The organism is Comamonas sp. B21-038 (assembly GCF_022387135.1).
Lineage (GTDB): Bacteria > Pseudomonadota > Gammaproteobacteria > Burkholderiales > Burkholderiaceae_C > Comamonas > Comamonas sediminis.
The window spans coordinates 3,422,631-3,480,301 of record NZ_CP092462.1 but is presented as its reverse complement, the minus strand read 5'-3'; the positions used below and the strand labels follow the sequence as shown (position 1 = coordinate 3,480,301).

Here is a 57,671-nt window from a genome sequence, read left to right as displayed (position 1 = left end):
TCCTATGGCTTTGATTTGGTCCAAGTGTTCCAGCGAGGCATTCACGGTGGCAATGGGGAGGTAGCCGATCTGAGAGAGGCTGTCAGACAGCTTTCCTCGCCAGTTCTTTTCTCCGCGCTTTTGCGACATAAACGGGAGCATTCCGACAATCATCTGTTGCTCTCCTTGCAGCGAAGAATCCAGGTTCGGGCTAGGCTGCAAGATGAGCTGCCGGATTTGCGCAGAGACGTGAGGTGATATGTGAATAGGTGTATGCCCAATTGCCTGGCTGATCCAGCGTAACTCAGCGCTTTGCATCTCCAGCAGCACCATGGCTTCTAAAAAGCTGTTGGCGGAGTTGCCGATGCGTGCTCGCAGTCTGCTAGCGATTTCCATCGTATCCAAAGCGCTCTGCGCCGAATGCTGCCATTGCACAGCTGCTTTTGCCAACATCAGCGCATGGGCGCTGCGCAGCTGAGCGTGGTAAGGAAGCGGACTGAAAATATCGTAGAGAGGATGGACGAACTGTGGTGCCCTTGCTGCTGCTTCATAGCGAACGAGCAATGGGCTATTGGCCTGCACCAATGTTAGGACCTCGTTCTTATTGGCCAGTGTCCAACTGAAGCAGTCTTCGTCACTCCGAAGGGGGCAGTGAAAAGCAAATCGAGAAACCTTTTCTCCGCCTGTGAAGGTCGTCCAATCCTTCATCGCGTCGTAGTTTCGTGGATCTTGCAGGGCCTTGAAGCTTGTCTCCAGCGTCTTAGCCAGGTATCGGCGCCCAAATGCCTCGGCACTGCTGACGAGATTGCCGCCGTCGGTGGGGGCACTTAAGCCCACCATGATCAGATAGCCATTGCCTTCCTGCATGGCATCAGTGGGCGGGATCTGTTGCACTTGCAGAGCCGTTTGGCTGAGAGGATCATCGTGCCAATTTGCTACGACAAGCGCAGTCAAGGCAGTAGTCCCCAACGCGAGCAACAGCAGAGCCAAATAGCCCACGGCCTTGAACAATTGACGCATGAAGGTCATGGAAGCGTAATGGATGTTTGTGCTGTGAGTGGATTCATCAATCTAACATGGGTGATGCATCTGGCTCGGGGCTTGATCTTGAGGTGTAGGTAGGCGGCGACGAGCCGGGGCTATGTAGCCGCCACCCTGTCTCCCTTATCAGAAGTCGTAACGCATCCCCACATTCACGCTGCGTGGCGCTCCCCAGGTGTAGTACAGGCCAATGGCACTGAAGTTGTTCACGCCGGCTTTGTAGTGCTTGTCCAATGCGTTGTTGATGTTCAGGCTGAAGGACAGCTGCTTGTCGACCTGGTAGCGGGCCATCAGGTCCAGCAGCGCGTAGCTGCCTTGCGCCAGGGTGGCGGCGCTGTTGCTCACCGAGGTCTTGTCCTGCCAGCGGGTCGAGGCGCCGACGGTCAGGCCGCGCAGGGCGCCTCCGTCAAAGCGGTAGGTGCTGCCTAGCTTGAACTGGTACTCGGGGTACTGGCTGGTGTTGCTCAGCGAGCTGTTCTGCCGCACCAGGCTGCCCTGGGCCTGCCAGCCCCTTGCCAACTCGCCCGACAGCTCCAGCTCCCAGCCGTGGCGGGTGGCAGAGGCGACGGAGCGGTAGGCGGTATCGCCGCCAGGGGTGAGGCCGCCCGTCTCCTCGGCGGTGTTCTTGGTCTTGATCCAGTAGTGGCTGATGCTGGCGTTCAGACGCTTGTCCAAGAACTCGCCCTTGATGCCGATTTCATAGGTGTTGCCTTCTTCGGGCTTGAGGGTGCGGCCCTGCTCATCCTGCGAGGTTTGCGGCTGGAAGATGCTGGCGTAGCTGGCGTAGGCGGACATGTTGGGGTGGAAGTCATAGACCAGACCGGCGTAGGGCGTGTAGACCGCGCTCTCGTTCATGTCGTAGTTCCACCAGTAGGGGGTGGTGTCGCGCTCTTCGAACTTGGTCACGCGCAAGCCGGCAATCAGCTGCAGCGGATCGCTGAGTTGAAAGCGGCCTGCCGCGTAGGCATAGCGCTGCTTCTGGCTGAAGCGGTTATCGCCATAGATCCAGCTGCTGGTGTCGGGCTCGGGCAGGTAGGCGCCGCCCTGGTCGTAGCTGGTGCCCAGGCCAGCGAGCGGTAGCAGGGCCTGCGCGTTCAGCGGCAGTTTGACGCTGCTCTGAAAGCGCGAGATACCGATGCCGGCGAGCAGCTCATGCTCGCGTCCCAGCAGGCTGAAAGGGCCCTTGATGTCCAGGTTCACGGTCCAGTTGTTGTTGCGCATGTCGGTCCAGCGGCCGTAGTTGACCCGGTCCTGGTCGTAGAGGTAGCCGGCAAACATGTCGTCCATGCGCACCTGCTGGTGCGAGAACTTGAGGCTGCTCGTCCAGCCATTGCCCAGGCGCTGCTCCAGGCTGCCGAAGAGGGTGGTCGCGTTCTGGTCATAGCCGCCCCAGGGCGCGCCGGTGTTGAACGAACGCGGTCGGTCGGGCGTTTGGACACCCGCACGGGTATAGCCCTGGATGGGTTGGGTGGTGCCGATGCCATTGGCCGCACGCTGGCGGTAGGTGAAGCCGACATTCAGCAAGGTGTCCGGGCTCAGATCGGCCTCCAGCGTGCCGAACAGCATCTTGCCTCTGCTGTCTTCATGGTCGCGAAAGCTGCCGGCATCGGTGGCCGATGCCACCAGGCGGCCGCGCAGGGTGCCCGCTTCATTGAGCGGGCCGCCAATATCGGCCTGTGCGCGGTAGCTGTCCCAGCTGCCGGCGCTGGCCTGTACGCTGGCCTGGAAGCTCCGGGTGGGGCGCTTGCGAACCATGTTGACGGTGGCGCCGTACTCACCCTTGCCTACCACCAGGCCTGACGAGCCCTTGAGCACATCGATGTGGTCGATCTCGGCCATGTCGTCTAGCGAGAACAAGGTGCTGGTCAGGTAGTACCAGCCGCTGCGCACCTGGCTCATGCCATCGGTCTGCAGATTGACCGAGGTGCCACGCGCCTGGAAATCGGTGGCATTGCCTTGGCGGTAGGTGCCGATGCCCGGGGTCTGTTCCATCACATCGGTCAAGGTGTCGAGCTTGAAGTCATCCATGCGCTGGCGCGTCATCACGCTGACGGATTGCGGGGTTTCGCGCAGGCTCAGGTTCAAGCCGGTGGCCGTGGCGCTGGGGCCGCGCTGCGTATAGCTGCCGGTGCCTTCGGTGGCGCCGTCGCGCTGGGCACCCGCTGTCACGGTGACGGTGGCCAGGGTCGCGCCTTCCTCGCCCACCGATGCGGCCTTGATGACCACGGCCTGGCCCTCCACCGTGGCCACCAGGCCGGTGCCGGCCAGCAGGCGGTCCAGCGCCTGGTTGGGCGTTAACGTGCCGACGATGGCGGGGGCCTGCTTGCCGGCGACCAGGGATTGCTGGGCTATCAGCTGTATGCGCGTTTGCCGCGCCCAGTCATTGAGCGCCTCGGCCAGCGGCTGGGCCTGGATGCGGAAGGCCAGCGGCGCCGCCGGCAGTGCGGCGCTTTGCGCATGGGCGGCCACCGAGCCCAGAGCCAGGGCAATGGCCAATGCCAGGGGAGCGGGACGCAAAAGGGGGTACGACATGGAGGTCCTCAAGTAGTCAATGCAAATGATTCCTACTGAGGTAGACGCACGGGATGCGAGAAATACGGTAGTGGCAGCGAAAATTTATTAAAAAATGTCTGGAGCGTGGCGAGCTCAACGCAGCGCGCCTATTTCCAGTCCGCCCGCCACGGGCTGCAGCCGCACCGGCAGTGCATGGGGCAGCAGCTTGCGCAGGGTCGGTGTGTCGCTGGGGTCAAAGGTGCCGCTCAGGCGCAGTGCGGCCACGGCCGGGTCGCTGATCGTGAGGCCGGTGCTGCCATAGCGCTCAAACTCCGCCAATGCCTGGGACAGCGGCGTGTTGACGAAGCTGATGCGGTGCTCGCGCCAGGGGGCGATGCCTTCGGCGGCGACGGGTTGCAGCGAGCCCAGGCGGCCCTGGCCGTCAGCGTTGATCTGCTGGCCAGCGCCCAGGGTCTGGGCGCCGGCGATCTGTGCGAGCGCGGGGCCGGGCGCGCCATCGCGGCGTACCACGCGGACCTGGCCCTCTTCCACCGCCACGCGCACGCCATCGCTGCCGGCCAGCCCCGGCGTGTAGCGCACCGAGAACCGCGTGCCCACCACGGTGATGCCGACCGGGCCGCTCAGCACATGGAAGGGGCGCTGCGCACTGGCCTGCACGCTGAACACCGCCTGGCCCTCGTGCAGCAGCACTTCGCGGCGGTCACGGTAATAGACGACCTCCAGCCGGGTGGCGGTGTCCAGGCGCAGCTGGCTGCCATCGGGCAGCTGCACTTCCAGCTGCTGGCCGCGCTGCGAGGCATAGGCCTGCCGGAACACAGGTTGTGCCTGCCAATGCTGCCAGGCCAGCAGGCCGGTGCCGCTGGTCACGACGACCGCAGCGGCCATGCCCAGCGAGGGCAGCAGCCAGCGGCGGCGCAGGCCTGTGATGGCTGCGGCAGGCGCTGCAGGTGCGGTGGCCGCGCGCGGCGGCGTCTGTTGGGCAGCGCTCAGCTGCGCCTTGTCATGCGCCAGGTTGCGGCGCAGCTGTGCGATGGCGCCGGCGGGCATGGCATCGATGGCGCTCCAGTGCTGCTCCCACTGTGCATAGGCGCTGCCGTGCGTGGCGTCGGCCTGCAGCCACTGCTGGAAGGCCTGCTCGTCCGCCGCGCCCCAGCCCGCGCGCTGGCGCCGGACAAACCAGTCCAGCACCTGCTGGCGCAGGCCGGCGGTGTCGTCTGGAGGCAGGGGCGGTGCGTTCATCTCGTGGTCAATGCTGGATTCTGGGGGACAGTCTGGACCGCTCATGGCAGCGCGCGTTTGCTGCGGGGCCGCCGATGCGTGGCAGGCGGTGCCACACCCTCGAGCCGGTCCTGGCAACGCCAGCAGGCCTGCATCGCGATCTGCAACTGCATCTCGACCGTGCGCGGGGAGATGCCCATCTGCTCTGCGATCTGGGCATAGCTCAGGCCGTCGAACTTGTAGAGCATAAAGGCTTCGCGGCAGCGCGGAGGCAATTGGTCGATGGTCGCAACCAGCGCCGCCAGGCCTTCGCGGGAGGCCAGGATGGTCTCGGGCTCCAGGCTGCGCGGGCCCGGCAGGTGCTCCAGTGCGGGTTCATCGCCTGCCGATGGGGGTGCCGTCTCCAGCTCCGCCCGAATGCTGCTGCGCCGGTGCTGGTCGATCACCAGATTGCGGGCGGTGCGGTAGAGCAGCGCGCGGGGGTCTTGCACGGCCTGCCCGGTCTGCTGGGCCGCCAGCACGCGGGCATAGCTCTCCTGGGCCAGATCGGCTGCCGTATCGCGGTCATGCACGGATCGGGACAGAAAGTTCAGCAGTTCGCGGTAGTAGCGCTCAAACACCAGGCAGCCAAAAAGAGAGAGGGGGTCTTCGCAACCGGTGGAGGCTGTCGTTGCATTGGGGAACGCAAGCCTGTTACACATGCAAATGGGAATTGTTATCATTATCGCTGATTGTGCGGCCACAGTGGGCAATGCCGTTGATGGGTCCATGCTGTGGCCCGCCGTCCTGGGCCAGGCATTGAATGCCATCGCGCCTGCAATCAGCGTCGGCGCGCGCGAGTCGCGTCCTGGCCGATGCCAGCCGGCACGTATCTCAGGTGCGTGACCGCTGGCGCGAAATCTCGTCACCCCCTCCACCGCATGCGGCCTGCGACGCCAGCGAGGGCGGTTTCCTCCATCCCTTTGGATGGCCCGGAAACCGCATCTCCGACGCGTGCCGGGTCGCCGTCTCGCACAGGGTTATGCCTATCCACTGATTGTCATAGCCTAGTGTTTTTACCAGTGCGTAAAATTTTATTCGGGCATTTAATAGTTCATAAGCGCTGCGAACACAGTGGCGCAGGACAGATAAAACACCCACGATGAGGGCCTGATGAACCCTCCCTGGTTGGTGCAGCTTTGGCGGTGAATGGGTTGCGCAGCAATGCCATTTGCCGGACCCGTTGTAGATGCAGTGGCGCGGTCGCAGGCGGCATGGTGATGGAGCCGCCCGCACTCGCGCTGGTAACCCAGTCGAGGAGGATGAGCCATGAATGGACCCACGGGATGCGGTGTGCGCGCAGCACGGCTTGGCGCGGACCAATACGCTGAAAATTTCTCGGATGCGCATCCGCCGCTGACATGGGCGCAGGCATCGATCGAAGCCGAGCGCTGTTACTACTGCTACGACGCGCCCTGCGCGACGGCCTGCCCGACCAGCATCGATGTCCCCAGCTTCATTGCCCGCATTGCGCAGGACAACATCCGGGGCGCGGCCAGGACCATTCTCGAATCGAATCCGCTGGGCGGCATGTGTGCCAGGGTGTGCCCGACCGAGGTGCTCTGCGAGCAGGCCTGCGTGCGCAACACCAACGAGGACAAGCCGGTGGAAATCGGCGCGCTGCAGCGCTATGCCACCGACCGCTTCATGGCCGCAGGCGGCGCGCCGCTGTTCAAGCGCGCCGAGCCGACGGGCAAGAAAGTGGCAGTTGTCGGTGCAGGCCCGGCCGGGCTGGCCTGTGCCCACCTCCTGGCCTTGCAGGGCCATGATGTCAGCCTGCTCGATGCCAAACCCAAACTGGGCGGTCTGAACGAGTACGGCCTGGCCAGCTACAAGACCACCGACGATTTTGCGCAGAAGGAAATCGACTGGCTGCTGTCGGTGGGTGGCATTGCCCCGCGCAACAACCAGCGGCTGGGCCGCGACTTCACATTGGACAGCCTGCTGGCCAGCCATGATGCGGTGTTTCTGGGGCTGGGCCTGGCCGGAGTCAATGACCTGGGCATCGCCGAGCCCAGCGCCCAGGGCCTGCGCAATGCGGTCGATTTCATCGCCGATATCCGCCAGGCTTCCAACAAATCCACGGTACCGGTCGGCCGGCGCGTGGTCGTGATCGGCGGCGGCATGACGGCCGTCGATGCCGCCGTGCAGGCGCGCTTGCTGGGCGCCGAAGAGGTCAGTATCGTGTACCGGCGTGGGCAGGATGCGATGTCGGCTTCCACGGTGGAGCAGCAGTGGGCGCAGACCCATGGTGTGACGATCCGGCTGTGGGCGGCGCCGCAGGAGGTGCTGGTGGAGAACGGGTCGGTCACCGGCATCCGCCTGGCCAGCACCCAGCAGGTGGATGGCAAGCTGCAAACCACCGGCGAGACCACGGTGCTGGCGGCCGACATGGTGCTCAAGGCCATCGGTCAGAGCTACATCGCCGAGCCAGCCGGTGCGCGCATCGCCCTCAAGGCGGGGCGGATCGCCACGGACGAAGACGGCCAGACCAGCCTGGAGCGGGTGTGGGCGGGCGGTGACTGCCGCTGGGGCGGGCGTGACCTGACGGTGGAAGCCGTGGAGCACGGCAAACGCGCAGCAGCCGCGATGCACCGCATGTTGATGCGCGAAGTGGGCGTCAGCGCCTGACGGCGCAGCCCCAGCCTTCCATCCACCGAACCAAGGAATCGCCATGGCCGATATTCGCAGCAATTTTCTGGGCATCCGCAGTCCCAACCCCTTCTGGCTGGCCTCTGCGCCGCCGACCGACAAGGAAATCAATGTCACCCGCGCCTTCGAAGCAGGCTGGGGCGGTGTGGTCTGGAAGACCCTGGGCGAGGACCCGCATGTGGTCAATGTCAACGGGCCGCGCTACTCCACCTTGATGTCGCAGGACCGGCGCGTCATGGGCCTGAACAACATCGAGCTGATCACCGACCGGCCCCTGCAGATCAACCTGGACGAGATGACCCGCGTAAAGCGGGCCTGGCCGGACCGCGCGCTGATTGCCTCGCTGATGGTGCCCTGTGTGGAGGAGAGCTGGAAGCGCATCCTGCCGATGGTGGAAGACACCGGCGCCGATGGCATTGAGCTGAACTTTGGCTGCCCGCACGGCATGAGCGAGCGCGGCATGGGCGCGGCCGTGGGCCAGGTGCCCGAGTACATCCAGATGGTCACCGAATGGTGCAAGCACTACAGCCGCCTGCCGGTGATCGTCAAGCTCACGCCCAACATCACCGATGTGCGCTTTCCGGCGCGTGCCGCCAAGGCCGGTGGCGCCGATGCGGTGTCGCTGATCAACACGATCAACTCGGTGATGGGCGTGAACCTGGACACCCTGGTGATGCACCCCAGCACCGATGGACAAGGCTCGCATGGCGGTTACTGCGGGCCGGCGGTCAAGCCGATCGCCCAGAACATGGTGGCCGAGATCGCGCGCGATCCGCAGACTGCGGGCCTGCCGATTTCGGGCATCGGCGGCATCACCACCTGGAGGGATGCCGCCGAATACATGGCGCTGGGCTGTGGCACGGTGCAGGTCTGCACCGCCGCGATGGTGTATGGCTTCAAGATCGTGCAGGACATGTGCGACGGCCTGTCGAACTACATGGATGCCCATGGTTTCAAGACCATCGAAGACTTCCAGGGCCGTGCCGTGCCCACCGTCAAGGACTGGAAGGACCTGAACCTCAACCATATCGACAAGGCGGTGATCAACCAGGACAGTTGCATCCAGTGCGGGCGCTGCCATGTGGTCTGTGAAGACACCTCGCACCAGGCCATCTTCTACCAGAAGGGCGATGCCGGCGAGCGCCGCTTTGAGGTCAACGAGGCCGAATGCGTGGGCTGCAACCTCTGCGTATCGATCTGCCCGGTGCCCGACACGATTGTGATGCGCAGCCTGCAGCCCGGCGAGGTGGATGCGCGCACCGGCAAGGTCGTCACCGGCGAGTACGCCAACTGGACCACCCACCCCAACAATCCGGCACGGGTGGCCGCGCAGATGGCACCTTGAACGGCAGGCGCACCGCCAGCAATGGTGGCGCGCTTTTTGCATGGTGGTGTGGAGCGGCAGGATGGAACGCAAGGCTTTGGATTTGGATGCTTAGAACGTATTGATAACACCTCTCAAGGAGTGAGCAATGTCCCATGACGCGCAAGCAGGGGGTGCCACTGGCAGTGATGCCGGCGGCCTTTGGAACCACGACCTCGCACCCACGCAAGCTTCGCAGCGAACGTGGACGTGGTACCACTTCACGGCGTTGTGGATCGGCATGGTGATGTGCATTCCTGCCTACACCTTGGCAGCGAGCCTCGTAGAGGGCGGCATGTCGGCGTTCCAGGCGGTGATGACCGTGTTTCTGGCCAATGTGATCGTGCTGGTGCCGATGCTGCTGATCGGGCATGCGGGCGCCAAGTACGGCATCCCCTATGCGGTGCTGGCCCGCGCCTCGTTCGGCACCCAGGGCGCCAAGCTGCCTGCGGTGCTGCGCGCGCTGGTGGCCTGCGGCTGGTATGGCATCCAGACCTGGTTCGGCGGCCTGATGATCTACACCTTGCTCGGGGTGATCCTGGGCCATCCGCTGGAGAGCGAGAAGATCTCGTGGCTGGGCATCAACATTGCGCAGCTCGTCTGCTTTCTGGTGTTCTGGGCCATCCAGTTCTATTTTGTGGTGCATGGCATCGAGTCCATCCGCAAGCTCGAGACCTATACCGCGCCTGCCAAGATCGTGATCTGCTTTGTGCTGCTGTGGTGGGTGTATGACAAGGCGGGCGGCTTTGGCCCGATCCTGAGCAAGCCGTCGGCCTTTGCGCCCGGCGAAGCCAAGGCGGGCCAGTTCTGGAGCACCTTCTGGCCGTCGCTCACGGCCATGATTGGCTTCTGGGCCACGTTGGCGCTGAACATTCCGGACTTCACCCGCTTTGCCCGTTCGCAGCGGGACCAGGTGGTGGGCCAGGCGATTGGCCTGCCGGTGCCCATGGGTTTGCTCGCGGCCTTGGCGGTGATCGTCACGTCGGCCACCGTGGTCATCTATGGCAAGGCCTTGTGGGATCCGGTGGACGTGGCCGCGCGCATGACGGGCGCTGCAGTGCTGATCGCCCTCATCGTGCTGCTGGTGGATACGGTGAGTGTCAACCTCGCCGCCAATCTGGTGGGGCCTGCCTATGACTTTTCGGCGCTGAACCCCAAGCGCATCAGCTACCGCACCGGCGGCTACATCACCGTGGCGATTGCGATTTTGATGATGCCCTGGAAGATTCTGGAATCCACCCAGGGCTACATCTTCACCTGGCTGATCGGCTACTCCGCGCTGCTGGGCCCGATCGCCGGGATCCTGATGGTCGACTATTTCCTGATCCGCCGCACCCAGCTGGATGTGGAAGAGCTCTACCGCGAGGGCGGTAAATACAGTTACTCCGGCGGCTGGAACTGGGTGGCCGTTGCCGCCTTTGCCTGCGGTGTGGCGCCCAATATTCCGGGCTTTCTCAACGCCGCGTTTCCTGCCAGCTTCCCCAATGTGGGGGCCCTGTTCAAAGACCTGTACGCCTATGCCTGGTTCATAGGCCTGTTCATCGCCGCCGTGGTGTACCGCATCGGCATGGCCAGCCATGTGGCGGCTTCACAGGCCCTGCTGCGGCGCGCCTGAGCAGCAGCTGCCGCCCTTTCTGTGACCTGAATACCAAGGAGAGACATGATGAGCACAGCCAGCCACCCCCTTCTGATCCGAGGTGGTACCGTCGTCAATGCGGATCGTGAAGAGCGCGCCGATGTGCTGCTGGTGAACGGCAGGATTGCGGCCGTCGGTGAAGGGGCTGCGGCCCAGGCGCCGGCCGGCACCGAAACACTGGATGCCAGCGGCCAGTATGTGATGCCTGGCGGCATCGATCCGCACACGCATATGCAGTTGCCCTTCATGGGCACGGTGACGGCCGATGACTTTTTCACCGGAACCGCTGCGGGACTGGCCGGCGGCACCACCAGCATCATCGACTTTGTGATTCCCGCGCCCCAGGAGCCGCTGATGGAGGCCTACCGCAGGTGGCGCGGCTGGGCCGAGAAGTCGGCGGCCGACTACTCCTTCCATGTGGCGGTGACCTGGTGGAGCGACCAGGTGCGCGAGGACATGGGCGTGCTGGTGCGCGACGAGGGCATCAACAGTTTCAAGCACTTCATGGCCTACAAGAACGCCATCATGTGTGACGACGAAACGCTGGTGAACAGCTTCCGGCGCGCGCTGGAGCTGGGCGCGATGCCCACGGTGCATGCCGAAAACGGCGAGCTGGTGTACCTGCTGCAGCAGGAGGTGGCGCGCATGGGCATCACCGGCCCGGAAGGCCATCCGCTGTCGCGCCCGCCCATGGTGGAGGCCGAGGCCGCCAACCGGGCCATTGCGATTGCCGATGTGCTGGGCGTGCCCATCTATGTGGTGCATGTGAGCTGCATTGAGGCGGCAGATGCGATTGCCCGCGCCCGCGCGCGCGGCCAGCGCGTCTACGGCGAGGTGCTGGCTGGCCATTTGACGATCGACGACAGCGTCTACCGCCATCCCGACTACGCCACTGCCGCCGCCTATGTGATGAGCCCGCCGTTCCGCCCCAAGGAACACCAGGAAGCGCTGTGGCGTGGCCTGCAGGCCGGGCATCTGCACACCACGGCGACGGACCACTGCACCTTCTGCGCCGAGCAAAAGGCGGTGGGCCGGGACAATTTTGCCAAGACGCCCAATGGCACCGGCGGCGTCGAAGAGCGCATGGCCGTGGTCTGGGATGCGGGGGTGAACACCGGGCGTCTGACGCCCAGCGAGTTTGTGGCGGTCACCTCGGCCAATACGGCCAAGCTCTTCAACGTCTACCCGCGCAAGGGCTTTATCGGCGTGGGCGCCGATGCCGATGTGGTGCTCTGGGACCCCAAGGCCACGAAGACCTTGTCGGCCCAGACCCAGCATTCCAAGGGCGATTTCAACATCTTTGAAGGCCGGCAGGTGACGGGCTTGCCCAGCCACACCATCAGCCGAGGCCGGGTGGTGTACGCCAACGGCGACCTGCGGGCCGAGAAGGGCGCGGGCCAGTATTTCAAGCGCCCGGCTTTTGGCCCCAACTTCCAGGCGGTGCAAAAGCGTGCGCAAGAGACGGCGCCGACGGCCGTGGCGCGTGCGCAATGAAACAAGGAGATCGAGCATGGACACGAAAGTGAAGACCGATACCAGCCAGCTGCGCATCAATGGCAACCGGCTCTGGGCATCGCTGATGGAGCTGGCCCAGATTGGTGCGACGGCCAAAGGAGGCGTGTGCCGCCTTGCCTTGACCGACCTGGACCGCCAGGGGCGCGACCTGGTGACACGCTGGGCCAAGGAAGCGGGGATGACCGTCACCATCGACAAGATCGGCAATGGCTTCATGCGCCGCCCGGGCCGCAACAACAGCCTGCCGCCGATCATGACGGGCAGCCATATCGATACGCAGCCCACCGGCGGCAAGTTTGATGGCAATTATGGTGTGCTTGCCGGCATCGAGGTGGTGCGCACGCTCAACGACCATGGCATCGAGACCGAGGCGCCCATCGAGGTGGCCTTCTGGACCAACGAGGAGGGCTCGCGCTTTGTGCCGGTGATGATGGGTTCGGGCGTGTTTGCCAAGGCCTTCAGCCTGGAGCATGCCTATGCCGCCAAGGATACCGATGGCAAGAGCGTCAAGGACGAGCTGGAGCGCATCGGCTACATCGGCCCGCAGGAGCCGGGTGACCACCCGATTGGCTACTACTTTGAAACCCATATCGAGCAAGGCCCGGTGCTGGAGGACCATGACAAGACGATTGGCGTCGTGACCGGCGTGCTCGGCATCCGCTGGTATGACTGCACCGTCACCGGCATGGAGGCGCATGCCGGCCCCACGCCGATGGCGCTGCGCAAGGATGCGTTGCAGGTCGCCACCCAGGTGATGCAGGAAGTGGTGGCCTGCGCGCACCGCCACCCGCCGCACGGGCGCGGCACGGTCGGCATGGTGCATGTGCACCCCAACAGCCGCAACGTAATTCCGGGCGAGGTGAAATTCAGCATCGACCTGCGCAATGCCACCGATGCCGATTGCGAGGCGATGGACCAGGACATCCGCGCGGTGGCCCAGCGCATCAGCCAGGAGACCGGACTGCCGATCAGGATCGATCTGGTGTCCAGCTACACCGCGCAGCCCTTCAACCCCGATTGCATCGATGCCGTGCGGCGCGGCGCGCAGATGCTGGGTTATTCCCATATGGATGCCGTCTCGGGCGCGGGCCATGATGCCGTCTACATGGCGCGCCTGGCGCCCGCAGGCATGATCTTCATCCCCTGCAAGGATGGCATATCGCACAACGAGATCGAAGACGCCAAGCCCGAGCACATCACCGCAGGTTGCAATGTGCTGCTGCATGCGATGCTGGAGCGCGCCTGCCGCTGAGTCGGTGCAGAGGCGATAGCTGCAGTCGCCCCTTCACGCGGCGCTGCAGCTGTCCAAGGGCATCCTGGCCCTAGACGATAAAAAACCCGGCCACCTTGACGGTGCCGGGTTTTGGGTGTCTGGCACCCAGCCCGCAAGAGGTCTTGCAGGCTTGGCGGTGCGCTATGACAGCCGGGGCAATTACATGCCCATGCCGCCCATGCCACCCATGCCGCCCATGTCGGGCATCGCAGGAGCGGATTCAGCCTTGGGGGCTTCAGCGATCATGCACTCGGTGGTCAGCAGCAGCGAAGCCACGGACGCAGCGTTTTGCAGCGCGGTGCGGGTCACCTTGGTGGGGTCCAGGATACCCATTTCCAGCATGTCGCCGTAGGTGTCGTTGGCAGCGTTGAAGCCGAAGTTGCCATTGCCCTTGAGCACGGCATCGACCACCACCGATGGCTCGCCACCAGCGTTGGACACGATTTCGCGCAGAGGCGCTTCGATGGCCTTGAGCACCAGCTTGATACCGGCGTCCTGCTCGGCATTGCCGGTAGCCAGAGCGCCCACCGCTTGCTTGGCGCGCAGCAGCGCCACGCCACCGCCGGCCACGATGCCTTCTTCCACAGCAGCGCGGGTCGCGTGCAGCGCGTCTTCCACGCGGGCCTTCTTTTCCTTCATTTCGACTTCGGTGGCAGCGCCCACCTTGATCACGGCAACACCGCCGGCCAGCTTGGCCACGCGCTCTTGCAGCTTTTCACGGTCGTAGTCGGAGGTGGCTTCTTCGATCTGAGCGCGGATTTGCTTCACGCGGGCTTCGATTTCAGCAGCTTGGCCAGCACCGTCGATGATGGTGGTGTTTTCCTTGCCGATTTCGACGCGTTGGGCTTGGCCCAGGTCTTCCAGAGTCACCTTTTCCAGCGACAGGCCCACTTCTTCAGCGATCACCTTGCCGCCGGTCAGGATGGCGATGTCTTCCAGCATGGCCTTGCGGCGGTCGCCGAAGCCAGGAGCCTTCACAGCCACGACCTTCAGGATGCCACGGATGGTGTTGACCACCAGGGTTGCCAGTGCTTCGCCTTCGACGTCTTCTGCAATGATCAGCAGCGGACGGCCGGCCTTGGCCACGGCTTCCAGCGTAGGCAGCAGGTCACGGATGTTGCTGATCTTCTTGTCGAACAGCAGCACGAAGGGGTTGTCCAGGATCGCGGCTTGCTTTTCTGGGTTGTTGATGAAGTAGGGCGACAGGTAGCCACGGTCGAACTGCATGCCTTCAACGACGTCGAGTTCGTTGTCCAGCGACTTGCCTTCTTCGACGGTGATCACGCCTTCCTTGCCGACCTTGTCCATCGCGTCAGCAATGATCTTGCCCACGGATTCGTCGGAGTTGGCGGAGATCGAACCGACTTGGGCGATTTCCTTGGAGGTGGTGGTGGCCTTGGATTGCTTCTTCAGCTCTTCCACCAGCGCAGCGACAGCCTTGTCGATACCGCGCTTGAGGTCCATGGGGTTCAGGCCGGCGGCCACGTACTTGGAGCCTTCTCGCACGATGGCTTGGGCCAGCACGGTAGCGGTCGTGGTGCCGTCACCAGCGATGTCGTTGGTCTTGGAAGCCACTTCCTTCACGAGCTGGGCGCCCATGTTCTGCAGCTTGTCCTTGAGTTCCACTTCCTTGGCCACGGACACACCGTCCTTGGTCACGGTAGGGGCGCCGAACGAACGCTCGAGCACCACGTTGCGGCCCTTGGGGCCCAGGGTCACTTTGACGGCGTTAGCCAGAATGTTCACGCCTTCAACCATGCGTGCACGTGCTTCACCGCCGAATACTACGTCTTTTGCTGCCATTTTTGGCTCCTAAATACTTGAAAACTTGAAATGAGAATGAATGCTCGGGAAAAAGCGTAGCGAGCAGGTGTCAGGCTAGGCGCATGGAGCACAGCAACCGGAACGTACTTGGGTACGTGAGGATTGCGAGCACCGCGCAACGACGCATGACGCCTGCGCAGTAGCTTTATTTCTCTACGACAGCGAACAGGTCTTCTTCCTTCATGACCAGCAGTTCATTGCCGTCCACCTTGACCGATTGGCCGGAGTACTTGCCGAACAGCACGCGGTCGCCGACCTTCACGCCCAACGTGATGGACTCGCCCTTGTCGTTCTTCTTGCCTGGGCCAACCGCCAGCACTTCGCCTTGGTCTGGCTTTTCAGCAGCGTTGTCGGGGATGTAGATGCCCGAAGCGGTCTTGGTTTCGTTTTCCAGACGCTTAACGATCACGCGATCGTGCAGAGGACGCAGGTTCATAACAACTCCTTCAATTTCAATACCAGGTTGGATGAAAGATGGCCCGGCAGCCGCCGCGCCAAATACGCAAAAATTTTTGAGAAGCGGTGGTTTTAGCACTCTACCCCTTCGAGTGCTAATAATAAGGTCATTTGATGACAGTTCAAGACTGCGGGGGTGAAAAATTCGTGGCGGACGCGTTGCCTGTTCACGAACCCTCACTGCGGAAATGACGCAAGCGGCGATAGATGCTTGGCGTCTTGCTATCAAAATGGATGCAGTGCAGGCGGTGGGCCGATGCAGCGCAGCGCCCCCGGGCCGCGATATCTGCGCGGTGCCGAGCCTCTTGGTGGCACAGCCTGCAAGCTGCCAGCAGCGGCTCAGCCGGGCAGGTCAATCTTGAGCGTGGCCGACAGCATCTGCACCAGCAGGGTCTCGGCCTGGGCGAAATCACCAGCATCGAGCGCCGCTTTGTCCTGCAGCAATGCAAACTGGGTTTGCTGGTCGACATAGCCTTGGGTGATGGCCCAGATGCTGAACATCAGGTGCTGGAAGTTGACCGGCGCAATCAGGCCTAGGCCTGCCCAATGCGTGAACGCCGCCACATTGGCCGCCAGCAATGGTGCGATGCGTTCGCGCACTGCGGAGGCGGCAAATGGCGCACCGGCAATCATCTCCTTGGTGAACAACTGGCTGCCGAAAGGGCGGGTACGCGCGAACTCGAACTTCTCACGGATGTACTGGCGGATCTGCTGCGCCGGGTCTCCATCCTTGGACAGGCCCGTCATATGGCCCAGCCAGTCATCGATCACCGATACCAGCACGGCCTGGTACAGCGCCTCTTTGCTGGGGTAGTAGTACAGCAGGTTGTGGCGGCTGAAGCCGGCGTCCTGTGCGATCTGCTCCAGCGGTGCACCTTCAAAACCCAGCAACGCGAAATGCCGCTCTGCCGAGCCCAGGATCATGTCAATCTTGCGCAGGCGGGCTGCACTGGGTTTGCGCGCCATCGCTGCAGTGGCAACTTGCGCGTGGGCTTGCGGTGTCGGAAGGGCATCATTCATGAGCCCGTATTGTCTGGCATTTGGGAGGCCTTGCAGCCAGACATGAATAGCGCTGCACCGCAGACAAGAAAAAAGGCAACGCATCGCGTTGCCTTGCTGACCAAGCAGTGCCTTGCGGCACCCGGGCATATTGCCCGGCTTGGTTTTCTTATTGTGGGCGGCTGTTGGTCGGGAAAGGCCATGCAGCATTGGTGCTGAGCACGGTCTTGACGGGCTCTGCAGCAGCAGGCGCAGCAGCAGCTGGGGCCTTGGCAGGAGCGGCAGCCTTCTTGGCGGGAGCGGCCTTCTTGGCAGGTGCTGGAGCCTTGGCAGGAGCAGCAGCCTTCTTGGCGGGTGCGGGAGCCTTGGCAGGAGCAGCGGCCTTCTTCGCAGGAGCCGCAGCCTTCTTGGCGGGAGCAGCGGCCTTCTTCGCAGGAGCAGCAGCCTTCTTGGCGGGAGCAGCGGCCTTCTTCGCAGGAGCGGCAGCCTTCTTCGCAGGAGCAGCGGCCTTCTTGGCTGGAGCGGCAGCCTTCTTCGCAGGAGCAGCGGCCTTCTTCGCAGGAGCTGCGGCCTTCTTCGCAGGAGCAGCGGCCTTCTTCGCAGGAGCAGCAGCCTTCTTCGCAGGAGCAGCGGCCTTCTTCGCAGGAGCTGCAGCCTTCTTGGCAGGAGCAGCGGCCTTCTTCGCAGGAGCTGCAGCCTTCTTGGCTGGAGCTGCGGCCTTCTTTGCCGGAGCGGCAGCCTTCTTCGCAGGAGCTGCGGCCTTCTTGGCCGGAGCAGCAGCCTTCTTGGCTGGAGCGGCAGCCTTCTTCACGGCAGTCTTGGCGGCTGCGGTGGATTTGGTTGCGGGCTTGGCGGCGGTCTTCTTTGCGGCGGCTGGCTTAGCAGCTGCCTTTTTGGCAACGGCCTTGGCAGCAGGCTTTGCAGCTGCCTTGGTGGCGGCTGGCTTGGCAGCGGCCTTTGGCTTTGCAGCAGCCTTGGGGGCGGCTGCCTTGGTTGCGGCTGCCTTCTTGGCAGTTGCCTTGGTGTCAGCAGTTTTCTTGCTTGCTTTGGACGTTGCCATGCTCTTCTCCTTCGGGTCAATTTAGAAAGCAGACTTCATGCCTGATTGAATTCGACACGAAGTTTTGATAGCAAACTGAATTGTGCATCAGCTGCTAGCAACTGGCATAGTGCAAACCTCAATAAAGACGCCAAATTTCACAGTTTTCTCTCAGGAAAACCACATTCTGACGGGGTTTGCACATCAAGGTCGGCGTCAATCCCAGGAAAGCGCGCCGCCGGACTGGTATTCGATGACGCGGGTCTCAAAGAAATTTCTCTCTTTTTTCAGGTCGATCATCTCGCTCATCCACGGGAACGGATTGTCCTCGTTGGGGTACAACGCATCGAGGCCGATCTGCGTTGCGCGGCGGTTGGCGATGTAGCGCAGGTAGCCTTTGAACATCGCTGCGTTCATGCCCAGCACACCTCTGGGCATCGTGTCTTCTGCGTATTGATATTCAAGTTCGACTGCTTGAATAAACAAGGCCTTGATCTCGTCCTTGAATGCAGCAGTCCAGAGGTCGGGGTTCTCCAGCTTGAGCTGGTTGATCAGGTCGATGCCGAAGTTGCAGTGCATCGACTCGTCGCGCAGGATGTACTGGTACTGCTCGGCCGCGCCGGTCATCTTGTTCTGCCGGCCCAGCGCCAGGATCTGCGTGAAGCCCACATAGAAGAACAGGCCCTCCATCAGACAGGCAAACACGATCAGGCTTTTGAGCAAGGTCTGGTCCGTCTGCGAGGTGCCGGTCTGGAAGTTGGGGTCCATGATCGCGTCGATGAACGGGATCAGGAAAGCATCCTTGTTGCGGATCGAGGGGACCTCGTTGTAGGCGTTGAAGATCTCGGATTCATCCAGCCCGAGCGACTCCACGATGTACTGGTAGGCATGGGTGTGGATGGCTTCCTCGAATGCCTGGCGCAGCAGAAACTGGCGGCACTCCGGCGCGGTGATATGGCGGTAGGTGCCCAGCACGATGTTGTTGGCGGCCAGCGAATCGGCCGTGACGAAAAAGCCCAGGTTGCGCTTGACGATGCGGCGCTCGTCCTCGGTCAGGCCATTTGGGGATTTCCACAGCGCGATGTCGCGCGTCATGTTGACCTCTTGTGGCATCCAGTGGTTGGCACAGGTAGCCAGGTATTTCTCCCAGGCCCATTTGTATTTGAACGGCACCAGCTGGTTGACATCGGTCTTGGCGTTGATGATGCGCTTGTCGGCGGCGTTGACCCGCTTGAACATCGCTGCAGGTGGTGGTGCAGCGGGCAGCGCAGCAGTGGCTGCGAGCGGCGCCAACGCGTCGATGGAATCTTCTTCAAAGCTCAGCATGGGTGGTGCGCTCCTAGTGGGGGCCGGTGTGGTGGTTCAGGTTCGGACGATGTGCGGGAGTCACTGGCAGGCTTCGCAGCCGGGGTCATCCATGGCGCAAAAGCGGATGTCGGTGCCGGGCGCGGCGGGCTGGGCAGCGGCGGCGGCTGCCACCGCTTGGGCTGCGGGCGCGGCATGGCTGCTGGGCACGGCATTGAGTACGCGGCTTTGGATGGTGGACTTTTCAGCCTGCGTGGCGCTGGTGGTGCGCAGGTAGTACGTGGTCTTGAGGCCGCGCACCCAGGCGAGCTTGTAGGCATCGTCGAGTTTCTTGCCAGATGCCCCTGCCATATAGATATTGAGGCTCTGCGCCTGGTCTATCCATTTCTGCCGCCGCGAGGCCGCTTCCACCAGCCAGACGGGATCGACTTCAAAGGCCGTGGCATACAGAGCCTTGAGCGCATGGGGCACGCGGTCGATGGGGCGCAGCGAGCCCTCAAAATGCTTGAGGTCCATCACCATCACGTCGTCCCACAGGCCCAGCTTCTTGAGGTCGCGCACCAGGTACTGGTTTATCACGGTGAACTCACCCGAGAGGTTGGACTTGACCGACAGGTTGCCAAACGAGGGTTCGATGGAGGCATCGACACCGACGATGTTGGAGATCGTGGCGGTGGGTGCGATGGCCACGCAGTTGGAATTGCGCATGCCGTCCTGCGCGATCTTGCGGCGCAGTGCTTCCCAGTCCAGCTGCATGCTGCGGTCCACCTGGACATAGTCGGCATGGCCTCGGGCCTGGGCGAGCAGGTCCAGCGTGTCCAGCGGCAGAATGCCCTGGCTCCACAGCGAGCCAGGGTAGCTGCTGTAGACACCGCGCTCGCGCGCCAGCTCGGTCGATGCCCAATAGGCGTAGTAGCAAACCGCCTCCATCGAGGTGTCGGCAAACTGCACCGCCGCATCGCTGGCGTAGGGGATGTGCAATTGGTAGAGGCTGTCTTGGAAGGCCATGATGCCCAGACCCACCGGGCGGTGGCGCAGGTTGGAGTCGCGCGCCTTGTCCACCGCGTAGTAGTTGATGTCGATGACGTTGTCGAGCATGCGCATGGCCGTGGCGACGGTGCGCTTGAGCTTGTCATGGTCCAGTGCCAGGCCGCCTTGCCCGTCATCCTTCAGGTGGCGCGCCAGGTTGACCGAGCCCAGGTTGCAGACGGCGGTTTCCGTGTCGCTGGTGTTGAGCGTGATCTCGGTGCAGAGGTTGGAGGAGTGCACGACGCCCGCATGCTGCTGTGGCGAGCGCAGGTTGCAGGCATCCTTGAAGGTGATCCAGGGGTGGCCGGTCTCGAACAGCATGGACAGCATCTTGCGCCACAGATCGACCGCCGGCAGCGTCTTGCTCAGCGCCAGTTCGCCGGTCGCCGCCTGGGCCTCGTAAGCGGTGTAGGCCCGCTCGAAATCCTTGCCAAAGCGGTCGTGCAGGTCAGGAACGTCCGAGGGTGAGAACAGGGTCCAGGTCCCTTTTTCCATGACCCGTCGCATGAACAGGTCGGGAATCCAGTTGGCGGTGTTCATGTCATGGGTGCGGCGGCGGTCATCACCGGTGTTCTTGCGCAGCTCCAGAAACTCCTCGATGTCCAGGTGCCAGGTCTCCAGGTAGGCGCAGACGGCGCCTTTGCGCTTGCCGCCCTGGTTGACGGCGACGGCCGTGTCGTTGACCACCTTGAGAAAAGGCACCACGCCCTGCGACTCACCATTGGTGCCCTTGATGCGGGCACCCATCGCACGCACGGGGGTCCAGTCATTGCCCAGGCCCCCGGCAAACTTGGACAGCAGCGCGTTTTCGCGGATCGCATCGTAGATGCCGCCCAGGTCATCGGCCACCGTGGTCAGATAGCAGGACGACAGCTGCGAGCGCAAGGTGCCGCTGTTGAACAGGGTGGGGGTGGACGACATGAAGTCGAACGACGAGAGCAGGTCATAGAACGCAATGGCCCTTGCATTGCGGTCGTCCTCCTTCAGTGCCAGGCCCATGGCCACGCGCATGAAGAAAGCCTGGGGCAGCTCGATGCGCTGCTTGCGCACATGCAGGAAATAGCGGTCGTACAGGGTCTGCAGCCCCAGGTAGTCAAACTGCAGATCGCGCGCGGGCTGGAGGGCTGCGGCCAGGCGCGGCAGGTCGAAGTCCAGCATCTCGGGCGCGAGCAGTTCATGCGCGATACCTTGCGCGACAAAGCCGGGGAAGTAGCTGCGGTAGGCCGCGCCCATGTCGGCACTGCTGACATCCTGGCCGATCACTTCGCGCGTGATGGTGTGCAGCAGCAGGCGCGCGGTGACAAAGCTGTAGTCGGGGTCTTTTTCAATCAAGGTGCGCGCTGCCAGGATCGATGCCTTGAACACCTCGTCCATCGGAACGCCGTCGTAGAGATTGCGCAGGGTCTCGCTGAGGATCGGTGCTGGGTCGACGTCCTGGCCCAGCCCCTGGCATGCGGCCGCAATGCGGTCATGAAGTTTTTTGACGTCGAGCAGCACCGGCTGGCCCCGGTCCTGCACATGCAGGCTGGCATGGGCGGGTGTGTGCTGGGCCTGCAACTGCGCGCGCTCCTGGTTGCGGCGCTCGCGGTACAGCACGTAGGCCCGCGCGACCTCGTGGTTGCCGCCACGCATCAGACCCAGCTCCACCTGGTCCTGCACATCTTCGATGTGAAAAGTGCCGCCGCTGGGGCGCGAGCGCATCAGGGCGCGTACCACCGTGTGGGTCAGGTTCTCGACCACTTCGCGAACGCTGGCCGATGCCGAGCCCTGGCTGCCATGGACGGCCAGGAAGGCCTTCATGATGGCGGTGGTGATCTTTGCAGGCTCGAAGGGGACAACTGCGCCGTTGCGCCGCATGATCTGGTAGTCCGGCAGTACGGTGAATCCATCCAGGGTGCGCGAGCTGGTGGCCGGTGCGGCCTGTAGCTCGGAAAGCGAAGCAGCGCTCATGATGTCCTCTCAGTGGGTGCAAAAAACCGGAGAAACAGCGCTGTGGTATGCCGGTATCACCAAGCCTCTGGAAACCGCATCACACTACATGTAGTGTTTTCTTGAGCGCTGGACACTACCTGTAGTGTATGGGGCATTGCGCATTTTGTGTGCAGGGGCTGTCGCCATGCTGTGCAGCAAAACAGCGGCAACTGCGCATGGCGTCGTCATTTGGGCATGCAAACCACCGCTGTGCGTGTGTTGCGGGGCGATCCCCGTTGCGAGCCTGCGCAAAACGGGGCCAGCGCACAGAAAAAATAATTTTTCAAACAGGAGAAAATCCCACATTTCGCAGGCGTCTGGGCCTGCAAAAATGCCAACGCGCGGCGAAAAAGGGCCTCTGCACCGATGGCAGATCTACAGCCCGATGGATGGTGGAAACATCGCGGCAGGCCAGTCCAGTTCCTGCTGCAGGCGGGGCCAGGAAAAGCCGGGGCCGGGATCGTTCTTGCGGCCGGGCGCGATGTGTTCGTGGCCGGCGATATAGGCAATCGCATACTGCGCGCGGATCTGCTGGCACAGCTGCACCAGGCTCTGGTACTGCGCCGGCTCGAAGGTCTCGCCCTCCAGGCCTTCGAGTTCGATGCCGATGGAGTCGTCATTGCAGCGCGGCCGCCCGCGCCAGAACGACTGGCCGGCATGCCAGGCGCGTTCGTCGGCACTGACAAATTGCCACACGGCCCCTTCGCGGGTGATGAAGAAATGCGAGGAGACCTGCAGCCCGCGGATGGTCTGGAAGTACGGGTGCGCATCCCAGTCGAGCTGGTTGGTGAACAGGCGCTGCACATCGCCCGTGCCGTAGATGCCCGGTGGCAGGCTGATCGAGTGGACGACGATCAGATCGGTGCAGGCGCCGCCGGGGCGGGGCCCGAAGTTGGGCGAGGGGCACGGCGTGGCCGTGCGCAGCCAACCTTGGTGCCAGAGCGCGGCATGCGCCGCCGCCGGGGGGCGGGCGTCCGCGCCGGGCGGCATCTCGGGCAGGTCTTGGGGCATGGCGTCAGTCCTAGGGCTGTATCCCATCGCTGGGATCGTGGATCTGCAGCCGTTCCATGCGGTAGCGGATCTGGCGCAGGCTGATGCCCAGCCGGTTGGCGGCGGCTGTGCGGTTGAAGCCGAACTCCTGCAGCGCACGCACGAGGATATCGCGCTCGATGGCATCGAGCCAGGCCTGCAGATCGGCTGGCAGATCCTGCGGAAGGGGAAAGCGCTCGCCGTGGGCCGGTAGCGCCGAGGGGAGGGGCGGTGCTGCGGCCACCCGTGGCGCGGCGGGCGCCAGGTAGGCAGGGGTCTGCTCGGCAGCGATGCTCTGAACTGCAGCGTTCGCAGGCCCCCCGGAGCGCGCAGGCTCGATATGCAGAAACGGCCCGTCACTCAGCGCGACAGAGCGCAGCAGCAGGTTCTCCAGTTCGCGCACGTTGCCCGGCAGTGCGTGGCCGGCAAGCGCTTGCAAGGCCTCCGGGCCGAGCTGGGGCACCGGCTGGCCGCTTTCGTGGGCAATGCGCGCAAGCAGCACCTCGCACAGCACCGGCAGATCCTCGCGGCGCTCGCGCAGTGGCGGGATGAAGATATCGATGACGTTGAGGCGGTAGTACAGGTCCTGGCGGAACCGCCCTGCCTGCACATCGGCGGCCAGGTCGCGGTGGGTGGCGCTGACGATGCGCACATCGACGGCTTCCTCCTGCTGGGCACCCAGCGGCCGCACCTTGCGCTCCTGGATCGCCCGCAGGAGCTTGGCCTGCATCGCTAGCGGCAGCTCGCCGATTTCGTCGAGGAAGAGCGTGCCACCATGGGCGGCCTGGAAAAAGCCGTCGCGGTCCTGGTTGGCGCCCGTATAGGCCCCTTTGCGGGCTCCAAAGAATTCGGCTTCGAGCAGGTTTTCAGGGATGGCGCCGCAGTTGACCGCCACCATCGGGCCACTGGCGCGCTGGCTGCGGCGGTGCAGCGACTGGGCCACCAGCTCCTTGCCGGTGCCCGACTCGCCGCGCACCAGAATGGGTGCCATGCTGCCGGCCACCTTGGCAATGCGCTCGCGCACCTGCTGCATGACCAGCGAGGGGCCAATCAGTTCGCGCTGCGAAGCGTCTTGCGGCAATGGGGGCGTGCCCGGCTGCGCCGGCGCTTGAAAAGCGGCCTGCGACGGGGCTTGTGCAGGCGCATCCTGCAGGCCCTGGCTGGCCGATGCCACCACCTGGCGGAACTGCTTGAGATCGACCGGCTTGGTCAGGTAGTCAAATGCCCCCTCGCGCAATGCCGCGACCGCGTTGTCGGCCGAGCCGTAAGCGGTCATCACGATGGCGCGCTCGCTGCGGCTTTGGCGGCGCAGGTCCTGCAGCAGCTCCATGCCCAAGCCGTCGGGCAGGCGCATGTCGGTGATCAGAATCTCGAAGCGGCGCTGTTGCAGCTGGGCGCGCGCTTCCTGCACCGAGCCCGCCGTAAAGACCCGGTAGCCTTCACGCAGCAGGGTCAGCTCGTAAAGCGTTCGGAGGTCGGGCTCGTCGTCCACGACCAGAACAGTGGTGTTTTCAAAACTCATGCCTGGTGGATCAATTCAGTCTGCAGGGGGTGCGCAGGGCTGGCGGCGCGGCGAAACTGCACGATGAAGGCATTGCCCTGTGCCAGCTCGGGCAGCGCTGCGCTCTGCCTTTCATAGCGGATCATAGCGCCATGGCGGGTGCACAGTTCGCGGCAGATGTAGAGGCCCAGGCCGCTGGAGCGGCTCTCGGATGAGAAGAAGGGCTCGAACAGGTGTTTCTCGATCGTCGGCTCGATCGGCGCGCCATCGCTCCAGACCACCAAGGTGGTGGTGCCCGTCAGGCTGCTGTGGGTGCCCACGCGCAGCGAGCCCGCATGCGCGCTGCGATAGCGCTGGCCGTTGTTGAGCAGGTTGTAGAGCAGCTGGCGCAGGTGACCGGTATCAAAGGCCACCAGGCTGTCATCGGCGTCCAGCGCCAGCGCCAAGGTATGCGCAGCAGGGGCCAGCGACATCCAGTCGTGGCAGATCTGCAGCACGGTCTCGTTGAGGGCGACGGATTCTCCGTCGCCTGGCTGGATCTGGTTGTGCACGCGCGCGATGTCCAGAATGTCTTCGGCAATGCGGCCCAGGCGCTGGGCATTTTGCTCGACCATGTAGGTCAGGCGTTTCTGGCCCGGGTCGGTCAGCTCCTCGTCCAGCAGTGCATTGGCCTGGGTGATGGCGGTCAGCGGGTTGCGGATTTCATGGGCGACAGCGGCCGACATGCGGCCCATGGCCGCCATTTTTTCCGTCCGCAGACGCGCTTCAATTTCGCGCAGATCATGCAGAAACACCAGGCACAGGGGGTCGTTGTCATGGCTGCCGATGCTGCCGAAGGTCGGCAGCGGGTGCGTCAACCACGTGCGCACATGCAGGCCGATCGGCGCGGTCTGTGGCGCCGTGAGCGCCAGATCCTGTGACAGAGGTTTTTGCCCGGCAAAGGTCTGGGTGACCTGTTCCACCACTGCCCGCCAGGCTGGCAACTGGGCCAGCTCCAGCGGCAGATGGGGATGGCCGAGCAAGGCCATCGCGGCGGGGTTGGCAATACGCACCTGCAGGGCCTGGTCGGCCACCAGCACGCCATCGGGCAGATTCTGCAGGATCAGTGCATTGATCTGCTCTTGCTGGTTGGCCGCAGCGGCATTGCGCAAGCCGTGCAAGGTTTCGCGCTCCACCCGCGAGGCGAGCAGACGCACAAGAATGCCCACCAGAAAATAGGCAGCGCCTGCCAGCCCGGCCTGCACGGTGTTCTGTGTCGCATCGAGTTCAAACACCGAGGTGCGGAAGCTCAGGGATTCGACAATCAGGAAGATCGTGATGTAGGCGCAGCTGCCCAAGGTCACCAGCCAGCCGCCCAAGGTGCCGGCAAACAGCACGGCCAGGCCAAACATCGGCGTCAGCGTGTAGGTGCCGGTCTTCGTCACTTCGAGCAGCGAGATCAGCAGCAGGTCCATGCCCACCGTCGGCAGCCAGGCATAGACGCGGCGCTGCGGAGGTGGTTTGTGGCTGAGCGCGGCGTACAGCATCGCCGAGACGCCGTAGGTACCCAGCAGCGCCAGTTGCGACAGCAGCGGGCCCGATAGCACCGGCGTGATAGCCATCGCCCCAAGCGCCAGCAGCAGCGCGACAAATACGCGGGCCACCAGATAGCCGCGCCACAGGCGCTTGAATGGGGTTTCCATCAACTCCAGCGCTGCCATGGTGGAAGCGCCCAACGCTCAGCGCCGGCCAGGCGGCACGGCCTGGGCAAGATGGGCTTGTGAGCAGTAATGCGCGCCCTGGTAGCTGATCGCATCGGACTGGGGCAGATGCACGCCGCAGTGGGCGCAGTGCACCATGGGTTCGGGCTTGGCCAGCCCTTTCTTGGGCGGTGGGGGCATGTTCTTGACCCATTGGCTGCGCCACATGTGCCAGCCCACGGCCAGCACCAGCAATACCAGCAAATATTTCATGGTGGCTCAGTGTTTCAAGATGACTTCAAGGACAAAGCGCGAGCCCACATAGGCCAGCAGCAGCAAGGTGGCGCCCACATAGAGCATGTTGACAGCGCGCTGTCCGCGCCAGCCAAAGCGCTTGCGGCCCACCAGCAGCACGGCAAAGGTCAGCCAGGCCAGCAGCGAAAACACCGACTTGTGGTTCCATACCCAGGCCTTGCCGTACAGCGCTTCGCCAAACCACCAGCCCGCGAGCAGGGTCGCCGACAGCAGGATGAAACCCGCCGTGACAAAGCGGAATGTCAGCCGCTCCAATGCCAGCAGCGGCAGCCCGCCATCGTGGCTGCCATCCTGGCGCATCTGGCGCTCGGCCCGGGTCATCAGTGCGGCGTGGACCACGGCGGCAGCAAACAGGCCATAGGAGGCGATGCCCAGTGCCAGGTGCAGCGGCAGCCACGGCGAGGCATTGACATGCAAGGGGCTGCCGGGGAACACGCCGGCCAGCAGCACGGCGATGCAGCCCATCGCCGACAGCGGCCAGCGCGAGCGCAACTGGGGGTAGAGCTGCTGCTCGACCACGTAGACCGTGAGCACCAGCCAGGCAGTCACCGACAGGGCCGGCGCAAAGCCGAAGTGGGGCGTGTCGCCCATCAGGCTCCAGGCAATCGCTGCCAGATGCAGCGCCCAGGCCGCGCGCAAGCCCAGCCGTGCGCTGGACTCCTGCAGGCGTCGGGCCGCAAGTGCGGGAATGGCGTAGGCAATGGCTGCTGCAATGGCCAGCGCCCAGCCGATGGGGCTGGTGCTGGCTGCGGCAATGGCGGGAGAGAGCATGCCCGCTATCATAGCGGCGGCAGAAACCCTGTGCGGCCTGCGCCTGCGGCAGCGCCTGTCAATCCACCGGCTATTGCAAGCAGTGGCAGGCAGTGGCTGGCGATCACGAGTGGCCGCGGTCGGCGCCGCCCGCGCGCAGCACGCGCCACAGACAATCTCGGCGGCGTCGTTCTCCCCGCCGGCGTCGCGTGGGTGCCGCCACGGGCTGCTAGAGGCCGATACTGGTCGCGCAGACGCGGTTGCGGCCATGGGTTTTGGCGTCGTACAGCAGCTCATCGGCGCGCCGCAGGCAGTCTTCCATGCTGTCGGCAGGGCCGCAGTGCACGGTCAGCACGCCGCAGCTGACGGTCAGCGCTGGCGCGGTCGTCGACGCTGCATGGGCAATGGCCATGGCCTGCACCTCCTGGCGAAAGCGCTCCACCACCTCCAACGCATCGGCGTGGCCGGGCAGGATCAGCGCAAACTCTTCGCCGCCGAAGCGGGCGGCCAGATCATAGGGTCGGCGGGCATGGCGTGCCAAGGTGCCCGCCACCTGCTTGAGCGCCTCATCGCCCTGCACGTGGCCGTAGTGGTCGTTGTACAGCTTGAAGTGATCAATATCGATCAGTGCCAGGCCCAGCGGGTCGTTTCTGCGCAGGCACATGCGGTGGCAGCGCTGCAGCATGTCGTCAAAATGCCGGCGGTTGGCCAGATTGGTGAGTCCGTCGACCTGGGCCAGGCGCTGCAGCGCCTGGCGTTGCAGCGCCAGATCGATCTGGTTGCGCACCCGCACGCTGACGACGGCCGGGCGTATCGGCTTGGAGACGTAGTCGGCCGCGCCCAGGCGCAGTCCGTACTCCTCGGCAGCGGCATCGCTTTGGCCGGTGATGAAGATGATGGCGATACCGGCAGTCGCTTCCTGTTTGCGCAGCTGCGTCAACACCTCGTAACCATTCATGCCGGGCATGCTCACATCCAGCAGCACCAGCAGCAGGCGGTGTGACTCGCGCGCGGCAATCGTCAACGCGCTGGGGCCGTCCTTGGCCAGCAGTACGCGGTACTGCTGGCCCAGCAGCTCCGCGAGCATGGAGCGGTTGACGCGCTCGTCATCCACAATCAGGATGGTGGGTTGGTCGTTATCGGGCTCGGCTTGCATGGTGCGTGATCCAAAAACTCAATCTCAATAGCGCAGACGAAGGCGCTCAGGGCAAAATCTGTTCCAGACGCTCGATCGCGGCGAGCGCAGCATCGGCATCGAGGTCCTCGACATGCTGCAGGATTTGCTGCAGCAAAGGCGTCCAGCGGGCGGCAGGGCTGGCGCCGAGCATGCGCTCGAGTTCGCTGACTGCTGCGTAATCCCCATCGGCAACCAGGCGTTTGAGGTGCTGGAGATCCTGGCGCAAAGTGGTGGCCGGTGCAGGGTGGGGAGTTGGGGCCTCCTCCGCCGCCGGCGCAGGCGCGGCGGCTGGGCTGTGGCGTGTGGCCAGGCCCTGCAGCAAGGTCTGCAGCTGCGCCGCAAACTCCGTGGTCTCGGCGTGCAGCCTGGGATCGGGTGGGGCAGAGGAGGGTGGCTGTTGTGCCTGCTCCCGGGCCTGGTTTTCAATGGACTCGGCCGCTTGCACCAGTGCTGCTGCATCGAGGTAACCGAGCGCGCCCTTGAGCGAGTGGGCCAGCATCGACAGCGGCTGCCATGCCGACTGCTGCGCATGCAGCACCAGGGTGTGGGGGGCGTCCGCAAAATCGCGGTAAAAGCCCGCCAGCACCCGTTCTACCCGCTCGGCATTTCCTTGAAAGCGCTGCAGCATCTTGGCGTGGTTGAGCCCCGAGGGCGCGACGAAGCGGGCTTCATCGCGCAGGAACTCGGACTCTGGCGCATCCAGGTCGCCGCCCTGGCTGCCGGGGCCTGCGATCCATTCGGTCAGCGTTTCGTACAGCTTGCGCTCATCGATGGGCTTGGTCAGGTGCGCGTTCATGCCCGCCTCTTCGATGGCGCTGCGGTCTTCGACACGGGCCTGCGCGGTCAGCGCAATCACCGGAAGCTGCTGCAGATGGGGGAGCTGGCGCAGTGCGCGCGTAGCGTCCAGCCCGTCCATCTGGGGCATGTGAACGTCCATCAGCACGGCATCGTAGCGGTGGTGTTCCAGCATGCTGAGCGCCTCGGCACCGTTGGTGGCCAGGCTCACCTGCACGCCCACCAGGCTGAGAAAATCGGCCGCAACCTCGCGGTTCAGCGCATTGTCATCCACGACCAGCACGTTTTTACCGCGCAGGTCCGGATACAGCTGGGAAAGGTCGGCATGCAGGCTCTGAGGATGGGCCGCCGGCTCGGACAGTGCGCGCCGCGAGACGCCGCCGCCTTGCGACTGCAAGGCTTCCAGGATGGCATTGAACAGTACCGATTGCGTGACGGGCTTGATCAGCAGACCTTGCAGGCGCAAGGCCTCGGCCTTGCGCATCACCTCATCGCGGCCGTAGGCGGTCACCATCAGCACCGCAGGGGTGGCGGACAGGTGCTCTTCCTCGCGAATGCGGCGGGCGACCTCCAGTCCGTCCATGCCCGGCATGCGCCAGTCCATCAGTACCAGGCCATAGGGGGTGCCGACGCGAGAGGCGAGCTGCAGATCGGACAGCGCCTGCTCGCCCGAGTCCACCGTATCGGCCCGCATGCCGAAGCCGCGCACCATCTCGGCCAGGATGTCACGTGCGCTGGCATTGTCGTCAACGATCAGCACGCGGTCCACCGGCGTGCCATGGTAGCGGGCCGGCTTGGGGGCTTGCTGGGCCTGTGCGGTCTGCAGCTGCACCGAGAAGTAAAAGGTGCTGCCCAGACCCGGGCTGCTCTCGACCTTGAGCTCGCCGCCCATCTGGCCGACCAGGCGCTGGCAGATCGCCAGCCCCAGACCCGATCCGCCATAGCGCCGCGTGGTCTGGCTGTCGGCTTGTGAAAACGGGCGGAAAAGCTGGCTCATCTGCGCGGCGCTCATGCCGATACCGGTGTCCTTGACGGTCACCTCCAGGCCGATCTTGCCCGGTGCCAGCGGCCGGTTGCCGGCAGCTGCGGTGGTGCGGATGCTGATCACCACCTCGCCCAGGTGCGTGAATTTGATGGCGTTGCTCACCAGGTTGTTGAGCACCTGGCTCAGGCGCAGCGGGTCACCGCTCAGCTGCCGGGGCACATCGGGAGCGACCGAATACACCACCTCGATGCCTTTTTCCTCGGCGCGCAATGTGGTGACCGCCGACACGGTCTCCAGTACATCGTCGAGCGCAAACTCCACATTCTCCAAGGTGAGCATGCCCGCTTCGATCTTGGAAAAATCCAGGATGTCATTGATGACCGACAGCAGCGCATTGGCCGACAGCTCGACCTTTTCCAGGTAGTTGCGCTGCTTGGGCAGCAGCGGGGTCTGCTGGATCAGGCGCGTCATGCCGATGACCGTGTTCATCGGGGTGCGGATCTCATGGCTCATCGTGGCCAGGAACTCGGACTTGGCGCGTTCGGCGGCCTCGGCCATCTCCTTGGCTTTTTGCAGCGCCAGTTCGGCCTCACGCTCGCGCGTGATGTCGAGCATGATGCCGTCCCAGACCGTGCCGGACTCCTGGCGGCTGGGCGCCGAGCGGCAGCGCAACCAACGCAGGCCGCCATCGGGCCGGATGATGCGGAAGCTGCAATCAAACAGGCTCAGGCGCTCCAGCGCCTCGCGCTGCTGCTGCCGGTACATGGCCAGATCGGCCGGGTGGATGGTCCGGGTATAGGCGGCGTTGTCGGCCATGATCGCCTGAGCGCTGACGCCGATCAGCTTTTCAATGCCGGCGCTGATATAGCTCATGCGCAGGCTGGCGGACGTTGCCTCGACCCGGTAGATCGCCCCGCTGGGCAGGTTGTCGGCCAGCGCTTCAAGCCGCTGGCGCGCCTGCTCGCGCTCCGACAGATCCTGCAAGGTGCCGCTGAGGCTGACGATGCGGCCGCTGCCGTCATAGTCGGCCTGGCCCAGAATGCTGGCGGGGAACTGGCCGCCGTCGGGGGTGTAATGCGTCACGTCGAGGCGGTACGGCTGGCCGGTCTGGGCGCACTGGGCAATGGCCGCCGTGACCTTGGCATAGTCCTGCGGCGGCATCATCTGGGCAATGTTGTCCTGTGTCAGCTTGGGCCCCTGCGGGTCCAGGCCATTCATCTCGTACATCATCTCCGAGGCTTCAATCTCACCGCTGGCCAGGTCCAGGGTCCAGCTGCCGATGCGAGAGAGCCGCTCTGCGCGGCGCAGCGAGTCATAGCTCTTGCGCAGCTGGCTTTCGGACTCGCGCATCTGCGTCATGTCGCGCGATATGCCCAACAGCCCGATCACCTCGCCATGCTCATTGCGGTACTGGCTTTTGATGGACTGGAAGCTGAGCTTGCGGCCTTCTATCAGCGCATGTGACTCCGAGACCAACGGCGTGGTGGTGCGGTACACCGCGGCATCGTCCTCCGCGAAGTTGTTGCGGCCCCCCAGGATTTCGGCATCGGTCTTGCCGATGAGGCCGCCGGGCGGCACCTGGGCAATAGCTTCGGCGGCCGGATTGGCGAACACATAGCGGCCCTGCCGATCCTTGACAAAGACGATATCCGAGGTGCCCCGCATCACCGCGTCGAGCAGGTCTGTCGACTGACGCCATTGCTGCGTGCTTTTTTCGACCTGCTGCTCCAGCGCGGCATGGAGCAATTGAATTTCCTGGTCGCGGCGCACCCGCTCGGTGATGTCGTGCGCGATCGTGAAAAAGCGCTTCTCGCCATCGACCAGCTGGCAGGTAATGTGCACTTCGACCGGAAAGCAGGAACCGTCCTTGCGTTGGTGGGTGTTGGTGACGACCTTGCGTGCGCCTGGCTCCATCTTCTGCCACCGCGCCTGCAACTCCGACGCCGAGGCGTCGAGGGCAAAATCGGCCACGTTCATCGCCATCAACTCGGCCATGCTGTAGCCCATCTCCCGGTAGGCTTGGGCATTGACATCCAGGATCCGGCCTTGCACATCGGTCACGAAGAAGGCGTCCGAAAAATGGTCTAGCAAGTGGCGATACGGCGTATCTGGCATCGGTGGTCCTGGTCAAAGAAAGCGCCACCTGGGGGTGGCGGGCAGGGCATGGGGCATGGCGGGCCACCCTGCAACGGCCATGTGGGCAAGCGGCGGCTCGTCAGACATTGTCGTGCCTGCAGGCAGGCCTGGGCGCAAGCTCAGAGCCTAAATTCGTTTGGCACTTCCCGGGCAAAGATTTGACTATGGTCGGGGACGGGTCATAGTTTCTTGCGCTGCCCAGCAGCCCGGGAGCCCCGCCACCGGGCCTGCCGGGGGCAAGCGGGTAGAATCAAAGGTTTGCAGGGCTGTGGGTTACAGCCCCTGGCGCCAGCCCTCTGCGCCCGGCCACCGGGTATCTGCATGACTGCGGCGCCGCCTTTGCCACGATTACTCAAGACTCCACCCTATGGCTTCCGCACTGACCGATAAACTCTCGCGCCTCGTCAAGGAAATGCGTGGCCAGGCCCGTATCACCGAATCCAACGTCCAGGACATGTTGCGCGAAGTGCGCATGGCCCTGCTGGAGGCGGATGTGGCCTTGCCCGTGGTGCGCGATTTCATTGCCCGTGTCAAGGAAAAAGCGCTGGGCCAGGAAGTGCTGGGCAGCCTCAAGCCAGGCCAGACCCTGGTGTCGATCGTCAACAAGGAGCTCGCCGCCACAATGGGCGAAGGCGTGGCCGACATCAACCTGCAGGCCCAGCCGCCTGCGGTGATCCTGATGGCCGGCCTGCAAGGTGCTGGCAAGACGACCACCACGGCCAAGCTGGCCAAGCACCTGATCGAGCGGCGCAAGAAGAAGGTGCTCACCGTCTCCGGTGACGTGTACCGCCCTGCGGCGATCGAGCAGCTCAAGACCGTGACCCAGCAAGCCGGTGCCGAATGGTTCCCCAGCACCCCCGACCAAAAGCCGTTGGATATTGCCAACGCTGCGCTGGATTACGCCAAGAAGCATTACTTCGATGTACTGCTGGTCGATACGGCCGGCCGGCTGGCGATCGATGAAGTGCTGATGACCGAAATCCAGCAGTTGCACAGCGCCCTGAAGCCGGTCGAGACCTTGTTCGTCGTCGATGCCATGCAGGGCCAGGATGCGATCAATACCGCCAAGGCCTTCAAGGAAGCCTTGCCGCTGACCGGCATTGTGCTGACCAAGCTTGACGGTGACTCGCGCGGCGGTGCAGCGCTGTCGGTGCGCCAGATCACCGGTGCGCCGATCAAGTTCGCCGGCGTGTCCGAGAAGATCGACGGCCTGGAAGTGTTCGATGCCGAGCGCCATGCACAGCGCGTGCTGGGCATGGGCGACATCGTCGCGCTGGTCGAGCAGGTCTCCAAGGGTGTGGACCTGCAGGCGGCCCAGAAGATGGCCGAGAAGATCAAGTCCGGCGACGGCTTCGACCTCAACGACTTCCTCGGCCAGCTCCAGCAGATGAAGCAGATGGGCGGTCTGTCGACGTTGATGGACAAGCTCCCTTCCGAGCTGGCTGGCAAGGCCGGTCAGGTCGACATGGACAAGGCCGAGCGCGAGGTGCGCCGCAAGGAAGGCATCATCTGCTCGATGACGCCCTTTGAGCGCTCCAAGCCCGAACTCATCAAGGCCACGCGCAAGAAGCGCATTGCAGCGGGCGCTGGCGTGCAGGTGCAGGAGGTCAACCGCCTGCTCAACGAGTTTGGCCAGATGCAGCAGATGATGAAGAAGATGAAGGGTGGCGGCCTGATGAAGATGATGAAGAAGATGGGCGGCATGAAAGGCATGATGGGCGGCGGCATGCCCAAGCTGCCGTTCTAAGCGCACCTGGGCTTCCAGCGCTGCTCCTACAACAACGCCTGCGCACCGCAGGCGTTGTTGTATCCAGCGGGCGCGGAGTTAGGACACCACGACCTGGGCCTCGCCCGCCTGCATATGGCCGACCACGCAGGCGTCGCCAAAGCCCTGGGTTTTGAAGATGTCCAGCACCTGGCCAACAGCATCCGGGGTGCAGGAGACCAGCAGGCCACCGGAGGTTTGCGGATCGGTCAGCAGGCTGCGCATCGCGTCGGTCACCTGCGCATCCAGCGCCACATGGCTGCCGTAGGACGCCCAATTGCGGCCCGATGCGCCGGTCACCACACCTTGCCGGGCCAGGTCCAGCACGCCGGGCAGCAGCGGCAGCGCCTGGCTGTCGATCACGGCCGTCAGCTGCGCGCCCCGTGCCAGCTCCAGCGTATGGCCCAGCAAACCAAAGCCGGTGACGTCCGTCAGCGCATGCACATCGGCCAGCTGCGCCAGCGCTGCACCGGGCCGGTTAAGCTGGGTGGTGGTGCGCACCATGCTGGCGTAGGCACTGTCGCTGAGCAGGCCTTTTTTCAGCGCGGCCGATTGGATGCCGACGCCGATGGCCTTGCCCAGGATCAGCACGTCGCCCGCCTGGGCATCGCGGTTGCGCTTGAGCTGCGCGGGGTTGACGATGCCGATGCCCACCAGGCCATAGATAGGCTCGACCGAGTCGATGGAGTGGCCGCCGGCCAGCGGGATGCCGGCATCGCGGCAGACCGATTCGCCGCCTTCCAGAATCTTGGCGATGACTTCATGGGGCAGCACATTGATCGGCATGCCGACAATGGCCAGCGCCATCAGCGGCGTGCCGCCCATCGCGTAGATATCCGACAGTGCATTGGTCGCGGCAATGCGGCCAAAGTCATAGGGGTCGTCCACGATGGGCATGAAGAAGTCAGTGGTCGCGACAATCGCCTGCGTGTCGTTGATCTGGTAGACCGCCGCGTCGTCTGCCGTCTCGGTGCCCACCAGCAAAGGTGCATAGAACTGTTTGGGTACCGCGCTACGGCTCATCAAATCAGCCAGCACCCCGGGTGCGATCTTGCAGCCGCAGCCACCGCCATGCGACAGCGAGGTCAGGCGCGGCGAGGCGGACAGGGGCGTGGTGGGGGCATTCATACAGACATCCTCAAGGGTTACAGACTAGCGGGCAAGGCGCCGCCGCCGATGGCGGCCCACCATTATCGGCGCGTTGGCTGGCGGGCGTGGGTTGTGCTGTTTTGCCGGGAGCAAGAAGATCAAACGGGACTGCGGAGGGCGACTACTTTTTGAACTCTTTCCTTCAGGCCAAATTGGCAAGCATCTCGTAGAGCTTGTGTATTTGAGCTCTCGGCCAAATCCTGATCGGGCGCGGAGTTCAACGAACGTCGTTTGGCTTCTATAAAACTGAGAATTTTTCCAAGGCTGTGGATTTCAGTTTTCGTTTCGGTGTTTATTCAGCGGGCTGATGACGATCTGGAACCGGAACACTTCTCGCTGCATAGCAAACTTAGCCGTGGTGCGGCAACGATGCCATTGCCCTAGCACTCTCAAGACTTTATTTGCCTGTGTGAAGACAGCCTCGTTCCGAACGCGTTGAATATTTCCTTTTCGATGAACTGGTATCTGCCTCGGACGTGGGTTGATGCTAGCTTTTTGAATCGCTACCGACTGCCCAGCTAACGCGTGGTCCAAAGCCATCCTCGCATTCAAATTTGTTTACATTTCACTTCTACATAAGCAGAAATTTAGGAAAGTCAGTGTTTGATAGCTTTAATAAGGAGTTCCAAACAAAGTCGCTTCAAAATGTATCACATATTCTGGTATGCGATTTATTTCTAAATGTATCATTGAGCCGAAAGTGGTCCTTGGGAGGGGGCAAGCAGTCGGGTTGAGAAAATTGTGCTGAGAGGTCAATATTTCATCGCCAGGGTTCGCTCAATTTCCTGGAACTCAAATCAACTCGAGCGAGGATGATTCAGATCTCATGTGCATCAGTTTCGTGCTCTATGGCATATGGTTCTGCATCGCGGCTTTCGATGCTGCCGCATTGAGAGCTACACGAATTCATAGGGCATACCACTTTCCTAGATGCGACGTATTCCATGTCATCGCTACAACAAGAACTTGTCAGTCCCAAAGAACTATGAAATCATGGGTCGTAGTGTCGTGCTCAAGCAAATACAATAGTTGCTGATATCTCAAATAACTATTGATATTTGACTGCATTCATTTGCTTGGTGAGTATGTCTATTAATATTAAGGGTTTTGAGAAGTTACTTTGGTATTCTGCTGATTGCTCGCTAAAAGATTTATCAAAGGTCTATGTGAATTGAAATGTCAAAGAAAGGAGCTTTACTCGGTGTTCGCTTTGCGTTAATAACATTTATATTTAAGTGGAGTAATAACATGTTGAACTTATTCAGAAAGCTAGCTGTATACAGCTTTCGACTAACCTTAATTGCGATATTTGGTGGTTATTCAATAAATGCCTCCGCATTTGTCAATGGTGTCAGTAATGGAAGCTTTGAAGCACCTCAACTCTCAGATGCTACTTTCCAATACAATCCTGTAGGAGCATCCTGGAATTTTACCGGCGCTGGAGTTACAAGAGCAAACAGTGATTTTTGGAACCCCAGTCTTCCAGAAATACCGGCGGGAAAACAAGTGGCATTTATCCAAACGACTGGGTCAATATCTCAATCTATATATGTTCCGCCTGGCTCAATTTTGACATTCAGTGCGACGCAAAGAATAAATAATGGAAATAAGCAAAGGATAAGGTTGTTGGCAAATGGTCAACCTTTGCCTATTAAATTTGGTTCGGATGTGAATGGTGCAGGTTTAACGAGCGAATATTTTACACCACCTGAAGGTTATTTCACTACATATGCTGCTAGTCTAAGCAATTGGGGTGGCGGCAACATAGTACTATCATTTGTTGGCACTAGTACCCAAGATGCCACCGCGTTTATAGATTCCGTCATCCTCACCACGCCAAGTCAAATAGGGTATGGATTTTCCGATCCTTTGTTCGCGCAAGCGGCATGGCGTTCCGATTTGCCTCAAAACACAACATCCTTCTATACAGGCGATTGCCTGTCCAATAACGCGGCGCTTTATGGAATGAAAATACTAACTGCTGGGCCGACTCCAAGTGGGGGTACCGCCAGTAGCACCAGTATTGAGTGCTACGGTGCAGCAAGTGGGCCTTATCCAATGGCAAAAAAATCCAATTGGTATGCTTCAGCCAACTATTTGGATGGAAATCCGTATTGGGCGGTAGGTGTTAATACTGAGACTCCGACCAATGGATGCTCTAATAACTATGGTCCAGCTAATCAAAGCAGGCCCCTGGCGATCGGGCCTGCTTTTGGCCAAGCTGGGTATAATTTGTCGTTTAACCAATTAACGACATCGACGGACCCTGCTATAGGTAACTATAATTTGGCAAGCCTGGGGTTCAATCATGATCCCAATGACTGTGGTGGCAATCTACCATACATGTCACTTTCCTCAAATGCAAATCAGGGCAACCAAGCGCCCATTGCCTTAGCAACTGCTTCCCGTAGCTATAATCCATATCTAAATTTTAGATCTGCGGTTATGACTGTTAACCCAGCTTCGATAACATTCTTGCAGATTGTTCTCAAGACTTCAGGGTGGTCTGATGGCATCGATAGAATGGTGACAATTCAGACCATGAATTCGCCAAGTTCGTATGTAGGAGGTTTTCTCGCGACTATTGATCATAATCTGAGTAATCCAGGTAATTTTTTCAACTCCAGTCAGTTTCCAATGAAAAATTACCTTTGGAATTGGAATATTAAGAAGTCGCGATATTATCCAGGTGCGGTGTATGCACAATATACGTCTTATAATCTCAATCAAATATGTGGAACTGATCCTTACTATGTTCCCCTTCCGGTCATCTCGAATCCGGCTGCCAATACATACAAGTCTTTTGTCAATGGTAATTTTGGGCCTAACAATCCGAATGCCATACAAAATGTTAGAATGAACTTGTATTCAACCATCGCATGTTTGGCAAGGAACGGTGCGTGGGCACAAGAGGGCAAGATAGCAACTTTGCCTGATCCTTTGATTGTGAGCCATGTTGAGTGGTCACTTGAGCAAGTAGATAATAATGATAGCAATATTTGGTATGGACTATGGGCACCCACCATAACTAACTATTGATGTGGTGATGTAATCCCGGGGTAGTGACATTGATGTGAATCTCCCCTGGGATTTCAAGAAAACAGTTTTTATAATTAATAATGATTAAAAATATACAAATGCTTCGATTTATAGCAGCATTGTGGGTTGCTATTTTTCATGGTGCGATGGCTGGCGTGTTTACGGGCTTGCCTTCATTGGTGGGCTTTATTGTTAATTTTGGCTATGCAGGCGTTGATATATTTTTTGTGATCAGCGGAGTCATTATGGCTCACTCCACAAAGAGTCTTGGTCACGGACTAAAGACTGCTGCTGCTTTTTTGATTATCAGGTTTTCTAGAATTTATACTGGTTGGTGGCCTGCATTATTGCTGTATATCATTTTTTTTGAATTCACTCACCAACTTGGTCCTCCAATTAATTTACTGTCATCGTTTACTCTTTATTATACAGATTTATCTGGGTTGATCAATATTGCTATTTGGTCTTTGATGTTTGAGTTGTACTTTTACATTATTCTTTCAATTGGATTGTTTTTTTCGAGGCATCAGCGTGACTTGATATTTGCCATGATTTTTATAATGCTTCTGCTGGTAAATATCTTTATTTTTATTAATCGATCCAGTTTCTATCCTGATTCTGAAATAAACTGGATAAAGATGTTTTTTCTATCCCCCCTTGTTATTGAGTTTTTCATGGGTTATTTTTTATATAATTACCTTCAGCCAACTTTGCGTATATCATGGAAAATATGGAGCCTTGTGGCTGTAATTTTTATCGGGTTGATTGTTTATTTAATACCCAATTTCTCTGATTACCCATATGGCTTGGCGAATTCTTATTATTGGTCGGAGCGCTCAGTTTTGGTGGGCGGAGCTGCGTTGGCCATCGTAGGCGTGGCTTTGACATTGCCAGCTCCAAAAAATATTATCTCATTGATATTGGTAAGGTTTGGTGATTATTCGTATTCCATATATTTGCTGCATATATTGGCATTTAATATGTTGTTGAATTTGCTGCCTTGGGCTGAATTTGAAGATAATGCTCGCTTGCTGGCTGCTTTTGCTACTATGGTTTGTTTATTAATTGCATCAGCCTTCTATTACCGCTGGGTGGAGCATCCTATTTATATGTTTTTCCGTGCTAACGCCAAGCGTTGGGTGGGTGCATCTGCCACTTAGGCCGCCCCTGGGTAAAGCATTGAGATATTAATTTGCTATGTAGGGTTCGGCACTGACAACGCCGACAGATTCAGGTGGCTCGGCTGAATCCTGTAGGTCGCGCTACCATCATGGTCAGCCGCATTTCTTTTTGTGGCTAGTAATGGGTGAAGCAGGTTGACCGCAGCGTGTTGAGTCACTGAATCGTCAGAGGAAGATGGGGAAGCTGTATCACTCGGTGTATATCACCTATGTGGTGACCGAGATGGCGGAAGACAGCTGGAGTCGAACCAACCCAGGAGTGGCTGACACCCCTCACCGGGTTTGAAGCCCGGCCGCACCACCGGGCACGATTGCCTTCCCTGCAACACGTGCGTGTTGGGCAAGATCGCCGATTGTAGCGGCTCTGCGCGGCGGCTGCGGCTGGTGCAGTTGCAGACCCTTGGGTGGCTTACGAGGTGGTGCCAGCTTGCCAACGGACACCCGGGCGCAGCACATGCGTATCGCGCACGCGGCGGGTGTAGCCTACGCGGTCGAAAAACTCCAGAATCTGGATGGCGCGTTTGCGGCCCAGGGCGGTAGCGTCGCGGAACACATGGGCCTGCACCTCTCCGCGTTCGGCCTGTTGCGCGAGCTCTGCGGTGAGTGTCGCGAGCGCATCCATCGACGGCGCGGCATAGAACAAGTCCTTGACCACCTGGAACACGAGGCCCTGGCGCGAGAGCTTTTTGAGCAGCTGGCGCACCACTTCCTCTGCGGCGCCATGGTCGCGGGCCAGGTCGCGCACCCAGGGCGGGTCAAAGCGGCTTTCGGTGATGGCGGGCAGCAGGCGCTGGGCCAACGCCTGCTCGGCGTCGCTCAGTTGCACGGTGTGACCGGGCAGATGCAGCCAGGCGCCGCTGCTGGCGATGTGCCCGGTTGCGATCAGCGCATCGAGCAGGCCGTGGTAGAGCGCATCATGGGGGCCATGCTGCAGCGCTGGCAAGGCCATGCGGCGCAAGCGGGCCGCGTTGATGCCAAGTTCATCGGGTGCCAGTGCATGAAAGCGTTGCAGGGCCTGCAGCAGCTGGTCCTGCAGCGTCTGCCAGGCAGCGCGGTCCACTAGCAGCGCATCGCCGTCGGGCAGCGGCAGCTGGGTGCTGTTCTCTGCAACGGCCGGGGTGGCGGTACCGGTCAGCCGCACCAGCTGTGAGCGGGCCAGGCCGAGCGGCGCCTCGGCCAGCAGCGGGGCGGTGTCGGCCGTGGCTATCCAGTGCGCCAGCGCGGCCAGGTAGGCGAGGCGGCTGTCGCTGCGGCGCTTGCGGGCGGGCGCATAGGGATCGAGCACCATGGCGCCGGCAATGGTACGGCTGGCCTGGGCATTGCGCACGATGACGCGGTCACCCGGCAGCACCAGCGCGGGTGCGTCCAGCACCAGCTGGGCCAGCGCTTCGGTGCCAGGGGTCAGGTCGCCATCTTGCAGCAGGGCGACGTGGCCGGTGCAGCGCATGGTGCCCAGGTGCAGGTGCACGGCCGACCATTGCGCCAGCGGCGCGGCATCGGCGAGCAGATGCAGGCGTACGTCGATGCGCTGGGTGGTCTGGCGCAGGCGTGCGTCCATGATCCAGTCGCCGCGCGTGATGGCCTCCTTGGCGATGCCTGCCAGGTTCAACGCGCAGCGCTGGCCGGCCACCCCCCGCTCGCTGGCCTGGTTTTGCGCATGGATGCTGCGCACGCGCACGGGCGCGCCGCTGGCCGAATGCACGAGGCTGTCGCCTACGGCCACCTGGCCATTGAAGACCGTGCCCGTCACCACCGTGCCTTGGCCGGGCAGGCTGAAGACCCGGTCCACTGCCAGGCGGAACAGCCCGCCCTGGGTGCGTGGGGGCATGGCCTGGGCCTGCTGGTGCAGGTGCTGGCGTAGGGCCCAGACGCCCGGATCATCGGGCAGTGCGGCTGCGGTTTCAAAGATGGGCGCATCGGCCAGGTTGCTGCGCGCCAGAATGGCGCTGATCTCGTCCCGCACCTCATCGATGCGGGCGCGGGGCACGCGGTCTACCTTGGTCAGCGCCACCGTGCCCTGGCGGATGCCCAGCAGCTGCAATATTTCCAGATGCTCCAGGGTCTGGGGCATCACGCCGTCATCGGCGGCCACCACCAGCAAGGCATGGTCAATGCCCACGGCCCCTGCGGCCATCGTGTGCACAAATTTTTCATGGCCGGGCACATCGATGATGCCCAGCACATCGCCATTGGCCAGCGGGGTGTAGGCGTAGCCCAGCTCGATCGAGATGCCGCGCGCCTTTTCTTCCTTCAGGCGGTCCGTCTCCACGCCGGTGAGCGCGCGCACCAGGGTAGTCTTGCCATGGTCGATATGGCCTGCGGTGCCGATGATCATGCCTGACCGTCCTTGCCGCCGCTGCCCAGGGCCAGCTGCTGCAGGTTGGCGGCAAAGGCGGCCTGGTCGGCCGCTTCCAGGCAGCGCAGATCCAGCCAGAGTGCATCGTCGCGCAGCCGGCCGATCACCGGGCGCGGCAGCTGGCGCAGCGCGGCTTCCAGCTGCTGCAGCAGGCGTCCGGCGCGTTTGCGCTCTTGGGGGCGCACCACCAGCCCATGGCTGGGCAGGCTTTCGACGGGCAAGGCGCCGCTGCCGATCTGGCTGGTCATCGCGGCGTGCTCCACCCGGTAATCCGGCCCCAGCAGGCGTTGCAGCGGTGCCTGCAGCGCAATCGCCTGCTGCTGCATGGCGGCAGCCGGGCGGGTGAAGAGGCGCAACGTGGTCAGGCGCTCGGCCAGCTTTTCGGGGTGCAGGTAGAGGCGCAACGTGGGTTCGAGCGCGGCCAGGGTGAGCTTGCCCACGCGCAGCGCACGCTTGAGCGGGTTCTTCTTGATCTGGGCGATCAAGGCCTTGCTGCCGACGATGATGCCGGCCTGCGGGCCGCCCAGCAGCTTGTCTCCGCTGAAGGTCACGATGTCGGCGCCGGCCTCGACGGTCTCGCGCACGGTCACCTCATAGGGCAGGCCCCAGCCGCGCATGTCGATCAAGGTGCCGCTGCCCAGGTCCACGATCAGCGGGAGCTGACGCGCATGGGCGATGCGCGCGACATCGGCCTCGGCCACCGATTTGGTGAAGCCGCTGATCGCGTAGTTGCTGCAGTGGACCTTCATCAGCGCGGCGCTGTGCTCGCCCAGCGCCGCTTCGTAGTCTTTCTCATGGGTGCGGTTGGTGGTGCCCACCTCGACCAGGCGGGCGCCGGCGCGCGTCATCACATCCGGGATGCGGAAGGCGCCGCCAATCTCGACCAGCTCGCCGCGCGAGACCACCACCTCCTTGTCGCGCGCCAACGTGGACAGCACCAGCAGCACGGCGGCCGCATTGTTGTTGACGATGGTGGCCGCTTCGGCGCCGGTCAGGCGGCAGACCAGGTCTTCGACCAGGTCATCGCGGTCGCCGCGGCCGCCGTCGGCCAGGTCGTACTCCAGATTGCTGGGGGTCGCCAGCGCCTGCACCACGGCGTCGATGGCCTCCTGGGGCAGCAGCGCCCGGCCCAGGTTGGTGTGCAGCACCGTGCCGGTCAGGTTGTAGACCGCTTTCAGACGCGGCGCAAACAGCTGTTGGAGCTTTTGTTCGGCGGCGTCCAGCAAGGCATCGGCACCGTCTGCGCTGCTGCCCGTCTGTGCCAGCCAGCGGCTGCGGGCCTCGCCCAGCGCTGCGCGGATGGCCTGCGTGCACTGGGTCTTGCCGTAGCCGTCCAGCAGCGCAGCGGTGCGCGGGTGCTGCAGCAGCTTGTCAACAGAGGGCAGGTGGGACGGTGCGTTCATGGGCAAACCAGCTCAAACAGGGGCAGAAATAAAAAAACGATGGGCTGCGGCAGCAGCGCCATCGTCCAGTATGGCATGGTGCCAAAATGTTCAGGGTGCCGGCACGCCCTTAATGCAGATCGGGCACGCTGCCATCGGCATCGGCCGCCTGCGGCTCGGCCACGGCCACGAACAGCAGCGGGTTGCCGCTCGCGCGCGAGAACGAGGTCTGCTCGCTCATCAGCAGGTCCAGCATCAGGCTGGCCAGGTCATCGGCCAGCGGCTCGGCCAGCGGGTCTTTTTCCTGGTTGACCAGCTTGCGGTAGCTGCCGCATTCGGTACAGGTTTCCGCCAGCACGACATCCTTGCCGCCATCCAGGCCCTGGTAGCGGATGCCCTTGGTCGATTCGCAGTGGCTGCATTTGACGCGCACCATATGCCATTCGGTCGCGCAGCAGCCGCAGTGCATGTAACGGTGGCCGGCCATCTTGCCGCCAATGCGCACCACGCCGGCAACAGGCTCGCTGGCGCAGACCGGGCAGATGGTAGCCGGGTCGGTAAAAGGGATGTCGGCCAGCCTGAGCTGGCTGGCCCGGGTGGCAAACACCACTTGCAACGCCGCCATGACAAAAGGTGCCAGGCCCACATCGCGCGCAGCCAGCTCCTTGGTCAGCAGGCGTTTGGCCAGCGCATTGCGGTCCTCGGTGCTGCAGCGTTGCAGCTCGGCAATCAGCGGCTGCAGGGCTGGGGGCAGGCCATCGGCACTGCCCAGCTGCGCCAGCATGCGGTCCAGCACCTGGTGCCAGGCGGGGTCCAGGTGGTCAGCGGCAGGCAGCAGCGGCGACGAGAACTGCTGGGCCTGCGCGATAGCGGCAGCTTCAGGCGCCGCGACCTGCAGACCCTGGGCGGCCTGGTGCTGGGCGTCCACCAGTTTGGCGATGAACAGCAGGTAGTCCGCAATCGGATTGCCGTCGGCCAGCTGGCGAATGCGCTGGGCTCGGTCAAGGAACAGACTGCTGGTGTTGGGCAGCAGCACGCGCGGGAAACTGGTGTGGTCGAGCGACTCGATCTCACCGGGCTGAAGAATGCGTTGCATACGGGGATTTTCTCAAAAATCAACGCCGATAGTCCTGGCGGGGCTATCGGCGTTGGGGAGCGGGGCGGGGCCGACCCGGGGCAGTGCCGCTTGCCGGGGCATGCCCGGCAAGCGCGTCAGGCACCGCGCTTGTGGCTCGTCTGCTTGTCCATGTCCGTGCTGTCGCCCGTCATGCGGCGGTACCACAGCGGATGGTGGTAGCGCGCCCAAGCGCGGGTCACCGTGCCGCGCGTCATCGCGCGGATCGTGCCCTTGGTCCAGATGGCGGCGTAGATGTGGGCAATGATCAGACCGATCAGGCCGAAGGCCGACAGTGCATGCAGCAGCGCCGCAGCGCGCACCACATTCACCGGCAGGTTCCACCAGGCGCGCCACATCAGCACGCCGGTCACCAGCAGGCCCGCCATGCACAGCACCAGCATCCAGAACAGCGCCTTCTGGCCGCCGTTGTACTTGTCCACCGGCGGCATCTTCTCGTGCTCACCGTTGACCAGCGCCGGCACGTTCTTGAGCCATTCCACATCGTTCTTGCGAATGATGTTGAGCTGCCAGAAGCGGAAGAACATCAGCACGAAGCCGACGGTCATCACCAGGCCGATGTAGGGGTGCAGGATGCGGGTCCAGGGTCCGCCACCGAACAGGTTCGTCATGAAGAAGAACGAGGGATGGAAGAACGCCAGACCCGACAGGGCCAGCAGCACAAAGCTGATCGCGACCACCCAGTGGTTGACGCGTTCGCCAGCGGTGTAGCGTTGAATATCACGGGTCTTGCTTTTCATCGTCCAGACTCCTCGTGGTGGTCAATGCCCTTTTCCGCACGTGCCCTGGCGGCTTCTTCCTCTTCCAGCTCCTCAGGCACTTCGATCGGGCCCTTGGTGATGTAGTGGAAGAAGCTGCCGACGGCCGCAACGCCCAAGGCTGCCAGCGCCAGTGGCTTGGCCACACCCTTCCACAGGCTCACCATCGGGCTGATCGATGGATCATCGGGCAGGCCGTGGTAGAGCGAGGGCTTGTCGCCATGGTGCAGCACATACATCACGTGGGTGCCGCCCACGCCTTGCGGATCGTAGAGGCCGGCCTTGTCAAAGCCACGCTCCTTCAGATCGACAATGCGCTCCTCGGCGCGCTCTTGCATGGCGGTCTTGGTGCCAAACATGATCGCGCCGGTCGGGCAGGTCTTGACGCAGGCAGGCTCCTGGCCGACGGCCACGCGGTCCGAGCACAGCGTGCACTTGTAGGCCTTGTGGTCCTTTTTGGAGATGCGCGGAATGTTGAACGGGCAGCCGGTCACGCAGTAGCCGCAGCCCACGCAGTTTTCCTCCTGGAAATCCACGATGCCGTTGGTGTACTGCAAGATCGCACCGGGAGAGGGGCAGGCCTTGAGGCAGCCCGGGTCTTCGCAGTGCATGCAGCCGTCCTTGCGGATCAGCCATTCCAGGTTGCCGGTGGCTTCGTTTTCGTATTCGGAAAACCGCATCACCGTCCAGGAGTTGGCCGTCAGGTCGGTCGGGTTGTCGTAGACCCCGGCCGCGACCGTGCCTACATCGTCACGCAGATCGTTCCACTCCATGCAGGCGGTCTGGCAGGCCTTGCAGCCGATGCACTTGGAGACATCGATCAGCTTGGCCACCTCGCCGCCATGCGGGCTGCGCACGCTGGGCGATGGGGTGGTGGTGGCGGAGCGGCGCTTGATATCCAATGATTGAAGAGATGACATCGCTGCTCCTTAGATCTTCTCAACCTTCACGAGGAAGGTCTTGAACTCTGGCGTGTTGCTGTTGCCGTCACCCACAAACGGGGTGAGGGTGTTGGCGAGGAAGCCAGGCTTGGTCAGGCCCTTGAAGCCCCAGTGGATAGGAATACCCACGTGGTGCACCGTCTTGCCTTCGATCTGCATGGGCTTGATGCGCTTGGTCACCACCGCAGCGGCCTTGATGTAGCCACGCTTGGAGCTGACCTTCACCATCGCGCCCGTCGCAATGCCGATCTCCTTGGCCAGCGCCTCGCCGATCTCGACGAACTGCTCGGGCTGGATGATGGAGTTGAGCAACGCGTGCTTGGTCCAGTAGTGAAAGTGCTCCGTCAAACGGTAGGTCGTGCCCACATGCGGGAATTCGTCCGCCTTGCCGAAGGTCTCCCAGATGGCCGGGAAGACGCGAGCCGCCGGGTTGCTGACGGCCTTGTCGTTCTTCGGGTACATCGGGTTGTAGCCCAGCGGGTTGTCGAATGCCTCGTAGTGCGTCGGGAACGGACCTTCGTTCATGCCCTTGCGGGCAAAGAAGCGTGCCACCCCTTCCGGGTTCATGATGAACGGACCGGTGCCGGTCTCGGGCGCGATGGTCGGGCCGTAGTCCGGCACATCAGCGCCGCCCCAGGTCTTGCCGTTCCACTTGACCAAGGTGCGGTTCGGGTTGAACGGTTTGCCTTCCAGGTCCGCCGATGCGCGGTTGTACAGCACGCGGCGGTTGGCCGGCCAGGCCCAGGCCCAGTTCAGCGTATTGCCGATGCCCGTCGGGTCGCTGTTGTCGCGGCGGCCCATCTGGTTGCCCGCCTCGGTCCAGCTGCCTGTCCAGATCCAGCAGCCACTCATCGTGGAGCCATCGTCACGCAACTCGCCAAAGCCGGACAGCTGCTGGCCGGCAGGGCGCAGCACCTTGCCATCGGGCGCGGTCAGGTCGGTCAATGCCCGGCCGTTGTACTCCTTGGCGATTTCCTCGGACGAGGGGTGCGCAGGCTGTGCATAGGGCCACCACAGGTTCTGGATTGGATCCGGGAACTTGCCGCCGTCCTTCTGGTAGGCCGCCTTCATGCGCAGGTGCAGGGCCGACATGATCGCAATGTCGGTCTTGGCTTCACCCGGCGGCTCGGAGGCCTTCCAGTGCCACTGCAGCACACGCGAAGAACTCACGACTGCGCCATCCTCTTCTGCAAAGCAGGTGGTGGGCAGGCGGAACACTTCGGTCTGCACCGATGCGGTGTCGATGTCGTTGTGCTCGCCGTAGTTCTTCCAGAACTCCGAGGTCTCGGTGGCCAGCGGGTCCATCACGACCAGGAACTTGAGCTTGGCCAGACCGTCGCGCACGCGGCTCTTGTTGGACAACGCCGCCAGGGGGTTGAAGCCCTGCGCGATGTAGCCGTTGACCTTGCCTTCGTTCATCAGCTCGAAAATCTGCAGCATGTCGTACTGCTTGTCGAGCTTGGGCAGGTAGTCATAGGCCCAGTTGTTGTCCTTGGTGGCCGCCGGTCCCCAGAAAGCCTTCATCAGGCTCACATGGAACTTGGGATAGTTCTGCCAGTAGCTCATCTGATTGGCACGCAAAGGCTTTTGCGTGCGCGCGTCGATGTACTTCTGGTAGTCCTGCTCGCCCTGGTTGGCCAGGGTCAGGTAGCCCGGCAGTGCGTTGGACAGCAGGCCCAGGTCGGTCAGGCCCTGGATGTTGGAGTGTCCGCGCAACGCGTTCATGCCGCCACCGGCGACACCGATATTGCCCAGCAGCAACTGCACCATGGCGCCGGTACGCAGGATCTGCGCGCCGATCGAGTGCTGGGTCCAGCCCAGTGCGTAGAGGATGGTTGCGGCGCGGCCAGCCTGTGCCGTCGATGCGAGCTTTTCGCAGACATGCAGGAACTTGGCCTGGGGCGTACCGCAGACGCTCTCGACCTTCTCAGGCGTGTAGCTGGCGTAGTGGCGCTTGAGCCATTGATAGACGCAACGCGGGTGCTGCAGGCTCGGGTCAGTCTTGACGTAACCGTCCTCGCCCAGCTCGTAGTCCCAGCTGGCCTTGTCGTAGGTGCGCTTTTCGGGGTTGTAGCCCGAGAAGATGCCTTCGTCGAACGCAAAGTCTTCCCGCACGATGAACGTGAAGTCGGTGTAGTTGCGCACGTACTCGTGGTGGATCTTGTCGTTCGTCAGCAGGTAATTGATCACACCGCCGAGGAAAACAATGTCCGAACCGGAGCGGATAGGGGCGTAGAAATCCGCCACCGAAGCCGACCGGTTGAAGCGCGGGTCGACCACCATGAAGTGAGCCTTGTTGTGCTCCTTCGCCTCGGTCACCCATTTGAAGCCGCAAGGGTGGGCTTCAGCGGCATTGCCGCCCATGATCAAAATAACGTCCGCGTTCTTGATGTCGACCCAATGGTTCGTCATCGCTCCACGGCCAAACGTCGGGGCAAGACCTGCCACCGTCGGGCCGTGTCAGACACGGGCTTGGTTGTCGAACGCCAACATGCCCCAAGAGCGGGCCACTTTGTAGGTGATGTAACCGGCTTCGTTGCTGGAGGCCGAAGCGGCCAGCATGCCGGTCGAGGTCCAACGGTTCACCGTCAGGCCATCATCGGTCTTCTCGAGGAAGTTCGCATCGCGATCGTCCTTGAGCAGCTTGGTGATGCGGGTCAGCGCCTCATCCCAGGACAGGCGCTTCCACTCGTTGGAGCCGGGCGCGCGGTATTCGGGGTAGAGCAGGCGGTTGGGGCTGTGGACGATGTCCAGCAGCGATGCGCCCTTGGGGCACAAGGTGCCACGGTTGACGGGATGGTCGGGGTCGCCTTCGACGTGGATCACAGAGAGCTTGGCGTTCTTGCCGCCATCGCCCAGCGAGTACATCAAAATGCCGCAGCCAACAGAGCAATACGTGCAGGTTTGCCGTGTCACTGTGCTGCCGACCAGCTTGTACTGACGAACTCCGGCAAGTGCGGTGGCGGGCGAGAAGCCCATCACCGCCAGGCTGGAACCCGCCAGAGTCGAACCAGTCACTTTCATGAACTGGCGTCTGGAGAATTGCACCATGGGGTGTCCTTTCAACGAAGGATGCTTGTTTTCTATGCTTACGACACAAATTGTAGTCTTCTCCCTCTGAAAGCAGAATAGTTGGGCTTTCCGGGTATTCAGCGGGTTTGACAAATTGGTAAAAATGCGAGGACGATCCGTTGTGGCGAGAAATACCAATACAATTCACAAACTTGCATGGAATTGTGAATAATATGCTTCATGAATTTCTTGCCGCCTGAATCCAAGGGGGAGACCATGGACCACCACAACGGGGCGGCGCGCCGTCCCTTTTTGCTCTGGGCGCTGTCGGCATCGGCGCTGCTGGCGGGTTGCGGCTCGTCGCCATCGCGCACCGCGCGGCCAGCGGCGGGCCGGCGCTCCGCCACGGAGGTGGCCACCTCGCCGCGCGTTGACACCGGTGTCGTGCCCGTCAATCTGGGGCTGAGCGGCGAGTTGCGCGAGGCGCTGTATGCGCGGGTCATGCTCGTCGTCAACACGCCCTACACCTATGGCGGCAACACGCCTGAAGGCGGCTTTGACTGCAGCGGCCTGATCCAGTATGCGATCCAGGGCATCACCACGCGCCGCCTGCCGCGTACCACGGCCCAGTGGGCAGGGGTGAGCGCCGAGATCGACCGGCGTGATCTGCAGCGCGGCGATTTTGTGTTCTTCAACACCATGGGCGGGCGCTACTCGCACATGGGCATTTATGCCGGCAACAACCAGTTTGTCCATGCGCCGTCGAGCGGCGGCGTGGTCAAGACGGTGAGCCTGGACAATCCCTATTTCTCACGCCGCTTCACCGAGGCACGCACGATTTTTGACGCATGAGAATATTCATCGGCTGAATAAAACAAGAGGCAGCGCGCCCAAAACGGCGGCAAATTCGGGGTCAGCGCCAGGCATAGGCACCCCAGGGGTGCGAGGCATCCTGCAGCCAGTGCTGCAACTCCTCCGGGTCCAGGCTGCGGCCCAGTGCGTCCGAGCGGCCTTTGGCCACCCATTGTGCGCGGCCCTGGATATAGGCGCTGCCCAGCTCCTGCCAGTTGCCAAAGCAATCGCGGGCACGCGCGGCATTGAGCTGCAGCAGCTGCCACTGCTGCTCGGCGCTGAGCCAGCCGAGCATGGCTGCGGTGCGCACAAAAAAGGCAGTCCGGACGCAGGCAAAGGCCATCGCGGCACGCGCGTCATCCCCCGCCTGCAGCCGCTCCACATCCAGGCACCACCAGCGCGTGCGCATGCGCTCGGGCAATTGCGCGCGCACCTGCGCATCGTCCAGATCGGTGCGCAGGCCGAAGGCATGCAGGGCCATGGGCCGCAACGATGCTGCCAGGCCGGCGGTGGGCGAGGGCATCGCGCTGTCGGCAAAGCCATCCTTGAGCGCATGGAAGGCCATCGGGTGCGCCAGCGCCAACGCCCAGTTCTGTTCGGGCGTGAGCAGGTAATGCCCCAGCGGTCCTGACCGCGCCGGCGCCTGGCCGCCCCATTGCCGGCGAAAGGCGCGCACGCATTGCCATACCAGCCACAGGCCGATGGCAGCCACCAGGAGCTGGATCATCGCTGCGCCTCCGGCCGGGGGTGGGCCTGCATCCTGGGAGGCGCTTTGCCGGCCTGTTCCAACGTGTAGGCCAGCGCAGGCGGCAGGTGCTGGCCGGCCAGCAGGCTGCAGTCATGCGCTGCAGCCAGCCATTGCACCAGCGGGGAGGTGTGCTGCAGATGGGGCAGCAGCCTGGGCTGGCGCTGCCACAGCTGCAGTTGTTCGGCCTCGCTGTGCAGGTTCTCGACGGCGTGCCAGCCCGGCTGCGCGCCGCTGGTACGCAGCAGGCGCATGCCCAGCGCATCGTCGGGCGTGTCGTCGCTGGTGTTCAGCTGGTTCAGAAAGGCGATGACATCGGCGCGGTAGCGGTCCACCGGCGGGCGGTTCTGTTTGCCCTTGATCTGGTCGATGCGCAGGCGGCCATCGGCCTGCAGCCAGGCATTGATGGTGATGCGCGGCTGGGCCTGGCCGGTGCGGTAGCTGAAGATGCGCATGCGGCCTTGCTCGCAGCCTTCGGCATAGTGCTCGCCGTAGCCGCCCGTCAGCTGGTGGCGGTTGGCAAACTGGCCCAGGCAGTGGCGCATCATCTGGCTCTCGTAGGCCATCTCTTCGCGCAGCACGCCGCTGCTGGGCAGCAGTTCGACAAAGGCTCCCTGGCTGCCTTGCCACACCATCTGTACCGCATGGGGCTGGTGCTGGCGCCAGCCGGCCAGTTGCTGTGCCTCGAAAGCCTGGTGCTCCTGCGTCCAGCGTTCCAGCGCCTGCGGGCAGTTGATGCGGGCGAGCTTGCCTTCCAGCGAGGTGCCCTTGCGTGACTGCAAAAACTCCAGCAGCTGGCGCTCCAGCGCCAGCACGCTGTCGTGGTCGGGGTCGATCCACCACAGCGCGGCTGCCGCTGGCGCTGTCTCGGGACCGGTCTTGCGGGCCAGCAGCGCCAGTGCCCAGGCCGGCGCGCCGGCGGCATAGCGCTGTTGCAACGCTGCGGTGGTGGTGAGGGCCTGTACCGCATCGGCCGGTGCGTTGAGGTTACCGACCAGATAGCGGTAGAAATGGTTCTGCAGCCAGGCGGCAATGTCGGGCGCATCGCTGCGCGCGCGGCTGCGCGCGATGATGCGGGCCTTGAGCTCGGGCGCGTTGACCACATTGCGCGCCAGGTACACCGTGCTTGTACGCATGGAGGGGCTTACCAGAACTTCCACCAGGGCTTGCCGCCACCTGCAGCCGGTGCAGCGGTGATCAGCTGGGCGTTGAGCTGGTCGATCGTGGTCTGCAGCTTCTCGCGCTCGGCCGGGTCGTCGGCCCGCGCGCAGGCCAGCGCCTGCTGGTAGATCTGCATCGCTTGCTGGTCCGTGCCCGAGGTCTGCATCGCATCGCCTGCGCGGCGCAGCAGGTAGGCATTCTGGCGCTGCGCCAGCTCGGGCAGCAGCGCCTGCAGGCGTGGCAGCACCTCGGCGCCATGCGTGGCCGAGTAGTAGTCCAGCTGGTTCAGGAGACTGCGCAGATAGTCATAGCGCTCGCTGCGCTGCTCGTCCTCGTCGAGCTGGCTCCACCATTCGTCCAGGCGCTCCAGCCAGATGCTGTTTTCCACATTGCGGTCTTGCTTGTAGAGCGCATAGGCCACCTTGGGGAAATAGTCGCAGGGGCTGTGGCGGCTGTAGCCGTTGTCCTGGCTGTAGTGCCACAGCTGCTCGGCCGCCGGGATGAGCTGCGCGTAGTTGTCGCTGTCGATGTGGGTGGAGACGATGCCGTTGTAGTGCTCGGCAAACGGGCTGGTGGCAATGCCTTTGGCATGCAGCGCGAGCGCGCCGTCGTAGTTCTCGTCGTTGTAGCGGTACTTGATGGCCAGGTTGTTGCACAGCATCGAGTAGTCATGCAGGTTGCCGTCCTTGTAGCTGCCCTGTCCGGTGGCAAACCAGTGCTCGAAGCGGGCCTGTCCGGTCTCGTAGTAGTGCTTGATCCAGCGCAGCAGCTCGTCGTAAGGCCAGTCGGCGGGCAGCTCCTCGCCCTCGCCGCCAATGGCTTGCACCAGCGCCTCGTCGTCATCGAGTTGCACGCCCATCGCATAGCACCAGCTGCCGCCATCGCAGCGGATATAGGGCGACTGCAGCGCGCTGGCCAGGCCCGCCACGCGGGCGCGGCAGACAAACAGGCGGTAGGCGAGCTCGCCATTGGCGTACTGGGGGCGCTCGGCCAGCGTCTCCAGCAGCGGCAAGGCCTGCGCATAGTCCTGCTGTTCAAACAGATGGTTGCCCTGCAGCAGGCGCCACATCGGGTGGTTCAGCGACTGCTGCTGTACCAGCGCGCTGTAGTGGGCAAAGGCCTGCTCGGCGTCCATGTCGGCAGGCAGGAATTCGGCCAGGTCCTCGTCCTGGGCGGCGGCCATCAGGGTCAGCGCCCAGTACGGCGCACCGCCCGGCTCACCCAGGTGGGCCAGTGCCTGGCGGCAGGCAGCTTCGCGCGATCCAGGGCGGCTGTGCAGGGTGCTTTCGAAACACACATGGGCGGCCTCGGGCAGGCGGGCGGCCTGCACCAGCCAATCGATCAGCCGGGCGCTGGTGCTGTCATCGCTGTCACGCACCAGCGCAAAGCGGCCTTCCTGGCCCTTGCTGATCGCGGCATCCAGCGCGCCTTGCTGGTGCAGGCTGGCGGCGGCCAGGCGTGCGAGCTGGGCCCGGGTATCGCGCCAGGCGGCGGGCGATGCGTTGCTGGGCAGGCTGGCCAGGGTCAGTTCGCTGTGCTGGACCAGCGCGTCGGGCGCCAGCGCAATGATGTCCTCGCCCAGCAGCAGCCAGTCATCGGTGTCGATGTCCTGGCCCGCTTCTGCGCGCTGGAGTTTTTGCAGCGCATAGTGGCCCAGGTCGCGGGCCGCCGCGCTGTTTCCCTTGGCCGCTTCGATGCGGCCCAGGCGCGTGGCCAGCATGGCATCGTCCCAGGCGCGCAGCTGGGCGCGGTCGGCCTGCTGGCTTTTGTACTGGTGTTGTTTGCGGTAGATCTGCTCTTGCAGGTCCAGTGCCTGGGCCTGGTGGGCGTGGCGCGCCAGGTGGCGCCAGGCGCGGTCGGGATCGCCCAGCGCGCCGGCCTGGTCCACGGCCGCCATCGCCTGCGCGATCACGTCGCGGTACTGCTCGCGCGGCAGGCCGGGCACATCCTCGGCGGCATCGGCTTGCAGCATCGCCATCGTGACCGCTGCGTCGCGCTGGGCGTCGGCGGTCAGCTCCTGCAGCAGGCGGGCCTGGTGCTGCTGCACGGCGGCCAGGGCCTGGGCCGGCTGGCCCGCCATGCTCCACAGCCGGTAGACGCGGCGCAGCTGGTCCAGGTCCTCGGGCTCGAGCGCGCGCGATGCGAGCTGCTGGGCCGCTGCCGCCTGGCGGGCAGGCCATTCCTGCGTCTCGTCCTCGGTGTTGAACAAGGTATCCACATGGTCCAGAAAGGCATCAAGCGCTTCGCTGCGCAGTGCGGTGGACGGGTCGGACACGGGTGCCATGGTGATGATGCCTTTCTGGTTTTGGCGCATCCCTCATGCGCCCCTGCATGCTAACGGGCTCCAGCACCGGTGTGGCCTTTGCGGGCCACCAACGCTGGAAAGTGGGCTATTTTCACCGTGTTTCGTGTGGCTGACCAGCGCGGTGCCGGCAGGCCAGCGATGCGCCTCAATCGGTGATCAGCACTTCGCCGCGCAGCGTATAGGTCATCGTCTCGGTAATGCGCACATCGACCATCTGGCCGATCAGGCGCTCCTGGCCGGGGAAGTTGACCACGCGGTTGCACTCGGTGCGGCCCATCAGCTCGCCGTTGTCGCGCTTGGATTTGCCTTCCACCAGCAGGCGCTGCACGGTGCCCAGGCGCTCATCGCTGATGGTCTTGATATTGTGGTTGATGACGGCCTGGAGCTCCTGCAGGCGGCGCAGCTTGACCTCATAAGGCGTGTCATCGGGAAGGTTGGCGGCAGGGGTGCCAGGGCGGGGGCTGAAGATGAAGCTGAACGAGTTGTCAAAGCGCACATCGTCGATGAGCTTCATCATTTTCTGGAAATCTTCCTCCGTCTCGCCGGGGAAGCCGACGATGAAGTCGCTGCTCATCGCCAGATCGGGGCGGATGGCGCGCAGCTTGCGCACCGTGCTCTTGTACTCCATGGCGGTGTAGCCGCGCTTCATCGCCATCAGGATCTTGTCGCTGCCGTGCTGCACCGGCAGGTGCAGGTGCGAGACGAGCTGGGGGATCTTGGCATAGGCCTCGATCAGGCGCGGCGTGAACTCATTGGGGTGGCTGGTGGTGTAGCGGATGCGCTCGATGCCGGGGATCTCGGCCACGTATTCCAGCAGCAGCGCGAAGTCGGCAATCTCGGCGGTATCACCCATCTTGCCCAGGTAGGCATTCACGTTCTGGCCCAGCAAGGTGATTTCCTTGACGCCTTGCGCAGCCAGGCCCGCGACCTCGACCAGCACGTCCTCGAACGGGCGGCTCACCTCTTCACCGCGGGTGTAGGGCACCACGCAGTAGCTGCAGTACTTGGAGCAGCCTTCCATGATGGACACAAAGGCCGACGCGCCTTCAACACGGGCGGGCGGCAGGTGGTCGAACTTCTCGATCTCGGGGAAGGAGATGTCGACCTGCGGCTTGGCCTTGGCCGCGCGGGCATTGAGCAGCTCGGGCAGGCGGTGCAGGGTCTGGGGGCCAAACACCACATCGACATAGGGCGCGCGCTTGATGATCTCGGCGCCTTCCTGGCTGGCCACGCAGCCGCCCACGCCAATCAGCACGCCTTTTTCCTTCAGGTGCTTGATGCGGCCCAGGTCCGAGAACACCTTCTCCTGCGCCTTCTCGCGCACCGAGCAGGTATTGAACAGGATCAGGTCGGCCTCGTCCATGTCCTGCGTGGGCTCATAGCCCTGGGCGGCGCCCAGCACATCCGCCATCTTGTCCGAGTCGTACTCGTTCATCTGGCAGCCGAAGGTTTTGATAAATACTTTTTTGGACATGGTGCAAATCTCGTGGGGACCCCCGGGGCTGCGGTTGCAGGCCTGAAGGAATACCGTCATACGGCAGAAAACCAGGCGCCAGATGGGCGCCCTGCTGCTCAGGGGGGTGGGTGCGCGGACCGCCCCGCCAGGCTTTGACCGCAGCGGTCAGCCCATGCGGCGGCGCCAGGGCGCTTTATTTAAAGAGTCCGCTCCAGAAGCCGTTGTCGGCGCGGTCGCGTTTGAGGGCGGCTTCTTCGCTGTTCAAGATCCAGGCGGCATGCACGCGGCCGCTGGTTTTCTCGATCACATAGTTGACCGTCAGCTTCTGGCCCAGCACCGTGTTGGGGCGCACCGTCGTGTTTTGCGGGGTGTAGAGCTTGAAGGCCGGTGCCAGCAGCAACGCCTGGTTGTCGATCGTGGCCTCGGTCGGGCTGGTGACCACCAGGTAGCCGCGCAGCGCCTGGGGCGGGAAGGCGCGCACCGGGCCCTGGAACGGGGCAAAGGTGGCGGTCTGCGCCAGGCTGGGCTGGGCACTGATGCCGGCCAGTGCCAGCGCGAGTGCAGCGAGGCTGGCGCGCGTGGAGCGCCGCAGGCGGTGGTGGGTGGTGGGGAGTGTTGTGCAGCGGTTCATGGTGTATATCCAGGGGCTGGAGGCCGCATTCTACAAACAGCGGCGGTGCCACAGTCCGCCACTGGGGCAAGCGGGGGCGTGGGCTAGGCTGCCGGCGCCCGGGTGCTGACGACGAGGCCGGCCAGCACCAGCGCGATGGCTGCCAGCAGCGCCGGTGACGGCAGGCGCTGGTGCAAGACCAGCTCCAGCAGCGCGGCAGTCACGGGCCCCAGGGCTTGGAAGGCAATCACCAGCGATGCCTCCAGGCGGCCCAGCGCCCACAGCAGGCAAAAATAGCCCAGCCCGCTCGACAGGCCGATGAACAGCATATGGCCCCATTGCAGCCCCGAAAACACCGGCCACAGCGGCTGTCCCTGCCAGCTGCAGTACAGCGCCAGAAACAGCACTGCAGCGGCCATCGCCAGGCTGCTGGTGGGCAGCGCCGGGTAGCGCCGCATATAGGGGCCGTAGAGGATGCTGGTGGCCGCGCCGACCAGGGTGGCCGCCAGCAACGCGGCCATGCCGGAGCCGGCCCGCAGGTCCAGGCCGCCCGCTGCGCCCGCGCCCCCCGTCAGCAGCACCACGACGCCGCCTACCGCCAGTGCCAGGCCTGCCAGCCTGCGGGTGCTGAAGGCCTCGCGCCTTGACAGCGCTGCCAGGCACCAGGTGAACAAGGGCATGGTCGCAAACACCAGTGCGCAAGTGGAGGCGGGCAGCCGCGCCAGCGCATGGTTGAGCAGCAGGATCAGCACAGCAAACTGCGCCACGCCCAGCAACGCAATGGCCAGCGCATCGCCGGCGCGGTAGCGCGGCCAGGTGACGAACAGCGCCGGGCCGGCGAGAATGGCCAGCCCGATCGCATAGCGCAAGAATGCCAGGCTGGCTGGCGATGCGGCGGGCGATAGCACGCTGGTGGAGACCATGGCCGCGCCCACCAGCATGCCCGTGGTGGCGGCCGCCCACAGCGCGGGATGGCGGGCCTGCATCGCCCGCCTAGGCGCCGTGCAGGCGACGGCTGAACTGCTGCTCCACCACGGTCGAGCCCCATTGCTGGCCGGCTTCTTCATGCACCAGCACAAAACCCAGCGATTCGTAGAGCCTGCGCGCCGCGTCCAGCCCCTGGAAGGTCCACAGTTCGGTGCTGGCAAAGCCGCGCTGATCGCAAAAGGCGAGCGCCTGCGTCAGCAGCTGGCGGCCTACGCCGCCGCCGCGGCAGCCGTCATCGAGAATGAACCAGCGCAGATGCGCCTGGTTGTTGCCCAGGTCCTGGCCGTCAATGGCGACCGAGCCGACGATGCGTTCGTTCTGCACGGCGGTCCAGATCTGGTTGCAGGGCTCGCCCAGGCGGCCGCTGAATTCGGCAAGGCCCGAGGCCACCTTGCTTTCGAAGAAAGCGCCAAAGCCCCAGTGCCGGGCATAGAAAACCGCATGCATCTCCGCAATGCGGCCGATCGCACCAGCGCGGTAGCCGCTGTGGACCTGGATGCTGTGGGTGGCTGCGCTGGCGGAGCTGGCCTGGCCTGCCGCACTGCCCAGCCGGTGCGCCTGCAACGCCTGGGCATAGGCGGTCAAGCCCTGCGCCACCGCCTGCTGCAGCGAGGGGT

At 63.0% G+C, this 57,671-nt stretch carries 40 protein-coding genes and 1 tRNA gene (2 of these 41 cut by a window edge); 9 read left to right on the top strand and 32 right to left on the bottom strand.

The window, feature by feature from the left end; translation table 11 throughout:
• The 4 genes from MJ205_RS16030 to MJ205_RS16015 form a co-directional block, all read right to left on the bottom strand.
• On the bottom strand, positions 1–1,008 hold the 5' portion of the coding sequence (locus tag MJ205_RS16030) for a hypothetical protein (RefSeq protein WP_239809371.1). The gene continues 408 nt to the left of window position 1, outside the view; the window shows 1,008 of its 1,416 coding nt (coding positions 1–1,008); its start codon is at positions 1,006–1,008; the stop codon falls past the left edge of the window.
• Between the two features lie 138 nt (positions 1,009–1,146).
• Positions 1,147–3,552, bottom strand: coding sequence for a TonB-dependent siderophore receptor (locus MJ205_RS16025; RefSeq protein ID WP_239809370.1), 2,406 nt, complete (start codon positions 3,550–3,552; stop codon positions 1,147–1,149).
• Positions 3,553–3,666: 114 nt separating this feature from the next.
• Positions 3,667–4,773, bottom strand: a complete 1,107-nt coding sequence (locus MJ205_RS16020; protein WP_239809369.1) for a FecR family protein — start codon at positions 4,771–4,773, stop codon at positions 3,667–3,669.
• Positions 4,774–4,814: 41 nt separating this feature from the next.
• A complete protein-coding gene (locus MJ205_RS16015) occupies positions 4,815–5,372 on the bottom strand; it encodes an RNA polymerase sigma factor (RefSeq protein ID WP_239812767.1) in 558 nt (185 codons plus the stop codon).
• A gap of 688 nt (positions 5,373–6,060) precedes the next feature.
• Between MJ205_RS16015 and MJ205_RS16010 the strand changes: the two genes are divergently transcribed.
• From MJ205_RS16010 to MJ205_RS15990, 5 genes are all read left to right on the top strand, one after another.
• Positions 6,061–7,422, top strand: a complete 1,362-nt coding sequence (locus MJ205_RS16010) for an NAD(P)-dependent oxidoreductase (RefSeq protein ID WP_239809368.1) — start codon at positions 6,061–6,063, stop codon at positions 7,420–7,422.
• 43 nt (positions 7,423–7,465) lie between these two features.
• Positions 7,466–8,788, top strand: a complete 1,323-nt coding sequence (gene preA, locus MJ205_RS16005; RefSeq protein ID WP_239809367.1) for an NAD-dependent dihydropyrimidine dehydrogenase subunit PreA — start codon at positions 7,466–7,468, stop codon at positions 8,786–8,788.
• 127 nt (positions 8,789–8,915) lie between these two features.
• Positions 8,916–10,421, top strand: coding sequence for an NCS1 family nucleobase:cation symporter-1 (locus MJ205_RS16000; protein ID WP_239809366.1), 1,506 nt, complete (start codon positions 8,916–8,918; stop codon positions 10,419–10,421).
• A 48-nt stretch (positions 10,422–10,469) separates the two neighbouring features.
• Positions 10,470–11,936 carry a dihydropyrimidinase gene (gene hydA / locus MJ205_RS15995; protein ID WP_239809365.1) on the top strand — a complete coding sequence of 489 codons (1,467 nt, stop codon included), beginning with the start codon at positions 10,470–10,472 and terminating at the stop codon, positions 11,934–11,936.
• 16 nt (positions 11,937–11,952) lie between these two features.
• Positions 11,953–13,209, top strand: coding sequence for a Zn-dependent hydrolase (locus MJ205_RS15990; RefSeq protein ID WP_239809364.1), 1,257 nt, complete (start codon positions 11,953–11,955; stop codon positions 13,207–13,209).
• A gap of 180 nt (positions 13,210–13,389) precedes the next feature.
• Here MJ205_RS15990 and groL read toward each other — a convergent pair whose 3' ends face one another.
• From groL to MJ205_RS15925, 13 genes are all read right to left on the bottom strand, one after another.
• Complete coding sequence (gene groL, locus MJ205_RS15985; RefSeq protein WP_239809363.1) at positions 13,390–15,033, bottom strand: chaperonin GroEL; 1,644 nt, start codon at positions 15,031–15,033, stop codon at positions 13,390–13,392.
• A 166-nt stretch (positions 15,034–15,199) separates the two neighbouring features.
• Positions 15,200–15,490: a co-chaperone GroES gene (locus MJ205_RS15980; protein WP_021025779.1), complete on the bottom strand. Its 291-nt coding sequence runs from the start codon at positions 15,488–15,490 to the stop codon at positions 15,200–15,202.
• Positions 15,491–15,849: 359 nt separating this feature from the next.
• Complete coding sequence (locus MJ205_RS15975; protein WP_239809362.1) at positions 15,850–16,530, bottom strand: TetR family transcriptional regulator C-terminal domain-containing protein; 681 nt, start codon at positions 16,528–16,530, stop codon at positions 15,850–15,852.
• Positions 16,531–16,678: 148 nt separating this feature from the next.
• The gene (locus tag MJ205_RS15970; protein WP_239809361.1) at positions 16,679–17,569 is read right to left on the bottom strand and encodes a hypothetical protein; all 891 of its coding nucleotides are present in this window, start codon (positions 17,567–17,569) and stop codon (positions 16,679–16,681) included.
• Positions 17,570–17,764: 195 nt separating this feature from the next.
• On the bottom strand, positions 17,765–18,874 hold the full coding sequence (locus MJ205_RS15965; protein WP_239809360.1) for a ribonucleotide-diphosphate reductase subunit beta: 1,110 nt from the start codon (positions 18,872–18,874) through the stop codon (positions 17,765–17,767).
• 60 nt (positions 18,875–18,934) lie between these two features.
• Positions 18,935–21,832: a ribonucleoside-diphosphate reductase subunit alpha gene (locus MJ205_RS15960; RefSeq protein WP_239809359.1), complete on the bottom strand. Its 2,898-nt coding sequence runs from the start codon at positions 21,830–21,832 to the stop codon at positions 18,935–18,937.
• Between the two features lie 396 nt (positions 21,833–22,228).
• Positions 22,229–22,843: a 1,6-anhydro-N-acetylmuramyl-L-alanine amidase AmpD gene (gene ampD, locus MJ205_RS15955; protein ID WP_239812766.1), complete on the bottom strand. Its 615-nt coding sequence runs from the start codon at positions 22,841–22,843 to the stop codon at positions 22,229–22,231.
• 31 nt (positions 22,844–22,874) lie between these two features.
• The gene (locus MJ205_RS15950; protein ID WP_239809358.1) at positions 22,875–24,404 is read right to left on the bottom strand and encodes a sigma-54-dependent transcriptional regulator; all 1,530 of its coding nucleotides are present in this window, start codon (positions 24,402–24,404) and stop codon (positions 22,875–22,877) included.
• The gene (locus tag MJ205_RS15945; RefSeq protein ID WP_239809357.1) at positions 24,401–26,065 is read right to left on the bottom strand and encodes a two-component system sensor histidine kinase NtrB; all 1,665 of its coding nucleotides are present in this window, start codon (positions 26,063–26,065) and stop codon (positions 24,401–24,403) included. The genes MJ205_RS15950 and MJ205_RS15945 overlap by 4 nt, the downstream gene beginning before the upstream one ends.
• Positions 26,066–26,101: 36 nt before the next feature.
• A complete protein-coding gene (locus MJ205_RS15940; RefSeq protein WP_239809356.1) occupies positions 26,102–26,335 on the bottom strand; it encodes a PP0621 family protein in 234 nt (77 codons plus the stop codon).
• A 6-nt stretch (positions 26,336–26,341) separates the two neighbouring features.
• The gene (locus tag MJ205_RS15935) at positions 26,342–27,148 is read right to left on the bottom strand and encodes a cytochrome C assembly family protein (protein ID WP_239809355.1); all 807 of its coding nucleotides are present in this window, start codon (positions 27,146–27,148) and stop codon (positions 26,342–26,344) included.
• A gap of 208 nt (positions 27,149–27,356) precedes the next feature.
• Positions 27,357–28,283 carry a diguanylate cyclase gene (locus MJ205_RS15930; protein WP_239809354.1) on the bottom strand — a complete coding sequence of 309 codons (927 nt, stop codon included), beginning with the start codon at positions 28,281–28,283 and terminating at the stop codon, positions 27,357–27,359.
• A 46-nt stretch (positions 28,284–28,329) separates the two neighbouring features.
• Positions 28,330–32,199, bottom strand: coding sequence for a response regulator (locus MJ205_RS15925; RefSeq protein ID WP_239809353.1), 3,870 nt, complete (start codon positions 32,197–32,199; stop codon positions 28,330–28,332).
• A gap of 388 nt (positions 32,200–32,587) precedes the next feature.
• Here MJ205_RS15925 and ffh point away from each other — a divergent pair, with 388 nt between their 5' ends.
• Positions 32,588–33,967, top strand: a complete 1,380-nt coding sequence (gene ffh, locus MJ205_RS15920) for a signal recognition particle protein (RefSeq protein ID WP_239809352.1) — start codon at positions 32,588–32,590, stop codon at positions 33,965–33,967.
• Positions 33,968–34,045: 78 nt separating this feature from the next.
• Here ffh and selD read toward each other — a convergent pair whose 3' ends face one another.
• A complete protein-coding gene (selD, locus tag MJ205_RS15915; RefSeq protein ID WP_446715089.1) occupies positions 34,046–35,092 on the bottom strand; it encodes a selenide, water dikinase SelD in 1,047 nt (348 codons plus the stop codon).
• A gap of 1,290 nt (positions 35,093–36,382) precedes the next feature.
• Between selD and MJ205_RS15910 the strand changes: the two genes are divergently transcribed.
• Positions 36,383–38,173, top strand: a complete 1,791-nt coding sequence (locus MJ205_RS15910; RefSeq protein ID WP_239809350.1) for a hypothetical protein — start codon at positions 36,383–36,385, stop codon at positions 38,171–38,173.
• 80 nt (positions 38,174–38,253) lie between these two features.
• Positions 38,254–39,333, top strand: coding sequence for an acyltransferase family protein (locus MJ205_RS15905; protein ID WP_239809349.1), 1,080 nt, complete (start codon positions 38,254–38,256; stop codon positions 39,331–39,333).
• A 245-nt stretch (positions 39,334–39,578) separates the two neighbouring features.
• Here MJ205_RS15905 and MJ205_RS15900 read toward each other — a convergent pair.
• From MJ205_RS15900 to fdnG, 7 genes are all read right to left on the bottom strand, one after another.
• A tRNA-Sec gene (locus MJ205_RS15900) sits at positions 39,579–39,674 on the bottom strand.
• A gap of 89 nt (positions 39,675–39,763) precedes the next feature.
• Complete coding sequence (selB, locus tag MJ205_RS15895) at positions 39,764–41,689, bottom strand: selenocysteine-specific translation elongation factor (protein WP_239809348.1); 1,926 nt, start codon at positions 41,687–41,689, stop codon at positions 39,764–39,766.
• Positions 41,686–43,113, bottom strand: a complete 1,428-nt coding sequence (gene selA / locus MJ205_RS15890; RefSeq protein ID WP_239809347.1) for an L-seryl-tRNA(Sec) selenium transferase — start codon at positions 43,111–43,113, stop codon at positions 41,686–41,688. The genes selB and selA overlap by 4 nt, the downstream gene beginning before the upstream one ends.
• A 109-nt stretch (positions 43,114–43,222) precedes the next feature.
• Positions 43,223–44,188: a formate dehydrogenase accessory protein FdhE gene (fdhE, locus tag MJ205_RS15885; RefSeq protein WP_239809346.1), complete on the bottom strand. Its 966-nt coding sequence runs from the start codon at positions 44,186–44,188 to the stop codon at positions 43,223–43,225.
• 116 nt (positions 44,189–44,304) lie between these two features.
• The gene (locus MJ205_RS15880; protein WP_239809345.1) at positions 44,305–44,967 is read right to left on the bottom strand and encodes a formate dehydrogenase subunit gamma; all 663 of its coding nucleotides are present in this window, start codon (positions 44,965–44,967) and stop codon (positions 44,305–44,307) included.
• On the bottom strand, positions 44,964–45,905 hold the full coding sequence (fdxH, locus tag MJ205_RS15875; protein ID WP_239809344.1) for a formate dehydrogenase subunit beta: 942 nt from the start codon (positions 45,903–45,905) through the stop codon (positions 44,964–44,966). Before fdxH ends, MJ205_RS15880 begins: the two co-directional genes overlap by 4 nt.
• Positions 45,906–45,914: 9 nt before the next feature.
• Complete coding sequence (gene fdnG, locus MJ205_RS15870; protein ID WP_230778981.1) at positions 45,915–48,977, bottom strand: formate dehydrogenase-N subunit alpha; 3,063 nt, start codon at positions 48,975–48,977, stop codon at positions 45,915–45,917.
• 237 nt (positions 48,978–49,214) lie between these two features.
• Here fdnG and MJ205_RS15865 point away from each other — a divergent pair, with 237 nt between their 5' ends.
• The gene (locus tag MJ205_RS15865) at positions 49,215–49,790 is read left to right on the top strand and encodes a C40 family peptidase (protein WP_239809343.1); all 576 of its coding nucleotides are present in this window, start codon (positions 49,215–49,217) and stop codon (positions 49,788–49,790) included.
• 61 nt (positions 49,791–49,851) lie between these two features.
• On the opposite strand, the gene MJ205_RS15860 is transcribed toward MJ205_RS15865, so the two are convergent.
• From MJ205_RS15860 to MJ205_RS15830, 7 genes are all read right to left on the bottom strand, one after another.
• On the bottom strand, positions 49,852–50,517 hold the full coding sequence (locus MJ205_RS15860) for a DUF1266 domain-containing protein (protein WP_239809342.1): 666 nt from the start codon (positions 50,515–50,517) through the stop codon (positions 49,852–49,854).
• Positions 50,514–51,671 (bottom strand): hypothetical protein, encoded by a 1,158-nt coding sequence (locus MJ205_RS15855; protein WP_239809341.1) that lies wholly within the window; start codon positions 51,669–51,671, stop codon positions 50,514–50,516. The genes MJ205_RS15860 and MJ205_RS15855 overlap by 4 nt, the downstream gene beginning before the upstream one ends.
• Before the next feature lie 8 nt (positions 51,672–51,679).
• Positions 51,680–53,980 carry a hypothetical protein gene (locus MJ205_RS15850; RefSeq protein ID WP_239809340.1) on the bottom strand — a complete coding sequence of 767 codons (2,301 nt, stop codon included), beginning with the start codon at positions 53,978–53,980 and terminating at the stop codon, positions 51,680–51,682.
• Between the two features lie 166 nt (positions 53,981–54,146).
• Entirely contained in the window at positions 54,147–55,475 is a 1,329-nt protein-coding gene (miaB, locus tag MJ205_RS15845) for a tRNA (N6-isopentenyl adenosine(37)-C2)-methylthiotransferase MiaB (RefSeq protein ID WP_239809339.1), read from the bottom strand.
• A gap of 175 nt (positions 55,476–55,650) precedes the next feature.
• A complete protein-coding gene (locus MJ205_RS15840) occupies positions 55,651–56,088 on the bottom strand; it encodes a hypothetical protein (RefSeq protein ID WP_239809338.1) in 438 nt (145 codons plus the stop codon).
• A gap of 83 nt (positions 56,089–56,171) precedes the next feature.
• On the bottom strand, positions 56,172–57,053 hold the full coding sequence (locus MJ205_RS15835) for a DMT family transporter (protein WP_239809337.1): 882 nt from the start codon (positions 57,051–57,053) through the stop codon (positions 56,172–56,174).
• 7 nt (positions 57,054–57,060) lie between these two features.
• On the bottom strand, positions 57,061–57,671 hold the 3' portion of the coding sequence (locus MJ205_RS15830) for a bifunctional helix-turn-helix transcriptional regulator/GNAT family N-acetyltransferase (RefSeq protein ID WP_239809336.1). 367 nt of this gene lie beyond the right edge of the window; the window shows 611 of its 978 coding nt (coding positions 368–978); its start codon lies beyond the right edge, outside the window; it ends in the stop codon at positions 57,061–57,063.

Bases quoted from the DNA above. Each gene is read 5' to 3' on its own strand.
- MJ205_RS15930 (WP_239809354.1), bottom strand. From the start codon at position 28,283: ATGCAAGCCGAGCCCGATAACGACCAACCCACCATCCTGATTGTGGAT.
- MJ205_RS15950 (WP_239809358.1), bottom strand. From the start codon at position 24,404: ATGAGTTTTGAAAACACCACTGTTCTGGTCGTGGACGACGAGCCCGAC.
- MJ205_RS15850 (WP_239809340.1), bottom strand. From the start codon at position 53,980: ATGGCACCCGTGTCCGACCCGTCCACCGCACTGCGCAGCGAAGCGCTT.
- groL (WP_239809363.1), bottom strand. From the start codon at position 15,033: ATGGCAGCAAAAGACGTAGTATTCGGCGGTGAAGCACGTGCACGCATG.
- preA (WP_239809367.1), top strand. From the start codon at position 7,466: ATGGCCGATATTCGCAGCAATTTTCTGGGCATCCGCAGTCCCAACCCC.
- MJ205_RS15940 (WP_239809356.1), bottom strand. From the start codon at position 26,335: ATGAAATATTTGCTGGTATTGCTGGTGCTGGCCGTGGGCTGGCACATG.
- MJ205_RS16010 (WP_239809368.1), top strand. From the start codon at position 6,061: ATGAATGGACCCACGGGATGCGGTGTGCGCGCAGCACGGCTTGGCGCG.
- MJ205_RS16025 (WP_239809370.1), bottom strand. From the start codon at position 3,552: ATGTCGTACCCCCTTTTGCGTCCCGCTCCCCTGGCATTGGCCATTGCC.
- selB (WP_239809348.1), bottom strand. From the start codon at position 41,689: ATGATCATCGGCACCGCAGGCCATATCGACCATGGCAAGACTACCCTG.
- MJ205_RS16020 (WP_239809369.1), bottom strand. From the start codon at position 4,773: ATGAACGCACCGCCCCTGCCTCCAGACGACACCGCCGGCCTGCGCCAG.
- MJ205_RS15960 (WP_239809359.1), bottom strand. From the start codon at position 21,832: ATGAGCGCTGCTTCGCTTTCCGAGCTACAGGCCGCACCGGCCACCAGC.
- MJ205_RS15840 (WP_239809338.1), bottom strand. From the start codon at position 56,088: ATGAACCGCTGCACAACACTCCCCACCACCCACCACCGCCTGCGGCGC.
- MJ205_RS15925 (WP_239809353.1), bottom strand. From the start codon at position 32,199: ATGCCAGATACGCCGTATCGCCACTTGCTAGACCATTTTTCGGACGCC.
- MJ205_RS15865 (WP_239809343.1), top strand. From the start codon at position 49,215: ATGGACCACCACAACGGGGCGGCGCGCCGTCCCTTTTTGCTCTGGGCG.
- MJ205_RS15905 (WP_239809349.1), top strand. From the start codon at position 38,254: ATGATTAAAAATATACAAATGCTTCGATTTATAGCAGCATTGTGGGTT.
- MJ205_RS15970 (WP_239809361.1), bottom strand. From the start codon at position 17,569: ATGGCAACGTCCAAAGCAAGCAAGAAAACTGCTGACACCAAGGCAACT.
- fdhE (WP_239809346.1), bottom strand. From the start codon at position 44,188: ATGCAACGCATTCTTCAGCCCGGTGAGATCGAGTCGCTCGACCACACC.
- MJ205_RS15855 (WP_239809341.1), bottom strand. From the start codon at position 51,671: ATGCGTACAAGCACGGTGTACCTGGCGCGCAATGTGGTCAACGCGCCC.
- MJ205_RS15835 (WP_239809337.1), bottom strand. From the start codon at position 57,053: ATGCAGGCCCGCCATCCCGCGCTGTGGGCGGCCGCCACCACGGGCATG.
- miaB (WP_239809339.1), bottom strand. From the start codon at position 55,475: ATGTCCAAAAAAGTATTTATCAAAACCTTCGGCTGCCAGATGAACGAG.
- MJ205_RS15975 (WP_239809362.1), bottom strand. From the start codon at position 16,530: ATGAATGATGCCCTTCCGACACCGCAAGCCCACGCGCAAGTTGCCACT.
- MJ205_RS15880 (WP_239809345.1), bottom strand. From the start codon at position 44,967: ATGAAAAGCAAGACCCGTGATATTCAACGCTACACCGCTGGCGAACGC.
- MJ205_RS15965 (WP_239809360.1), bottom strand. From the start codon at position 18,874: ATGCTGAGCTTTGAAGAAGATTCCATCGACGCGTTGGCGCCGCTCGCA.
- fdxH (WP_239809344.1), bottom strand. From the start codon at position 45,905: ATGTCATCTCTTCAATCATTGGATATCAAGCGCCGCTCCGCCACCACC.
- ampD (WP_239812766.1), bottom strand. From the start codon at position 22,843: ATGCCGCCCGGCGCGGACGCCCGCCCCCCGGCGGCGGCGCATGCCGCG.
- MJ205_RS15980 (WP_021025779.1), bottom strand. From the start codon at position 15,490: ATGAACCTGCGTCCTCTGCACGATCGCGTGATCGTTAAGCGTCTGGAA.
- selA (WP_239809347.1), bottom strand. From the start codon at position 43,113: ATGAACGCACCGTCCCACCTGCCCTCTGTTGACAAGCTGCTGCAGCAC.
- ffh (WP_239809352.1), top strand. From the start codon at position 32,588: ATGGCTTCCGCACTGACCGATAAACTCTCGCGCCTCGTCAAGGAAATG.
- MJ205_RS15945 (WP_239809357.1), bottom strand. From the start codon at position 26,065: ATGGAAACCCCATTCAAGCGCCTGTGGCGCGGCTATCTGGTGGCCCGC.
- hydA (WP_239809365.1), top strand. From the start codon at position 10,470: ATGAGCACAGCCAGCCACCCCCTTCTGATCCGAGGTGGTACCGTCGTC.
- MJ205_RS15910 (WP_239809350.1), top strand. From the start codon at position 36,383: ATGTTGAACTTATTCAGAAAGCTAGCTGTATACAGCTTTCGACTAACC.
- MJ205_RS15860 (WP_239809342.1), bottom strand. From the start codon at position 50,517: ATGATCCAGCTCCTGGTGGCTGCCATCGGCCTGTGGCTGGTATGGCAA.
- MJ205_RS15935 (WP_239809355.1), bottom strand. From the start codon at position 27,148: ATGCTCTCTCCCGCCATTGCCGCAGCCAGCACCAGCCCCATCGGCTGG.
- MJ205_RS15990 (WP_239809364.1), top strand. From the start codon at position 11,953: ATGGACACGAAAGTGAAGACCGATACCAGCCAGCTGCGCATCAATGGC.
- MJ205_RS16000 (WP_239809366.1), top strand. From the start codon at position 8,916: ATGTCCCATGACGCGCAAGCAGGGGGTGCCACTGGCAGTGATGCCGGC.